Raw genomic sequence first — 56365 nt, 5'->3', positions numbered from 1 at the left:
GTGCGGTGCCGGCCAGCGCCGCGCCCAACAACACGGGGTGCAACGCCGGCTCGAAGCCCGGGGCCGCGCGGGCCACGTTGGCGGCCGGTTTGGCGGGCACGCCGGTCATCATCGCCACCCAGATGACCCAGACGATGACCGCAGCGCCGCTGTACAGCAACACGGCAAACCAGTCGATCGCGGCGCTAAGGCTGCCGCGCAGGGTTGGCAAGGCCCACGCCGCCAGCGTGGCGATGCTGGGCAGCGCCAACACCAGCACACGGTCGTTGGCGCCATCGGCCACGCTGGCCAGCAGCACCACAAGCGCTTGCGTCAGCGGCCAGCCGATGTGGGGTGAGCGCAGGTGCGCACGCCAGCGCCACAGCGCCCACAGGGCCAGCACGGCGCTGGGCCAGACAAACCAAGCCAGCAGACGGCCCAAGCTTCCCCAAGCCGCCAGGCTGGTCAGATCGAAGCCATCCGGCCAGCCGTACGCCGTCCAACCCAAGCCAGCCGGGTGCAGCGCCCAGGTCAACCCCAAGGCAGCGGCACATCCCGCCAGGGCCAGCACGACGCGGCTGGGCGGCATTCCCGTGCGCCACCACCACGCGGCTTGCGCCAGGGCCAGCGGCCCCACCAGCCACGGCGCTCCGCTCAACGCCAGCACGAACGCCGCGGCCCACGTTCCGCCGACGGCGGCCCCCAAGCGGACCGAAGTGGGTTGGGGCGCGCCGCCGGACGACCATCCGTGGGCGCCCGCCCAACCCCACAGGGCCACGCCAGCCAGCTGCAGGGCCGTGGGGGTGGTTTCGTGCGCCAGCATGGCCAACCCCAGGGTGGCCACCAACGCCAACAACGCACCGTCGGCCACCGCGCGCGCATAGTCCACGGGCGCCACCGCTTCGCCCAACGCGGGCGCCAAGGGTTGCGCCGCCGGCAGGCGCGCCAGACGGTACACGCTGTACCAGGTGCATGCCAGCGTCAGCCCCAGCGCCAGCACAAAAGGCAGGCGCGCCGCCACCAACGTGGGCAAGGGCAGCCACGCGATGGCCGCCGCGCCCAGCCAATAGGGCAGCCAAGCCAGGGGCAACACGGTTTCGCCCAACACCTGCGGCACGTGCCATGGGCCGCCAGCGTGCATCTCGAGCATCACGGCCAGCGACGTCAGGTCGGCCCCCCGCCAGGGGTCACGCCCCCAAAACCCCGGCAGCACGTACGCCGCCATCAACAGCCAGGGCACCCAGCGTGGCAAGCGGCGCACCGCTTGGGGCACGACCAGGGCGGGGGTAGGGCGGTTCATGCAGGCATCTCCAAGCCGACCGGGGCGTGTGCGGTGCCCAAAAACAAACAGCCCGCAAGCGGGCTGTCATCCACGCAGCGGGCGGTGCGCCCCACGGCGCAAGCGTCACTTGGCCGCAGCGCGAGCGTAGCGGCTTCGGAACTTTTCCACGCGCCCGCCCATGGTGTCCACCGTCTTTTGGGTGCCGGTGTAAAACGGGTGCGATTCGCTGGAGGTTTCCAGCTTGAACAGCGGCAGCTCGCGGCCGTCGTCGAGCTTGATCGTTTCCTTGGTGGGCGCGCACGAGCGGATGATGAACTGCGCGCCGTTGGACAGGTCGACGAAGCAGACTTCGCGGTAGTTCGGGTGGATGCCTTCTTTCATGGTCGCTTTCCTGCTGGCAGCAGCCACGGCCGGCCCATCCGGCGCACTTGCTGCAAAGTCTTTTATTATAAATGAACCGACGTCGCCTCAGCCGCCCCGGCGCATGAGCTCGAAGAACTCCTGGTTGTTCTTGGTTTGCTTCATGCTCTTGAGCACCATCTCCATGGCCTCGATCTCGTCCATGTTGTAGAAGAACTGCCGCAGGATGCGCGTCTTTTGCAGCACTTCCGGCGGCAGCAGCAGCTCCTCGCGCCGGGTGCCGGAGCGGCTGAGCTGGATCGAGGGGAAGACGCGCTTTTCGTACAGGCGGCGGTCGAGGTGGATTTCGCAGTTGCCGGTGCCCTTGAACTCCTCAAAGATCACCTCGTCCATGCGGCTGCCGGTGTCCACCAACGCGGTGGCGATGATGGTCAGGCTGCCACCTTCTTCGACGTTGCGCGCCGCCCCGAAGAAGCGCTTGGGCCGCTGCAGCGCGTTGGCGTCCACCCCGCCGGTCAGCACCTTGCCCGACGAGGGCAGCACGTTGTTGTAAGCGCGCGCCAGCCGGGTGATCGAATCCAGCAGGATCACCACGTCTTTTTTCAGTTCGACCAGCCGCTTGGCGCGCTCGATAACCATCTCAGCCACGTGCACGTGGCGCGCCGCCGGCTCGTCGAAGGTCGAGGCGATGACCTCGCCGCGCACGGTGCGCTGCATTTCGGTCACTTCCTCGGGGCGCTCGTCCACCAGCAGCACCATCAGCGTCACTTCGGGGTAGTTGGTGGTGATGGCGTGCGCGATGTGTTGCATCATGACCGTCTTGCCGCTCTTGGGCGGCGCCACGATCAGGGCACGCTGGCCCTTGCCGATCGGGGCGATGATGTCGATGATGCGGCCGGTGATGTTTTCTTCGCTCTTGAGACCCTCGCGCTCCAGCTTCATCTGCTCCTTGGGGAACAGCGGCGTGAGGTTCTCGAACATGATCTTGTGCTTGTTCTGCTCGGGCGGCAGGCCGTTGATCTTGTCGAGTTTGTTGAGGGCAAAGTAGCGCTCGCCGTCTTTGGGGATGCGCACGTCGCCCTCGACCATGTCGCCGGTGTGCAGGTTGAAGCGGCGGATCTGGCTGGGCGAGATGTAGATGTCGTCGGTGCTGGCGGTGTAGCTGGCGCTCGGGTCGCGCAGGAAGCCAAAGCCATCCGGCAGCACTTCCAGCACCCCATCGGCAAACACCTGTTCGCCCGCTTTGGCGCGTTTTTTGATGATGGCGAACATCAGCTCCTGCTTGCGCATGCGGCCGGTGTTGTCGATTTCGAGCGACTCGGCCATCTTGAGCAGTTCGGAAACGTGCAGGGCTTTGAGTTCGTTGAGGTGCATGGGGAACTCCGTGCGAAAGGAGTGCGCCGCGCGCGAGGCGCGCAAGTCGAACCCGGCGGTACGCCGCGTGGTCAGAGGACGTGGGAAAAACGTTGTGGCCAGCGCAATGGCCTATCAACGGGGATGGCCGCTGCGACGTCAACGGCCCCCGTGGACGACGCCCGCCCACAGATGCGGCGCGTCAACCAACCTCGGTATTATGGCATGGTGCGCGTGTCGCCCACCATGCCACGTGGCGACTCAGGCCAAAAACGGTTCGATGAAGCTGACCAACTGCGCCTTGGACAGCGCACCCACCTTGGTGGCCGCAAGCTTGCCGTCTTTGAACAGCATCAACGTCGGGATGCCGCGGATGCCAAACTTGGCCGGCACTTCGCGGTTTTCGTCCACGTTGACTTTGGCCACCTGCAGTTTGCCTTGGTACGCCTGCGCAACCTCGTCCAGAATCGGGGCGATCATGCGGCAAGGCCCGCACCATTCGGCCCAAAAGTCCACCAGCACCGGTGTGCTGGCGCCCAGCACATCGCGGTCGAAGGTGGCGTCGGTCACGTGTTGGATGAGGTCACTGGCCATGGTGGTGAACTTGGACGTTGGACGAAAGGATGGTGTGGGCTTGGAAGGTGACGAGCCTTGACCCCGGCACTGGCTACACAGTTAGGGCTGCTTGGTTCCCCACCTGACCCGGTTGGCCGCTTCACCATGCGGGAAGGCCCGTCAGGACGCATTGTATGCCACGGCTATGCACCTTGCAGCACGTGGTGGCGGTCGATGCCGAAGCGGCGCATTTTTTCCCACAGCGTTTTGCGGCTGATGTCGAGCTGCTGCGCGGCCAGCGTGACGTTGCCTTGCGTCGCTTGCAGCGTGCGCACGATGTGCATGCCTGGCAACATCAGGGGGTGGCGGGCGACGTCGTGACGGAATGGGTTGACCGCAACGTGGTGCCCTATTACAAAGGCACCTGGGCCAGCGTCAAGAAGGTCGGCACCGTCGAGACGTGGCGGCGTACGATCTCCTTCAAGGAGCGACGTTACGCCTGATAGGCGCCTGGCGCCGGGTACCCCAGCGGTGTGGCGGGGTGCCTGTGGCTGAGGTAAAAAAGCGGGCGCGGGCACGCCACCCAGCGCAGGCGTGCCCGCGCCGGCCCATAACGAGGAGCAACGACATGCAGCCAAATGTGAGGGGTACGGACGACCTGGGCCAGGTCCGCGGGGTGGCCTGCCGGCCGGCGTGGAGGGACGATGCCGCGGCGGCGTGGACGGAAACCGCGGCCTGGGCCGCCGAGTTGCTGAGCACCCGCTGCAACGTGTCGCCCAAGCGCTTGGGTGAGCCGGGACCCACCGCGTTGCAGGTGCAGGCCCTTTTCGAGGCGGCTGCCACCGCCCCGGACCACGGCCTGTTGCAGCCGTGGCGCTTCATTGTCGTGCCGCCGCAGCGGCGGGCCGACCTGGGCGAGGTGTTCATGCAAGCGCTCATCGATCGCGACCCGGGCGCCACGCCCGAGCAGCTTCAAGCGGCGCGGGAAAAGGCCCATCGCGCACCGCTGCTGATGCTGGTGGTGGCTCGGCTGGGCCAGAGCACGCCCGGCGGTGTGCCCGACATCGAAAAGATGGTGTCCGTCGGCGCGGCGGTCCAAAACATGTTGCTGATGGCCCACGCCATGGGGTTGGGCGCCGGACTGACCAGCGGGCAGGCGTTGCACACCGAGCGCATGGCCCGCTTTTTCGGGCTGCAGCCGGGCGAGCAGGCGGTGTGTTTTGTCAACGTCGGCACGGTGGTCAAGGCCAAGCCGGCGCGGCTGCGCCCCGAGGTCGCAAGTTTTGTCTGCAGCCTCTGAGGCTTTGCCCCCGACACGCACGCCTACAATGCGGCCATGACCTACGTCGTCCTGGCCCGCAAGTACCGCCCCAAGACCTTCGCCGAGATGGTGGGGCAAGAGCACGTGGTGCAGGCGCTGGGCAACGCGCTGCGCAGCGCGCGGCTGCACCATGCCTACCTGTTCACGGGTACGCGTGGGATCGGCAAAACAACCGTATCGCGCATCCTGGCCAAGTCACTCAACTGCACCGGGCCTGACGGGCAGGGCGGCATCACCGACACCCCCTGTGGGGTCTGTGACGCCTGCCGCGCCATCGACGCGGGGCGCTTTGTCGACTACACCGAGCTGGATGCGGCCTCCAACCGTGGCGTGGACGAGGTGCAGACGCTGCTGGAGCAAGCGGTGTACAAGCCCGTCCAAGGCCGCTTCAAGGTCTTCATGATCGACGAAGTGCACATGCTCACCAACACCGCGTTCAACGCGATGTTGAAAACCTTGGAGGAGCCGCCGCCGTACCTGAAGTTCGTGCTGGCCACCACCGACCCGCAAAAGGTGCCGGTGACGGTGCTGAGCCGCTGCCTGCAGTTCAACCTGCGGCCCATGGCCCCTGACACCGTGGCCGAGCACCTGGCCCGCGTGCTGCACGCCGAAGGCATCGAGGCCGAGCCTGCGGCGTTGAAGCTGCTGGGGCGCGCGGCGCGCGGCTCGATGCGCGATGCGCTCAGCCTCACCGACCAGGCCATAGCCTATGGTGGCGGCGCGGTGCGCGCCGCGCAGGTGCGCGCCATGCTGGGCGCCGTGCAGCGCGAGCATGTGACGGCCTTGCTGCAAGCGGTGGCCGCAGGCCGCGCGGACGAGGTGGTGCGCTTGGTCGACGCCATGCGTGCCGAGGGCGTGGGCGCCGCGGCCACGTTGGAGGAAATGACCGCCGTGCTGCACCAGGTGGCCGTGTGGCAATGGACGGGCCTGGATGCCGCCGATGACGACGAGGCCGCGGCCGCCGTGCGGGCGCTGGCGGCGCAGCTCGTGCCGGACCAGGTGCAACTGCTGTACAGCCTGGCGTTGCACGGACGGGCTGAATTGGGGCTGGCGCCGGACGAGTACGCCGCCCTGACCATGGTGTTGCTGCGGGCGTTGAGTTTTGCCCCCGCGGCGCCCGCACCAGGGGGGGGCGGCGTGGCCTCGGCCCCGCCGCAGGAAGCGGCCAACGGCCCGCGGCCGGAGGCCGTGGCGCCGCAGCCCGCCCCAACGCCAGCGCAGCCGCGCGAGGCCGTGGCCGCCGCCGTGACGCCGCAGGCGCCGGCCGCCCCGGCCACCCCAGTCACCCCGGTCACGGCGGCAGCCGACGCGGCGGAGCTGGCCGATGCGTGGGCGGCGTTGGTCGATCGCTTGGATCGCGCCGGGCGGCTGCAAGCGCTGGTGCGCGAGTTGGCGTTGCAGTCCACCCTGGTGGCGCGTGAGGCGGGCGGTTGGCGGTTGCGCTGCGCCAGCGCGACCCTGGCCCAAGATGGCCCCCGCCAGCGGCTGCAAAGCGTGCTGGCGCAACACCTGGGGGTGGTGGACGGCTGGACGCTGTCCGTCGAGGTGGGCGCGGTGTCGGACACCCCTGCGCAGCGCCACGCGGCCGCGCGGGCGGCGCGCCAGCTCGCGGCGCAGCAAGCCATCGAGGCCGATCCCGTGGTGCAGGCGCTGCAACGCGACTGGGGCGCCACCGTGGTTGCTGGTAGCATCACGCCCCTTGACGACGCGGCGGCTTGAGACCCCGTGAGGCCATGAAGACGGTTTGACCAACGGAAGGCACCATGTTCAACAAAGGACAACTCGCAGGGCTGATGAAACAAGCCCAGGCCATGCAAGACAACCTCAAGCGCGCGCAAGAGGAAATCGCCCAGCTGGAGGTGACCGGTGAGGCGGGCGCGGGCTTGGTCAAGGTGACGATGACCGGCAAGCACGACGTCAAGCGCGTCAGCATCGACGCCAGCTTGCTGGCCGACGACAAAGAGATGCTGGAGGACCTGGTGGCCGCGGCGTTCAACGCGGCGGTGCGCAAGGTCGAGGAGGCCACGCAGGAGCGCATGGCCAAGGTCACGGCGGGCATGCCGGGCTTGCCGGGCGGACTCAAGCTGCCGTTCTGACCGGCCCCGGCCATGGCGGGGATGCCGCACCTGGAGCGCCTGACGGCCGCCCTGCAGCGGCTGCCGGGGGTAGGGGCACGCTCCGCAGCCCGCATGGCCTACCATCTGCTGCAACACGACCGGGCCGGCATCGCGGAACTGGCCCAGGCCCTGCTGGCGGCGGGCGACCACGTGCGTCATTGCACGCTGTGCCACACCCTGTGCGAGGACGAGGTGTGCGGCACCTGCGCCGACCCGGCGCGCGACCCCGCGCTGTTGTGCGTCGTCGAAACACCGGCGGATCAAGCGGCGCTGGAGCGCACCGGCACCTACCGTGGGCGCTACTTTGTGCTAATGGGGCGTCTGCGGCCGCTGGATGGCGTGGGGCCCGAGGCCATCGGGCTGCAGGCGTTGCTGCAGCGCCTGCAGGCGGACCCGCCGGTGCGTGAGCTGATCGTGGCCACCAGCTTCACCGCCGAAGGGGAAGCCACGGCGCACGTCGTCACGCAATTGGCGCGCGCGGCAGGGGTGACCGTGACGCGGCTGGCCCGCGGTGTGCCGGTGGGCAGCGAGCTGGAGTTCGTCGACCTCAGCACCATCGCCCACGCGCTGGCCGACCGGCGTCCGGGTTGACCCGCATCGGGTTGACCCGCATCGTACAAATCCCGATGGCCGACGGACACCGGCGGGTGTACCGTGCTGCATGCCATCGCCCTCAGCCCTCGCATGCGTCGGGGTGGGCGGTGACGGGAGGGTGATGCCATGGACAGACGGCGCTGGATGCGCTGGGCTGCCGCGGCCGCGTGGATGGGCGTTGCTGGGGCTGGCCACGCCGCCGATGACACCGTACAGCTGCGCGTACAGGTTGGCTTGGGTTTGCGGGCGCTGCCGCTGTGGTTGGCGCAGCGCCTGGGCTACCTGGCGCAGCACGGCGTGCACGTGCGCTGGGGGACGGAGCTGGACGACTTCGAGCCGGCCGGTCCGACGGTGCACGTGCTGGCGCTGCAAACCCTGGCCCAGCGCGCCTTGCAGGGGCAGCCCGTGCGGGCCTGGATGGCGCTGGTGCGCTCGCCTCAGTTGGGGCTGGGCACCGCCGCCCCGTCGGCGCAGGTGGATGCTTCCTACTGGAGGAGCGCCCGCATCGGCGTGCCCACCGGCACCGAGCTGGCTGCGCCGCTGGCGGCCCAGGTGCTGATGCAGCGCTGGGGGGTGCTGCCGAGCACGCGCCAATGGGTGGTGCTGCGCGGCCCCGCGCAGGCCCAGGCGGCGTTGCTCGAAGGGCAGGTGCAAGCGCTGTGCTGGGGCGAGCCGCTGCTGACCCAGCTCGAGTTGGCCGGCGCGCTGCATGTCCAGGCGGACCTGCGCCACCCTCAGCAGAGCCAACGCTGGCTGGGCGGGCCCTTGGTGTGCACGTGCCTGTGCTGCATGGCCGACGACGTGGGCCACCCGGCGCTGGGGCGCTTTGCTCTGGCGGTGCAGCGTGCGTTGCGCTGGCTGTCGTCGGCCTCGGCGATCGACCTGGCGGAGCACGCGGAGGTGGCTGGCATGGCCCATGAGCGCGCGCTCTTTTTGCAAATGATGGATCGGCTGCGCGCCACCTACAGCGTGGAGGGCGCGCTGGACGTGACCACGATGCGGCAGTCGATGCGGCTGTTGGCCGCGCTGCCGGGTGGGGTGACGTACCAAGGGCTGGACGCGGCACGGCTGGTGGCGCGCGTGCCCCTGGCGGCGGGCTGACAGCGTGCCGCGGGTGCGATCGGCGGCGATAATCGTGCCCCGATGAGCCTTACCCCCTCCGACGCACCGTCCGACCTCTGGGCGGCGGCCGAGCAGGCCGATCGCCAGCGCATGGAGCAACTGCGCGCGCTGCTGCGCCACCATGCGTGGCGCTACTACGTGCTGGATGACCCGGAAATCCCCGACGCCGAGTACGACCGCCTGATGCAGGAGCTGCAGGCGCTGGAAGCGCGCCATCCGCAGTGGGTCACGCCGGACTCCCCGACGCAGCGTGTCGGGGCGCAGCCCTCGGCGGCGTTTGCGCCGGTGGCGCATCGGGTGCCGATGCTGTCGATCCGCACCGAGACCGACACCTCGCCGCAGGCGGCCCTGGCCTTCGACGCCCGCATCCGCAAGGAGCTGGGGCTGCAGCCCAGCGACCCGCCGGTGGACTACGTGGCCGAGCCCAAGTTCGACGGCCTGGCCATCGCGCTGCACTACGAGCGCGGGGTGCTGGTGCGTGCCGCCACCCGCGGCGACGGCGTCACCGGCGAGGACGTCACCCACACCGTGCGCACCATCGCGCAGGTGCCGCTGCGCTTGCTGGGGGACGGCGCCGCCATCCCGTGGCTGGAGGTGCGCGGCGAGGTGTACATGCGGCGCGATGATTTCGAAGCGCTCAACGAACGCCAGCGCCAGCGTATCGCCGCCGGGGACAAGGGCGAGAAAACCTTCGTCAACCCGCGCAACGCGGCGGCCGGGGCGGTGCGGCAGCTCGACCCGGCGGTGGCGGCGGCGCGGCCGCTGAGTTTTTACGCTTACGGACTGGGCGACGTCACCCCAGCGGCGCAGGGCGGCCCCGCGTTCACCCGACACTGGGACGTGCTGCAGGCGCTGCGCACCTGGGGGTTTGCGGTGTCGGAGCTGGCGCAACGTTGCGCCGGCGGGCAGGCGCTGGCCGAGTACCACCGCCGCATCGGGCAGATGCGCGACACGCTGCCGTTCGACATCGACGGCGTGGTGTACAAGGTGGACCGGCTCGATTGGCAGCAGCAGCTCGGGTTTGTGACGCGCGAGCCGCGCTGGGCGCTGGCGCACAAGTACCCGGCGCAGGAGCAGTTGACCCGTGTGCTGGCCATCGAGGTGCAGGTCGGGCGCACCGGCAAACTCACGCCGGTGGCCAAGCTGGAGCCCGTGTTCGTGGGCGGCGTGACGGTGACCAACGCCACCCTGCACAACGAAGACGAGGTGTTGCGCAAGGACGTGCGCGTGGGCGACACCGTCATCGTGCGCCGCGCCGGCGATGTGATCCCCGAGGTGGTGGCGGTGGCGCCGCCGTTGCCCGAACCGCGCGGCGAGCCGTTTCGCATGCCCAGCCACTGCCCGGTGTGCGGCAGCGCCGTGGTGCGCGAGCCCGGCGAAGTCGATCATCGCTGCAGCGGCGGGCTGTTTTGCCCCGCGCAGCGCAAGCAGGCCATCCTGCACTTTGCCCAACGGCGCGCGATGGACATCGAGGGGCTGGGCGACAAGCTGGTGGACCAGTTGGTCGAGGGTGGCCTGGTGCGCACCGTGGCGGACCTGTACCGGTTGGGCCTGCGTCAGTTGGCCGAGCTGCCCCGCATGGCCGACAAGTCGGCGAACAACCTGCTGGCGGCCATCGAGCGCTCCAAAACCACGACGCTGGCGCGCTTTGTGTTCGCGCTGGGCATCCGCCATGTGGGGGAAAGCACCGCGCGCGATTTGGCGCGCCACTTCGGACGGCTCGACGCCATCATGGACGCCAGTGTCGAGCAGCTGCAGCAGGTGCCCGATGTGGGCCCGGTGGTGGCCGCCAGCGTCCGCACGTTTTTTGATCAGCCGCACAACCGCGAGGTGGTCGAGCAGTTGCGCGCCTGCGGCGTGCACTGGCCCGAAGGCGAAGGCGCGGCCACGTCCGACGCGGCGCAGCCGCTGGCGGGCAAGACGTTGGTGCTGACCGGCACGCTGCCAACGCTGACGCGCGACGAGGCCAAAACGTTGATCGAAGCTGCGGGTGGCAAGGTGGCGGGCTCGGTCAGCCGCAAGACCGACTACGTGGTGGCCGGTGAGGCCGCCGGCAGCAAGCTGGACAAAGCGCGCGAGCTGGGCGTGCCGGTGGTGGACGAGGCGGGCCTGCGCGCGCTGCTGGTGGGCCAGGCCGTCAGTCCTTGAAGCGGTAGTGGTCGCGGTTGAGCACCGCGGCCACAGCCGTCACTTCCTCGGGCCACATTTGCAGGTTGAGCGCGCTGTTGCACTGCTCGACCATGCCACGCAACAGCCCGGCGGTGTTGATGCGCCCCTGCGGGCGGTAGATGGCGCTGCCGTCGCCGCCTACTTTGTCGGCGTGGCACTGCGCACAACGGTGTTGACGGATCAATTGCTCACCCAGCGCCAGGTCGGCGTCGCGGAAGATGGCGGGCACCTCGGCGCTCGCCCACGGCGCGGCCAGCAGCGCGCTGGCGCCGGCGCACCAGGCCGCCAGGCGTTGGCGCCAACGAACCGCGGTGCGCGCAGCCGCTGCGCGGGCGGGTTGGCTGGTCGTGGTGTGCATCGTGTCGTCTCCCCTGCGCGGGTTGGGGTGGCCCCACGGCCACAGGACTTCATGCTACCGCGCTGGCCGACTCGTCGTCCAGCACGTGCATCAGATCGTGCGTGAGCTGGGCTTGTTCCCGCACCACGTGCAAAGCGGCCCCACTGATGACGAAGGTGTCCTCCACCCGCTCGCCCAGCGTGGTGATTTTGGCCAGTTGCAGCTGCACGCGGTGCTGCGCAAACACGCGCGCGATGCGGTACAGCAGCCCTTTGCGGTCACCCGCCGACACCGACAGCAGCCAGCGCTGGCCGCGCTCGTCGGGCTGCAGCGTCACCCGTGGCACCACCGGAAAGCTGCGCATGCGCCGCGAGGCGCGCGCCCGTGTGGGCTCCGGCAGCGGCGTGTCGGGTCGCAACGCACGGGGCAAGCCGCTTTCCACCAACGTGACCAGCTCCCGGTAGTGCTCGGGCATGGTGTCGGTGGCCACTTGAAACGTGTCCAAGGCGCAACCGTCGGCGGTGGTGTGGATTTTGGCGTCCAGAATCGAAAACCCCGCCCGGTCAAAGTAGCCGCAAATGCGCGCAAACAGGTCGGGCTGGTCGGCCGTGTACACCATCACCTGCAGCCCTTCGCCAGCGCTGGACAGGCGGGCGCGCACCACAGTGGGGGGCGCCGCGCTGTCGCCATGCTGGGCCAGCGCGCGCGACAGGTGGCGCGTGTGCCAGGCGATTTCGTCGGCGCTGTGGCGCATGAAGTAGCCCACGTCCAGCCGGGCCCACAGGGCCGCGTGCGCCTGATGGGGCAGGGCGTGCAGCGCCAGTTGCGCCAGCGCCTCGCGCTTGCGCGCTTCCACCTCGGCGTGGGGGTCGGGCGCGCCGCCGCCCAGCACACGCAGCGTGGTGCGGTACAGGTCCTCCAGCAGCTTGGCCTTCCAGCCGTTCCACACTTTGGGGCTGGTGCCGCGGATGTCGGCCACCGTCAGCAGGTACAGCCCGGTCAGGCGCCGCTCGTCGCCCACCCGCACGGCAAACGCCCGGATCACCTCCGGGTCGGTGGTGTCTTGCCGCTGCGCCACGTGGCTCATCGTCAGGTGCTCGGCCACCAGAAAACGCACCAGCTCGGCGTCGTCGCGCGCCATGCCGTGCTGGCGGGCAAAGGTCATGACGTCGCGTGCGCCCAGCACCGAGTGGTCGCCGCCACGGCCTTTGCCGATGTCGTGGAACAGCGCCGCCAGGTACAGCAGCCAGGGCTTGTCCCACCCGGCCGCCAGTTGGGAGCAAAACGGGTACTCGTGCGCGTGCTCCGGCATGAAAAAGCGCCGCATGTTGCGCAGCACCATCAGGATGTGCTGGTCCACCGTGTACACGTGGAACAGGTCGTGCTGCATCTGGCCGACCGCATTGCGAAACGGCCACAGGTAGCGTCCCAGTACCGAGGTCTGGTTCATCAGCCGAAACGCGTGCGTGATGCCCTGCGGCTGCTGCAGGATCTGCATGAACGTGCGCCGGTTGACGGGGTCGCGCCGAAAGGCCGCGTTCATCACTGGCCGCGCGTTGTACAGCGCGCGCAACGTGCGCGCCGACAAGCCCTTGATGCCCGGTGTTTGCTGGTACAGCAAAAACGTTTCCAAAATGGCGTGCGGTTCGCGCCAGTACAGGTCATCGTGCACGACGTCCAGCATGCCGTCGCGCTCGGCAAAGCGCGCGTTGATGGGGCGCGACTGTGCGGGGTGGCGGTTGCTGTGTTCGAGCCGCTCGCGGATGTTGAGCAGCAAAATCTGGTTGAGCTGCGTGACCGCCTTGGCCGCCCAGTAGTAGCGCCGCATCAGCCGCTCGCTGGCCCGGCGCGCGCGCCGGGCACGGTGTTCGCGGCCTGGCTCGGGGGGCAGCTCGGGCTCAATGCCAAAGGCGTTGGCCAGCGCCGACTGCAGGTCGAACACCAGCCGGTCTTCGCGCCGGCCGGCCAGGATGTGCAGCCGCGCGCGCACCAGGGCCAGCAGCGCTTCGTTGGCGCGCAACTGGCGCGCCTCGCGCGCGGTGGCCAGACCGCTGCGCGCCAGCGCTTGCCAGCTGTGTCCCAACCCGGCGGCCCGCGCCACCCACAGGATCACGTGCAGGTCACGCAAGCCCCCCGGGGACTCCTTGCAGTTGGGCTCCAGCGCGTAAGGGGTGTTCTCGTAGCGCTGGTGGCGCTGCTGCATCTCGAAGTGCTTGGCGCGGCAAAACGCCAGCGGGTCGATGGCGGCGCGCACGGCTCGCAACAACGCCTGCGCCGACGCGCGCGGCCCGGCCAGCCAGCGCCCTTCCAGCAGCGCGGTTTGCACGGTGATGTCCGCCGCGGCCTCGTCCAGGCACTGCTGCTGCGTGCGCGCGCTGGAGCCGATTTCCAGCCCCATGTCCCAGCACGTGCCCACGAAGCGCTCCACCGCCGCGTGCTCATCGGCCCCGGCGTCGTCCGGCAGCAGCACCAGCACGTCGATGTCGGAGTGTGGAAACAGCTCGCCGCGCCCGTAGCCACCCACCGCCAGCAGCGCCAGCCTGGGCGGCATGGCCAGACACCGCCACAGCGTGCGCAGCGTGCCGTCGGTGACACGGGCCAGGCGCCGCAGCAGCGGCCGAATGCCCCCGGCGCGGCCGCCCAGCGCCTCGATCTCGCGCAACACCGCCGCCTTGGCTTGGCGGTGCTGCTCGCGCAGCGCGGGCACATCCAGCGGGGTGGTGGCGGGAGGGGTGGACGACATGCCCGCTTGGGTAAGCAAACAGCGTGCCTGCTGTGATTTACGTTGCGCTCGAGGCGGCGACCTGCGCGAAGGCGGGGGGCGGCGGACTGCCCGCCGATAGTGTCAGCACCTCGTAGCCATCGTCGGTGCACAGCACGGTGTGTTCCCACTGGGCCGACAGCATGCGGTCGCGCGTCACGATCGTCCAACCATCGCCCAGCTCGCGGATTTCGCGCCGCCCCTGGTTGATCATCGGCTCAATCGTGAAGGTCATGCCGGCGCGCAGCTCCATGCCAGTGCCGGGCTGGCCGTAGTGCAGCACCTGCGGATCCTCGTGGAACTTGCGTCCGATGCCGTGGCCGCAAAACTCGCGCACCACGCTGTAGCCCGCGGCCTCGGCAAAGCGCTGGATGGCGTGGCCAATGTCCCCGAGGCGCACGCCAGGACGCACCATCACGATGCCCTTCCACATCGCCTCGTAGGTGATTTCGCACAACCGGCGTGCGTGCGGGGCCACCTCGCCCACGTAAAACATGCGGCTGGTGTCACCATGCCAGCCGTCCTTGATGACGGTGACGTCGATGTTGACGATGTCGCCTTTTTTGAGCGGCTTGTCGTTGGGGATGCCGTGGCACACCACGTGGTTGACCGAGGTGCAAATGCTCTTGGGGTAGGGGTTGTAGCCGTTGGGGGCGTAGTTCAGCGGCGCGGGGATGGCGTGCTGCACGTTGACGATGTAGTCGTGCGCCAGCCGGTCGAGCTCGTTGGTGGTCACGCCCGGGCGCACGAACGGCGTCAGGTAGTCCAGCACCTCGGCGGCCAACCGACCCGCCACGCGCATGCCTTCGATGCCCGCGGCATCCTTGATGGTCACAGTCATGGGGGGCGATGGTAACAAACGCGCCCCATCCATGTCGCAGTGGCGAGTATCATCGTGCACCACGAGGGGAGGCCCGCGTACCCTGGGGTTGGAGGCACGATCTTGGATGCGGGTGTGGGCTCGTCGCGCTGTTTCGATCCAACGTCCGAGGCTGTCGTGCTCAAACTCGAACAAATCCAGAAAAACGCAGCCATCGCTGGGCTGGAGCCCGGGCAGGTGGTGCGCATCGTCACCACCGAGCCGGTCGGCGACAACGCGCTGACCGTTTACTACAAGACCGCCGACGGCAAGCTGCTGGAGCGGATGCTGTTCCGCACCGACGAGGCCAAGCTGTCTCTGGCGCAGGAGGGCCGCCCCTGGGCGTTCGATGCACCCGGCGACGCGTTCAAGCTTGCCGTCGAGGCCTACCGCATCCACCTGGCCCATCTGTTCGATCCGATGATGGCGGTGCACACGTCGAACGTGGAGCCGCTGCCGCACCAGATCACCGCGGTCTACGAGTCGATGCTGCCGCGCCAGCCGCTGCGCTACGTGCTGGCCGACGACCCCGGCGCGGGCAAGACCATCATGGCCGGGCTTTACATCCGCGAGCTCATGATGCGCGCCGACGCCAAGCGCGTGCTGATCGTTGCCCCGGGCAGCCTGGTGGAACAGTGGCAAGACGAAATGTTCGAGAAGTTTGGCCTCTCGTTCACGCTGTTCTCGCGCGAGCAGGTCGAACAGTCCCGCAGCGGCAACCCTTTCGACGATATCGACCTGATGGTCGCCCGCGTGGACCAACTGGCCCGCGCCGAAGACTTGCTTGAAAAACTGCGCCTGACGCACTGGGATCTGGTCGTCGTAGACGAAGCGCACAAGCTCTCGGCCAGCTACTTTGGCAACAAAGTCAACAAGACCAAGCGCTTTCAGCTCGGGGAGCTGCTGGGTTCCATCACGCGGCACTTTTTGCTCATGACGGCCACGCCGCACAACGGCAAAGAGGAGGACTTCCAGCTTTTCATGTCGTTGCTGGACGCCGACCGCTTCTACGGCAAGTTCCGCGACGGCGCGCACAAGGTGGATGTCTCGGACCTGATGCGCCGCATGGTCAAGGAAGAGCTGCTCAAGTTCGACGGCACCCCGCTGTTCCCCGAACGCCGGGCCTACACCGTCAACTACAAACTTTCAGACCTCGAAGCGGCGCTGTACGTTGCGGTGACCGCGTACGTCAAGGAACAATTCAACAAGGCCGACCGCCTCACGGACAACGCCCGCCGTGGCAACGTGGGCTTTGCGCTAGCCAGCTTGCAGCGACGGCTGGCTTCCAGCCCCGAGGCCATTTACCAGTCGCTCAAGCGCCGCCGCCAAAAGCTCCAACGGCGCGTGGAAGAAGAAAAGCTCCGACAGCGCGGTCAGCGGCTGGCCGAGACGCTCGACGACCCCAGCTGGGCCGGGGCAGACGATGTCTGGGAAGCAGCGGAGGCGCTGTCGGCCGAAGAGTACGAAAACTTCGAAGAAGCGGTTGTCGACCAAGCCACCGCCGCGCAAACCCTCCAGGAGCTGGAGGCGGAAATCCTCGTCCTCGAAGCCCTCGAAGAACAGGCCCGCCAGGTGGTGCATTCGGGCCAAGACCGCAAGTGGGACGAACTCTCCCGCCTGCTGCAAGATACGCCCGAGATGCGCGACGCGGCGGGCCGCCAGCGCAAGCTCATCATCTTCACCGAACATCGCGACACGCTGAACTACCTGACCGAGCGTATCCGGGGGCTGCTCGGGCAGCCCGATGCCGTCGTCACCATCCACGGCGGCATCAAACGTGAAGAGCGCCGCAAGGTGCAGGAGCTCTTCCGCAACGACCCTGCCGTGCGCGTGCTTGTGGCGACCGATGCGGCCGGCGAAGGCGTCAACCTGCAAAACGCCAACCTGATGGTCAACTACGACCTGCCGTGGAACCCCAACCGCATCGAGCAGCGCTTTGGCCGCATCCACCGCATCGGCCAGACCGAGGTGTGCCACCTGTGGAACATGGTCGCCAGCGAAACCCGCGAGGGTGACGTTTTCCAGCGCCTGTTCGAAAAAATCGAAGTGGAACGCCAGGCGCTGGGTGGCCGGGTGTTCGACATCCTGGGCGAGGTGTTCGAGGATAAGCCCCTCAAAGACCTGTTGATCGAAGCCATCCGCTACGGCGACGACCCCGAGGTTCGCGCCCGCCTGCTACGCAGAGTGGAAGGCGCGCTGGACAAGCAGCACCTCCAGAACATCATCGAGCGCAACGCCTTGTGCAAAGAGGTGATGGACGACAAGCGCCTGTTTGCGGTGAAGGCGGAGATGGAAAAGGCCGAAGCCCGCAAGCTGCAGCCCTACTTCATTCGCTCATTCTTCAGCCAGGCCTTCCAGCAGTTGGGCGGCGAGCTCAAGCCCCGCGAGGCGGGGCGCTACGAGATCACCCACGTACCCGCCATCATCCGCGAGCGCGATCGGCAAATCGCTGGTCGCGACCGCCGTTACCAACAACCGGTGCTGCGCCGCTACGAGCGCGTCTGCTTCGAAAAACAGCACGTGCGCCTGACCGACCGTGTGGGCGCGCCGATGGCCAGCCTGCTGCACCCTGGCCACCCGCTGATGCAGTCGGTGACCGACCTGGTGCTCGAAGCCCACCGCAACACGCTCAAACAGGGCGCCGTGCTGGTGGACCCCGCCGACATGGGCCTGACGCCGCGGGTGTGCTTCATCATCGACCACTCGGTCAAGGAAGGCGCCGATCCGGTGCACGTGGTGTCGCGCCGCATGCAGTTCGTCGAGATCGACGCATCCGGCAACGCCATCAACGCCGGCTGGGCGCCGCACCTGGACCTGGAGCCGCTCGCGCCTGCCGACAGGGCGCTGATCGAGGACGTGCTCGCTGCACCCTGGATCACACAGGACCTGGAGCAGGTGGCGCTGGCCCACGCCTCCACGCACCTGGTGCCCGAGCACTTCGACGAGGTACGCGCCCGCCGCGAGGCCATGGTGGACAAGACACTGGCCGCCGTGCACGAGCGCCTGGTCAAGGAGATCAATTTTTGGTCTGACCGTTACATCAAGCTGCAGGACGACATCGCCGCCGGCAAGGACGTGCGCCTGAGCCTGGAGAACGTGCGCCGCACCATCGATGAGCTGACCGCCCGCCGCGAAACGCGCGAGAAGGAGCTCACCGCCATGCGCCATGTCGTCTCCGCCACGCCGGTGATCCTGGGCGGCGCCTTGGTCATCCCCGCCGGTTTGCTGGCGCAACGCAAGGGACAACCCGGCTGGTCGGCGGATGCCGATGCGCGAGCGCGCATCGAGCGCATCGCCATGCAGACCGTCATGGACGCCGAGCGCGCTCTGGGCCATCAGGTCATCGACGTCTCGGCTGAGAAGTGCGGCTGGGACATCACCAGCCTGCCGCCAGCACGCGACGGCAAACTGCCCGAGAGCCGCCACATCGAGGTCAAGGGCCGCGCCAAAGGGCAGAGCACCATCACCGTCACGCGCAACGAGATCCTCTACGCCCTCAACCAGGCCGACAAATTCATCCTGGCCATCGTGTTGGTCGACGGTGAAGAGCACGAAGGGCCGTTCTACGTGCGCCGCCCCTTCACGAGCGAGCCCGACTGGGCCGTGACCAGCATCAACCTGGATCTGGATGCCTTGCTGGCGCGCGCTACGACAGCGGAGGGTTCGCAGTGAGCCAGCGCCGCGGCCAGAAAAGAGAAACGCCCCTTGCGGGGCGTCGGGCCGGAGATGCGATCTCCGGCGGGGCTAGAAGAAAACGCCTCCACAAGGGAAGCGTTGGGCCGGAGATGCGATCTCCGGCGGGGTTGATAGTAAATAGTATAGCCACAACGCCGCCTGCTGTCAAAGCCAACGCAGCGCTTCGGAGGGGCGGCCGATGAACAGAGTCATCGCCTACATCGATGGGTTCAATCGCCGCTCGCACCAGCTCACGCAGGCGGCCCATGGCCACTTCATCATCAACGAAACCACGTTCCGGCGCTGCCAGCTGCCCCAACAGGTACAACGGGCCGACGGCCACGTACTTACCCGCCCCGGCACTTGGCGCTGATCGGAGAAAAACAATGACCCCCATCAAAACCCCCAAAAAACTCATCGAAGTGGCGCTGCCGCTGGACGCCATCAACCAGGCCGCCGCGCGGGAAAAATCCATCCGCCACGGCCACCCCAGCACGCTGCACCTGTGGTGGGCGCGCCGCCCGCTGGCCGCCGCGCGCGCCGTGATCTTTGCCCAGATGGTCAACGACCCTGGCTACGAGCGGCACCTGGGCCGCGGCGTCAACAAGCAGCAGGCCGCAGCCGAGCGCGAGCGCCTGTTCAAGCTCATCGAAGACCTGGTGCAGTGGGAAAACACCAACAACGAACAAGTGCTCGCTGCCGCCCGTGAGGAAATCTGGAAAAGCTGGCGCGAGACCTGCGCCCTCAACAAAAACCACCCTCAGGCGGCAGAACTGTTCAACCCGGATAGGCTCCCCGCCTTTCACGACCCCTTTGCGGGCGGCGGCGCGCTGCCGCTGGAAGCGCAGCGCCTGGGGCTGGAAAGCTATGCCAGTGACCTCAACCCCGTGGCGGTGACGATCAACAAGGCCATGATCGAAATCCCGCCGCGCTTTGCGGGCCGCGCCCCCGTGGGGCCGCGGCCTGCGGGTGAGCGGCAAACCCCGCTGCACGAAGACTGGAGCGGCGCCAAGGGCCTGGCCGAAGACGTGCGCCGCTATGGCGCCTGGATGCGCGAACAGGCGCAACGGCGCATCGGCCACCTCTACCCGCCGGTCACGATCACGCCCGAACTCGCGCACGGCCGCCCGGACTTGCAACCCCTCGTGGGGCAAACGCTCACCGTCATTGCCTGGCTGTGGGCGCGCACGGTCCAAAGCCCCAACCCCGCCTTCAGCCATGTGGCGGTGCCGCTGGCCTCCACCTTCGTGCTTTCCAGCAAGCCGGGCAAGGAGGCCTATGTCGAACCGGTGGTGGAAGGCGACACCTATCGCTTCACCGTCCAGGTGGCGGGCAACCCAGGGTTTGACAAGGCGGCGTACGCGCGGGCCAAGAGTGGCACCAAGCTTGCGCGAGGGGCGAATTTTGAGTGTTTGCTGTCCAAGACGCCCATCGACGGCGACTACATCAAGGCCGAAGGCCGGGCCGGGCGCATGGGCGCAAGGCTCATGGCCATCGTCGCCGAAGGGCCGCGTGGGCGTATCTACCTGCCGCCGTTGCCTGAGCATGAGGAAATTGCTCGAAAAGCGCAGCCGGAGTGGAGACCGGAAACGGCTTTGCCGGATGACCCGCGCAATTTCTGGACCATCGGCTATGGCCTGACGAAATATGGCGACCTCTTCACCCCCCGCCAGTTGGTGGCGCTGACCACCTTTTCCGACCTGGTGGCCGAAGCGATCGAACGCTGCCGGCAAGACGCCCTGGCCGCCGGCATCCCCGACGATGGCCGCGGCCTCGATGCCGGCGGCAGCGGCGCCACCGCCTACGCCCAGGCGGTGGGGGTTTATTTGGGAATAGCATTGAGCCGCCTGACCGACATTTGCAATGCACTTTGTAGATGGGAAGCCAGCAAAACTCAAGTTCGCAACCTGTTCGGTCGTCAAGCAATTCCCATGTTGTGGGATTTCGCTGAAAACAATGTATTCGCTGCCGCGGCTGGTGATTACGGTACGAGCCTTGGTAATATGGTAAGGGCATTATTGGAGCTTCCTGCGAAGGGTTTGGCCCACGCTCTGCAAGCTGACGCCCAAAGTCAAAACATCAGTATCAATAAGGTTATTTCCACTGACCCCCCGTACTACGACAATATCGGCTACGCCGACCTGTCGGACTTTTTCTACGTCTGGCTGCGCCGCGTGCTGCGCCCCATCTTCCCCGGCCTGTTTGCCACGCTCGCCGTGCCCAAGGCCGAGGAGCTGGTGGCCACGCCCTACCGCCACGGCAGCAAAGAGGCCGCCGAGCGCTTTTTTCTGGAAGGCATGACGCGGGCGCTCGCGAACCTCGCCTGCCAGGCGCACCCGGCCTTTCCGGTCACCATCTACTACGCCTTCAAGCAGTCCGAAACCGAGGACGAGGCGGGCACCGCCAGCACCGGCTGGGAGACGTTTCTGGAGGCCGTCATCCGCGCGGGCTTTGCCATCACCGGCACCTGGCCAATGCGCACAGAACTTGGCAACCGCATGATCGGCTCCGGTACCAACGCCCTGGCCTCCAGCATTGTGCTGGTCTGCCGCAAGCGCGCGGCGGATGCGCCCACGGTCAGCCGCCGCGAGTTTATCCGCGAGCTCAACGCCACGCTGCCCGAGGCGCTGGAGGCCATGACCCGCGGCGGCGTGCACTCGCCCGTGGCGCCGGTGGACCTCTCGCAGGCCATCATCGGCCCGGGCATGGCCATCTTTTCCCAGTACGCCGCGGTGCTGGAGGCGGACGGCACGCCCATGCGCGTGAAGACCGCCTTGCAGCTCATCAACCGGTATCTCGCCGAAGACGACTTCGACGCCGACACGCAGTTTTGCCTGCACTGGTTCGAGCAGCACGGCTGGAGCGCGGGCAAGTACGGCGAGGCCGACGTGCTGGCCCGCGCCAAGGGCACGGCGGTGGACGCGCTGGCGCAGGCCGGGGTGGCGCAGGCGGCCAAGGGCAGCGTGCGCCTCGTGAAGTGGCGCGAATACCCCGCCGACTGGTCGCCCGAGCACGACGCCCGCACCCCGGTGTGGGAGGCGCTGCACCAGCTTATCCGCGCCCTCAACGACGGCGGCGAGACGGATGCCGGCCGGCTGCTTGCGCGCATGCCCGACCGCGCCGAGCCCATCCGGGCGCTGGCCTACCGCCTCTACACTCTGTGCGAGCGCCAGGGCTGGGCCGAGGAGGCCCGCGCCTACAACGAACTCGTCACCGCCTGGAGCGGCATCGAGCAGGCGGCTGCCGAGGCGGGCGTGGTGGGTTCGCAGACAATTCTGGACCTTTGAGGAGAGGCCGATGCTCCAGTCCGCCGTTTTCCAAAACTTCACCACCGTGCCTAACGGCGAATGGCAGTTCGCCGCCGGGTTGAACGTCATCGTGGGCGAGAATGGTTTGGGCAAGTCGCATGTGCTCAAGGCCCTTTATGCCATGCTCAAGGTGCAGTCAGGATGGACAGAACGACCCAGCAAGGCCGATCTGGAACGCACTTATGCCGAAAAACTGGTTCGGGTCATGCGGCCCGAGACCCTGGGGCGGCTGGTCAAGCGCAAGCAGGGGCGAGAACGGTGCGAGCTTCGATTGGTAATGCAAGTCGAGGCACAAAATAGCGCTATTGCATTTGCCACCAATGCCAAATCGCAGGTCGATGTCATCGGAACCCCAGCAGAAGGGCTGGAGCTTCCTCCCGTATACTTCCCGACGCGTGAGCTGATCACTCTGTGTCCCTGGTTTCTGGGCCTGTATGACAACTATCACCTCGAATTCGAGGAAACCTGGCGCGACACCGTATCCCTGCTGGGCGCGCCTTCCGTGAGAGGGCCGCGCGAGCAACGTGCGGCCCAACTCTTGGCGCCACTGGAGGCGGCGCTTGGTGGCAAGGTGGTGATGGATACCCAAACCGGGCGCTTTTACCTGAAGGTACCCGGCGAGGGGCAGATGGAAATGCCGCTGGTGGCCGAAGGCTTGCGCAAGTTTGCGATGCTGGCGCGCCTGATCAGCACCGGCTCTCTGCTCGACAAGGGCTATCTGTTCTGGGACGAGCCGGAAACCAACCTCAATCCCAAGCTCATCAAGACCATCGCCGCCAGCATCGTGCGGCTTGCTGCCCAGGGTATTCAGGTTTTTGTGGCGACGCATAGCCTGTTCCTGTTGCGCGAATTCGAAATTCAGCTCCATGCCCATGCAAACAAAAGAAAAGCCATTGGCGCGCGCTTTTTTGGTCTGCATGTGGGCGAGTCAGGCAGCGTATACCTTGAGCAGGCGGATGATTTGGCTGCGATCGGCTCCATCACGGCACTGGAGGAAAGCCTGCGCCAGTCGGACCGTTATCTGACCCTGGGGGAGTGACATGTCGGACGTCCAAGTCGAGCGACTGACTTTTTCATTTCCGAGCGATTGGAGAGTGGGCAAATACGATGACTGGTCTTTTTACCGCAACCAGTTTTCAAGGCAGTTCGATGGAATAGGCGCGGTCGATGTGATCGCCTGCAGCGCCCATGGCGAGACTTTTCTGATCGAAGTCAAAGATTACCGCCATCCGGACACCACCAAACCTTCCGATCTGCCAACCATCATCGCCAACAAAGTCATCATGACGCTGGCGGCACTGCTGCCCGCTGCGCTGCATGCCAATGACGCCGCCGAACAGGCTCTGGCCAAAAAAGCCCTGAGGTGCCGAAGTTTGCGTGTGGTCGCCCACATTGAGCAACCGCGCGCCCATAGGCCTGCTGTCGATCCTGCGGACATCAAGCAAAAGCTGTGTCAATTGTTGCGCGCTGTTGACCCGCACCCGAGCGTGGTATCCGCAAACGCCATGCAGAACCTGCCGTGGCAAGTTCAAGTTGTCTGAGGAAAATGCGATGACCCTCAAACCCTGGCGCGAAGTCGCCGTCCCTCATCAAGACGTGCTCAAGGGCACCTTCCAGCAGGCCGAGTTTGCGGCGGATTTGTCGCGCGTGCACGCCGGGAGCGCTACCGAGGAATATCAAAACCCGGTGCTCTTTTTCCAGCGCACCTTCATCACCGAGGGCATGCGGTTGCTGCTGGATTCCGTGGTCAAGCGGCTGGCGGGCAAGGGTGGCGATCCGGTGATCCAACTGCAAACCGCCTTTGGCGGCGGCAAGACGCACACGATGCTGGCGGTGTACCACCTGGCCAAGGGCGAAGCGCCAGCCAGCGATTTGCAAGGAGTGCCTGCCATCCTCGATGCGGCGGGCGTGACCGAACTGCCACGCGCGCGCATCGCGGTGCTCGATGGCATCAAATCCTCGCCCAACCAGCCGGTGGTGCGGGAAGGGCAAGCGATCCGCACGCTGTGGGGCGATCTGGCCTGGCAGTTGGGCAAGGCCGAAGGCTATGCGCTGGTGGCCGATGCCGATGCCTCTGGCACCTCCCCCGGCAAGGCTGCGCTGGAGGCGCTGCTGGCACGCTACGCGCCCTGCGTGATCCTCATCGACGAGCTGGTGGCCTATGTGCGCCAGTTCGAAGAGGGCAAGACGCTCACGGGCGGCACCTTCGACTCCAACCTGTCGTTCGTGCAGGCGCTGACCGAGGCACTCAAGGCCGTGCCCACGGCGGTGCTGCTGGCCTCCCTGCCCGAGTCGGACAAGGAAGCCGGCAGCCAGCGCGGCGTGAAGGCGCTGGAGGCGCTCGCGCACTACTTTGGGCGCGTGCAGGCGCTGTGGAAGCCGGTGGCCACCGAGGAGGCGTTCGAGATCGTGCGGCGGCGGTTGTTCACCTCGATCAACGACAAGCTGGCGATGGAATCGGTGTGCCGGGCGTTTGCGGACTTCTACACCACCCACCGCGACGACTTCCCCGCCGAAACCCAGGAGGGGCGCTATTACCAACGGCTGCTCCAGGCCTACCCGATCCACCCCGAGGTGTTCGACCGCCTGTACGAGGATTGGTCCAGCCTGGACAACTTCCAGCGTACCCGCGGCGTGCTCAAGCTCATGGCCAAAGTGATCCACCGGCTTTGGAAGGACGGCAACAACGACCCGCTGATCCTGCCGGGCAGCCTGCCGCTGTACGACGCTGACGTGCGCAACGAGGCCATCTACTACCTGCCCCAGGGCTGGGACCCGGTGATCGAGCGTGACGTGGACGGCGAGCGCGCCGAGACCACCGAGATCGAGGCCAAAGACCCCCGTCTGGGCAGCGTGCAGGCCTGCCGCCGTGCGGCGCGCGCGATCTTTCTGGGCAGCGCGCCGGGCTCCACCAACCAGCTCGCGCGCGGCCTGGAGCAGGAGCGCGTGCTGCTGGGGAGCGTGCTGCCCGGACAGCAGGTGGGGCTGTTCAAGGATGCGCTGCGCCGCCTGAACGACCGGCTGCACTACCTCAACCACGCCAACAACCGCTTCTGGCTCGACACACGGCCCAACCTGCGGCGCGAGATGGAGGAGCGCAAGCGGCGCTTTCAGGACAAGGAAGACGTGTTCCCCGCCATCCGCGAGCGCGTGCAGCGCGGCCTTGCCAGTGGGGTGTTTGGTGGCATCCACGTCTTCACCGACAGCGGCGACGTGCCCGACGACTGGGCGCTGCGCCTGGTGGTGCTGCCGCCTGATGCCGCCTTCACCAGAAGCGGCCAGAGCGTGGGCCTGGAGCGCGCGACCGAGATCCTGAAGAAACGCGGCGATGCGCCCCGCTTCAAGCAGAACCGGCTGATCTTTCTGGCTGCCGACTACGACAGCGTCAGTCGCCTCAAGGACCATGTGCGCTCGTATCTGGCGTGGCGCAGCATCGTGGCCGACTACAAAGACAACCGCATCGTTCTTGACAACCTGATGGCCAGGCAGGCCAGCGCCAGCCTGGAGCAGGCCGAAGAAACGGTGCGCCGCATGATCCGCGAGACCTACAAGTGGCTCCTGGCGCCCATGCAGGAGGCACGCCCCGGCAAGGGCCTGTCGGAGCTGCGTTGGGAGCACTTCCAGCTCAACCCCGGTGCGCAGAACTGGTCGCAGGAGATCGAGCGCGTGCTCAAGGAAAACGAGCTGCTCATCACCGAGTGGGCCCCGATCCACCTGGCCAGGGTGCTGAAAGATTGGTTCTGGAAGGACGACGCCAGGGAGGTGAGCGCGCTCAGCGTCTGGCAGCAGAGCTGCCAGCAGCTCTACCTGCCGCGCCTGAAGGACGACACCGTCCTCCAGATGACGATGGCCGCCGGCGCCGAGAGCCGCGACTTCTTCGGCTTCGCGCAGGGCAAGGAGGATGGTCGGTACGTGGGCTTCAGCTACGGCAGGCGCCACTTGCCCATTCTGGACGCTTCTCTGCTGCTGATCGAGCCGTCCGCCGCGGCGGCCCACTTGGAGGCGCTGCACGCGGCGGAGGAGGCCTCGCGCGCGAAGGGGGCCGAGGCCAGCGGCGGTGCGGCCACGTCGTCCGTTCTCGCTGGTGGCGGCACGCCCCGCGCTGGGGACTCGGCCAAGGGTGGCTACGCGACGGGCAGCACCACTGCGGGACAGGTGGTCAAGAAGCAGTTCTACGGCAGCATTGAGCTCGACCCGTTCCAGGCAAAGAAGCAGTTCGCCGATCTGGTCGACGAGGTCGTTCAGCAGTTCACCACGCGCCCGGGCGTAAAAGTCAAGGTCACCGTCGAGATTCAGGCCGAGTCAGCCAGCGGTTTCGACGGGAGCCTGCAGCGGGTGGTGAAGGAGAACTGCAACGTGCTGAAGTTCAAGAACGCCGAGTTCGAGTCGGGCGCCGATTGAGTGGCTCCCCGTTGTGACGATATGCCTGCAAGCCTGAACGCCCCAGCGGCGGGGGATTGGCCCGTCCGGAGGGGCTCGAACCCCCGACCCACGGCTTAGAAGGCCGTTGCTCTATCCAGCTGAGCTACGGACGGCAGGGGTGTTGGGATGGTCGGAGCGAAAGGATTCGAACCTTCGACCCTCTGCTCCCAAAGCAGATGCGCTACCAGACTGCGCTACGCTCCGACGTCAACCCCGCATTGTAGCGGGGCGCCGCACGCCGTGGCGCGGCGAGGGCGGGTTCGGTCTAGGCTGAAGGCTTGGGCGCGGTGCCAAACAGGGTCTGGCGGGCTTTGTCGTCCAGGGGCTTGCGGGCGTCGGCCAGCACCTGCAGTGCGCGCTGCACGGCCGGCCGCGCGGCGATGCGCTCGAACCACGCGCGCACGGCAGGGTAGTCGTCCAGCTCCACGCCTTGGTTGTGCCACGGGCGGATCCAGGGGAAGGTGGCCACATCGGCCACGCTGTAGCTGCGCCCGCCAAGCCAGGGGCTGCGCTGCAGCCGGCGTTCCATGACGCCGTACAGGCGACGCGCCTCGTTGGTGTAGCGCTCAATGGCGTAGTCGATTTTTTGGGGCGCGTAGAGCCGGAAGTGGTGCGCCTGCCCCAGCATCGGGCCCACGCCGCCCACCTGAAACATCAACCACTGCAGCACTTCCCAGCGCTGGCGCTCGCCGCGCGGCAGCAGCTTGCCGGTTTTGCTGGCCAGGTACAACAAAATGGCGCCGGACTCGAACAGCGCGATCGGCTTGCCGTGCGGGCCGTCGGCGTCCACGATGGCGGGGATTTTGTTGTTGGGGCTGATGCGCAGGAACTCGGGGGTGAACTGCTCGCCCCGGCCGATGTCGATAGGGTGCACACGCCAGTCGCGCCCCAGGCGCAAGCCGCACTCTTCGAGCGCGATGTGAACCTTGTGCCCGTTGGGGGTGGGCCAGGAGTAGACGTCGATCATGTTGGCCTCCGATCGGTGGTAGGGGCTCGCGGCACTGGACAGCGCTGCTTCCTTCGGTGGTAGAATAGCAGGGTCGCGACCGAATGGGCGGGTGCATACCGGCCCATTTTTTTTGGTCGCATCGAAGGGCAACGGGGTAACGCGCAAGGGGCGACGGCCGCATGGCGAATCAGTGGCAGCAAACGGTGGCACAGACCGTGGCCGGCATGGGCTACGAATTGGTGGACGTGGAGCGATCCGCCGGCGGTTTGCTGCGTCTGACGATCGACTGGCCGTGGGATCCAGCCCAGCCCGAGCCGCGCTTCATCACCGTGGACGACTGCGAACGCGTGACGCGCCAGCTCCAGTACGTGCTGGAGGTGCAAGGCGTGGACTACCGGCGGCTGGAGGTGGGTTCGCCCGGCATCGACCGGCCGTTGCGCACGCCGCGGGATTTTGAGCGCTTTGTCGGCGAGGTGGTCGAGGTGACGTTGCGCGCGCCCATCGGGGCGGCGGGCGCGGGGCTGGCGGCCCCAGCGCGGCGCAAATTTCGCGGTGTGCTGCAGCGTGGCGAAGCGCCAGGCGCCTGGCAGTTGGAGCTGTTGCCCCCCGAGCCCCCGCGTCCTGGCAAGGTCGGGGCGCGCAAGGCCGCCCCTGCGGCCGAGACGGTGCAGGTGCTGGGCTTCACGCTCGACGAGGTGCGCGAAGCGCGGCTGGCGCCGGTGGTGGATTTTTCCGGGCGGCGCGCCCGTGGCAGCGCCCAACCCGAGCAATAACGACGAGTACCAGCAGGCAACTGGAAGGGCCTACAGTCATGAACCGTGAAATGTTGATGTTGATCGATGCCATCTCGCGCGAAAAGAACGTCGAGCCGCGCGTGGTGCTGGGGGCCGTGGAGTCGGCGCTGGCATCGGCCACCAAAAAGCTGCTGGGCGGTGACGCCGACGTGCGCGTCAGTATCGATCCCGACACCGGCGCTTACGAAACGTTTCGGCGCTGGAAGGTGGTGCCCGACGAGGCCGGCCTGCAAAACCCCGAGGCCGAGGAGCTGTACTCGGACGTCAAAGACGACTACCCCGGCATCCAGGTGGGCGATTACATCGAAAAACCCATCGAGAGCGTGCCCATTGGGCGCATCGGTGCGCAGGCGGCCAAGCAAGTCATTCTGCAAAAAATTCGCGACGCCGAGCGCGAAATGCTGCTCAACGACTTTTTGTCGCGGGGCGACAAAATTTTCGTTGGCACGGTCAAGCGCATGGACAAAGGCGACATCATCGCCGAGAGCGGCCGTGTGGAGGGCCGTCTCAAACGCAGCGAGATGATTCCGAAAGAAAACTTCCGCACCGGCGACCGCATCAAGGCGCTGATCGTGGAGGTGGACCCGACGCTGCGCGGTGCGCCGATTTTGCTGTCGCGCGCCTCGCCCGACTTCATGATCGAGCTGTTCCGCCAGGAAGTGCCCGAAATCGAGCAGGGACTGCTGGAAATCAAGGCCTGTGCGCGCGACCCGGGCAGCCGCGCCAAGATCGCGGTGCTGTCGCACGACCGCCGCATCGACCCCATCGGCACCTGCATCGGGGTGCGTGGCTCGCGCGTCAACGCCGTCACCAACGAGCTGGCGGGCGAACGCGTCGACATCGTGCTGTGGAGCGAAGACCCGGCGCAGTTCGTCATCGCGGCGCTGGCGCCTGCGGCGGTGCAGTCGATCGTCGTGGACGAGGAGCGCCACGCGATGGACGTGGTGGTGGACGAGGAAAACCTGGCCATCGCCATTGGCCGTGGCGGTCAGAACGTGCGTCTGGCTTCGGAGCTGACGGGCTGGAAGATCAACATCATGACCGCCGAGGAGTCGGCGGCCAAGCAGGCGCAGGAGCGCCAGGCGCTGCGCGAGCTGTTCATGAGCAAGCTCGACGTGGACGAGGAGATCGCCGACATCCTCATCGAAGAGGGCTTCACCAGCCTGGAGGAAGTGGCGTACGTGCCGCTGCAAGAGATGCTGGACATCGAAGCCTTCGACGAAGACACCGTCAACGAGCTGCGCGCCCGCGCCAAGGACGCGCTGCTGACGATGGAAATCGCCAAGGAAGAAAGCGTCGAGGAGGTGTCGCAGGATTTGCGCGACCTCGAAGGTTTGACCACCGATCTGATTGCCAAATTGGCCGAAGCGGGCGTGCACACGTTGGACGACCTGGCCGACCTGTCGGTGGACGAGTTGGTGGAGATCACCGGGCAAAGCCGTGACGAAGCGACGGCACTGATCATGAAAGCGCGCCAGCATTGGTTCAGCGACGATGCGGCCGCCGCACGCGAATGATCGGAGCCGACTGTAAGCCGAACATTCAAAAAAGGAACCCTATGTCGAGCAACACCGTCGCCGAATTCGCCGCCGAACTGAACAAGCCCGTCTCGCTGCTGTTGGAGCAGTTTGCCGCCGCTGGCGTGCACAAGCAGGCGGGCAGCGACCCCGTCACCGAGGTGGACAAGCAGCGCCTGCTGGCGTACCTGAAAGCGGCGCACGGCACGCTCGGCCAGGAACGACGCAAGATCACGCTGACCAAAAAGTCCACCACCGAAATCAAACAAGCCGACGCCACGGGGCGTGCACGCACGATCCAGGTGGAGGTGCGCAAAAAGCGCACCTTCATCAAGCGCGACGACGAGCCCAGCCCGACCCCTGACGCCGCGGCGCAACAAGCGGTCGAGGCCGAAGAGGCCGCGCGCGCCGCCGAGTTGGCCCGGCGCGAGGAGGAAGCCCGTCTGCAAGCCGAGCGTCTGCGGCAGGAGGAGGAAGAACTGGCACGCCGCCGCCGCGAGCGCGAAGAAGCCGAGGCCCGCGCGGCCGAGGAAGCGCGGCTGGCGCGAGAGGCCGAAGCCCGGGCGCGCGCCGAGCGCGAAGCGGCAGCGGCGCGCGCCGCCGCGGCTGCAACCGCCTCCGGCGGCGAGCCGGTGAGCCCCGAGCCGCCGGCCGAGCCTGCGCCAACGCCTGCGGCGCAGCCCAGCGCGGCGCAGCAGGCCGCTGCTGAGCAGCAGCGCCGCCAGCAGGCCGAGCGCGAAGCCGAAGAAGCGCGCGCCCGCGAGCTGGAGGAGCGCCGCCGCAAAGCCTTGGCCGAAGCCGAGGCGATCCGCGCGATGATGGCGCAGCCGCGCAAGGTGCTGGTGGCCAAAAAGCCCGAAGAGCCCAAGCCTGCGGCCGACGCCGCCAAGGCCGGGCTCAAGGGGACGCTGCACAAGCCCGCCTCCACGCCCGCGCGGGGGGCGACGCCGGCGCCGGCACCGGCCAAAAAAGAAGTCAAGTCCGAGGCGCTGTCGTCGTCGTGGAAGGACGAAGCCGGCAAAAAGAAAGACGCCGCCAAGGCCCGTGCCGACGCGGTGGCGGCGCGCAGCAGCGGCAGCTCGTGGCGCGCCGGGCCCAAAGGCAAGCCTGGCAAGGGCGGCCGCGACGACCGCGGCAGCCACCCCACGGCATCGGGCGCCGAGCAGCGCGTGCTGGAGGTGCACGTGCCCGAGACCATCACGGTGGCGGAGCTGGCGCACAAGATGGCGGTCAAGGCCTCCGAGGTCATCAAGGTGTTGATGAAGTTGGGCCAGATGGTCACCATCAACCAGTCGCTGGACCAGGACACCGCGATGATCGTGGTGGAGGAACTGGGCCACAGGGCGGTTGCCGCCACGCTGGACGATCCGGAGGCGTTTTCCGAAGAAGAGGCGGTGCTGTACCAAGGCGAGCCCAAGCCGCGTCCGCCGGTGGTCACCGTCATGGGCCACGTGGACCACGGCAAGACGTCGCTGCTGGACTACATCCGCCGCTCCAAGGTGGCCGCGGGCGAAGCCGGCGGCATCACCCAGCACATCGGGGCGTACCACGTGGAAACGCCGCGCGGCGTCATCACGTTCCTCGACACCCCGGGCCACGAGGCCTTCACGGCGATGCGGGCGCGCGGGGCGCAGGCCACCGACATCGTCATCCTGGTGGTGGCGGCCGACGACGGCGTGATGCCGCAAACGCGCGAGGCGATCAAACACGCCAAGGCAGCCGGGGTGCCCATCGTGGTGGCGCTGACCAAGATCGACAAGCCCGACGCCAACCCGGACAAGGTCAAGCAAGAGCTCGTGGCCGAGGAGGTGGTGCCCGAGGAATACGGCGGCGACTCGCCCTTCATCGGCGTGTCGTCCAAGACCGGCCAGGGTATCGACGAGTTGCTGGAAAACGTGCTGCTGCAGGCTGAGGTGCTGGAGCTCAAGGCCCCGGTGGACGCCAAGGCCAAGGGCTTGGTGATCGAAGCGCGTCTGGACAAAGGGCGCGGGCCGGTGGCCACGGCGCTGGTGCAGTCGGGCACGCTGCGCGTGGGCGATGTGGTGCTGGCCGGCCAGACCTACGGCCGTGTGCGCGCCATGCTGGACGAAAACGGCCGTCAGGTCAAAGAGGCCGGCCCCTCGATTCCGGTCGAAATCCAGGGCCTGGCCGAGGTGCCGCAGGCCGGCGACGAGTTCATGGTGATGGCCGACGAGCGCCGTGCGCGCGAAATCGCCACCTACCGCGCCGGCAAGTACCGCAGCACCAAGCTGGCCAAGCAGCAAGCGGCCAAGCTGGAGAATATGTTTGCCGAGATGACCGCGGGCGAGGTCAAGACCCTGCCCATCATCATCAAGGCGGACGTGCAAGGCTCGCAAGAAGCGCTGTCGGCGGCGCTGCTCAAGCTTTCGACCGACGAGGTGCGCGTGCAGCTCGTCTACGCGGGCGTGGGTGGCATCAGCGAATCGGACGTCAACCTGGCCATCGCATCCAAGGCCATCATCATCGGCTTCAACGTGCGCGCCGACGCCAACGCGCGCAAGGCCGCGGAGTCGGCCGACGTCGAGATCCGCTACTACAACATCATTTACGACGCGGTGGACGACCTCAAGGCTGCCATGGCCGGGCTGCTGTCGCCGGAAAAGCGCGAGGAGGTCATCGGCATGGCCGAGGTGCGCACGGTGTTCGTGGCGTCCAAGATCGGCACCGTGGCGGGCTGCATGGTCACGCAGGGCTACGTCACGCGCAGCGCGCACTTCCGCCTCATCCGCGACAACGTCGTCGTCTACACGGGCGAGCTCGAGTCGCTCAAGCGCTTCAAGGACGATGTGCGCGAAGTCAAAGAGGGCTTCGAGTGCGGCATCAAGCTCAAGAACTACAACGACATCAAGGAAGGTGACGTGCTGGAGTTCTTCGAGATCAAGGAAGTGGCGCGCACGCTGTAAGGAGCCGTCATGCCCAGCCGCAAGGGACCGCACCGCGGCCACAAGGTGGCCGACCAAATCCAGCGCGACTTGAGCGAGCTGATCGCGCGCGAGCTCAAGGACCCGCGCGTGGGCATGGTCACCATCCAGGCCGTCGAGGTCACGCCCGACTACGCGCACGCCAAGGTGTACTTCAGCGTGCTGGTGGGCGACCCGCAGGCCACCGAAGAAGCGCTCAACCAGGGCGCGGGCTTTTTGCGCAGCGCGCTGTTCAAGCGCTTGCACATCCACACCGTGCCCACGCTGCACTTCATCTACGACCGCTCGATCGAGCGCGCCGCCGACCTCAACGCGCTCATCGCCAAGGCCGTGGCCTCGCGCGGCAAGGACGAGGAGGGCGCATGACCGCCGAGCCCCGTGCACGGGTGCCGCGGCGCCCCGTGCATGGGGTGCTGTTGCTGGACAAACCCGCGGGCATGTCCGCGCAGGCGGCCGTGTCCAAAGTCAAATGGCTGCTGGGGGCCGAAAAAGCCGGCCACACCGGCACGTTGGACCCGCTGGCCAGCGGGCTGCTGCCGGTGTGTCTGGGCGCCGCCACCAAGTTCGCGCAAGTCCAGCTCGACGCCGACAAGGTCTACGAAGCCACGTTGCGGCTGGGTGTGCGCACCCGCACCGGCGACGCCGAAGGGGAGGTGGTGGCCACCGCCGCCGTCGATCCCGCCCTGCTGACCCCTGCGCAGCTGCACGTCGTCGCGCAGCGCTTCACAGGCACGATCGAACAGGTGCCGCCGCTGCACAGCGCGCTCAAAAAAGACGGCAAGCCCTTGTACGCGTACGCGCGCGCGGGCCTGGAGGTCGAGCGTGCGCCGCGGGCGGTGACCATCCACACGCTCACGCTCACGGCGGTGCCCGACGACCCCACGGCGCTGCACCTGCACGTGCGCTGCAGCAAAGGCACCTACGTGCGCACGCTGGCCGAAGACATCGGCCAGGCGCTGGGTTGTGGCGCGCACCTGGCGGCGCTGCGACGCCTGGCCACGGGGCCTTTGCAGCTGGCGCAGGCCGTGGCCATCGAAGCGCTCGAAGCGCTGGCGCCGCCCGAGCGGCTGCGGCTGTTGCGTCCGCCCGAAGTGTTGCTGCACGGCTGGCCCGAAGTGGTGCTGGACGAGGCCGAAGCGGGCCGCTTCCTCACCGGGTTGCGCCGCCGTGGCCGCTGGCCCGACGCCGCGCACGTGGCCGTGTTCGGTGCGCGCCCGCGCGCGTTGCTGGGCACTGCGCGCTGCGTGGGCGGCGAACTGATCCCCATCCGGCTGCTGGCGCCCACCGAGATCGCCCAGTGGCTGACCCAATCGACCGCATCATGACACGACCGATACGCAACATCGCCATCATCGCCCACGTGGACCATGGCAAGACCACGCTGGTGGACCAACTGCTGCGCCAAAGCGGCACCTTCCGCGACAACCAGCAGGTGGGCGAGCGCGTGATGGACAGCAACGACCTGGAGCGCGAGCGCGGCATCACCATCCTGGCCAAAAACTGCGCGGTCCGTTGGAAGAGCACGCACATCAACATCGTGGACACGCCCGGTCACGCCGACTTCGGTGGCGAGGTCGAGCGGGCGCTGTCGATGGTGGACGGCGTGCTGCTGCTCATCGACGCGCAGGAAGGGCCGATGCCGCAGACGCGCTTCGTGACCAAGAAGGCGTTGGCGTTGGGCTTGAAGCCCATCGTCGTCGTCAACAAGGTGGACAAGCCCGGCGCGCGGCCCGACCACGTCATCAACGCGGCCTTCGACCTGTTCGACAAGCTCGGGGCCACCGACGAGCAGTTGGACTTTCCCGTGGTGTACGCCTCGGGCCTCAACGGCTGGGCGTCGCTGACCGAAGGCGAGCCCGGCCAAGCCTGGGGCACCGACATGGGGCCGCTGTTTGAGACGATTCTGCAGCACGTTCCGGTGCACCAAGGGGACGTCGACGCCGCGCTGCAGTTGCAAATATCGTCGCTGGACTACTCCAGCTACGTGGGGCGCATCGGCGTGGGCCGCATCAACGCCGGCACGCTGCGCCCCGGCATGGAGGTGCTGGTGTGCGAGGGGCCCGACGGCCCGCGCCGCAAAGGCCGCATCAACCAGGTGCTGAAGTTCCAAGGGCTGGAGCGGGTGCTGGCCGACAGCGCCGGGCCGGGCGACATCGTGCTCATCAACGGCATCGAGGACATTGGCATTGGCGTGACCGTCACCGATCCGCTCGACCCGCGACCGCTGCCGATGCTCAAGGTGGACGAACCCACCTTGACGATGAACTTTTGCGTCAACACCAGCCCGCTGGCGGGGCGCGAGGGCAAGTTCGTCACCAGCCGGCAGATTTGGGATCGGCTGCAGCGCGAGCTGCAAAGCAACGTGGCGCTGCGCGTGCGCGAAACCAGCGAAGACGGCGTGTTCGAGGTGAGCGGCCGCGGCGAGCTGCACCTGACGATCCTGCTGGAAAATATGCGCCGCGAGGGCTACGAGCTGGCGGTGTCGCGGCCGCGCGTGGTGTTGCGGGACATCGACGGCGTGCGCCACGAGCCCATCGAGCTGCTGACCGTGGACGTGGAAGAGCAGCACCAAGGCGCCGTGATGCAGGCGCTGGGCGAGCGCAAGGGTGAGCTGGTCAACATGGAGCCCGACGGGCGCGGGCGCGTGCGGCTGGAGTACCGCATTCCGGCGCGCGGGCTGATCGGCTTCCAGACGGAGTTTTTGAACCTGACGCGCGGCACGGGCCTGATGTCCAACATCTTCGATGGCTACGAGCCTTACAAGGGCGAGATCGCCGGGCGTAAAAACGGCGTGCTCATCAGCCAGGACGACGGCGAGATCGTCACCTACGCGCTGGGCAAGCTGGACGACCGCGGGCGCATGTTCGTCAAGCCCGGCGACCCGGTGTACGAAGGCATGATCATCGGCATCCACAGCCGCGACAACGATCTGGTCGTCAACCCGGTGCGCACCAAGCAACTGACCAACTTCCGTGCCAGCGGCAAGGACGAGGCGATCAAGCTCACCCCGCCGATCGAGCTGACGCTGGAGTACGCGGTGGAGTTCATCGCCGACGACGAACTGGCCGAAATCACCCCCAAGAGCATCCGGCTGCGCAAGCGGCTGCTCAAAGAACACGAGCGCAAGCGCGCCAGCCGGGAGGGCGTATGAGCGAATTGGTCCATCTCGAGCGCACGCCCAATGGGGTGGGGCGCATCACGCTTGCCCGCCCCAAGGCGCTCAACGCGCTGGACCTGGGCATGGTGCGTGCGCTGACGCAGGCGTTGCTGGCGTGGCGCGACGACCCCAGCGTGGTGGCGGTGGCCATCCGCGGCACATCCAAGGAAGGGCCGTTTGGCGCCTTCTGCGCCGGGGGCGATATCCGCTTTTTCCACCAAGCGGCGCTGGCGGGCGACGCGCGGCTGGAGGATTTTTTCACCGAAGAGTACGCCCTCAACCACCTGATCCACACCTACCCCAAGCCCTACATCGCCTTCATGGACGGGGTGGTGATGGGCGGCGGCATGGGCATCAGCCAGGGCGGGCGCTGGCGCATCGTCACCGAGCGCACCAAGATGGCCATGCCCGAGACCAACATCGGCCTGTTTCCCGACGTGGCGGGTGGCTACTTCCTGAGCCGCTGCCCCGGGCACGTGGGCGAATACCTGGGCTTGACGGGCGCGGTTATCGGCGCGGACGCCGCGCTGGCGTGGGGGTTGGCCGACCGCGCCGCGCCGGCGGCCGACCTGCCGCGCGCGTGGGATGCGCTGGCCCAGCTTGACGCCGACAGCCCGGCGGCGTTCGACGCCGCGTGGGCGGCGTGGATGGACGCTGCGGGCTGGCGGTCCGCACCGGCCGCCGGCGCTGCGCCGCTTGCGCCGGAGGTGCAGGCGGCCTTCGCGGCGCCGGACGTGGCGGGCATCGTGGCGGCGCTTGAGGCCGCTGGCACCGACGCCGCCCGGCACACACTGACCGTGTTGCGGCAGCGCTGCCCGCTGATGGTGCACGTGGTGTTGCAGCAAATCCGGCGGGCGCGCGGCATGGCGCTGGCCGACGAGCTGCGCATGGAGCGCGACCTGGTGCGCCACTGCTTCCACCCGCACCACCTGGGCCGCAGCCCCGCGCAAAGCGAGACGGTGGAGGGCATTCGGGCGCTGGCGGTGGACAAGGACCACCAACCGCGCTGGAACCCGGCACGCCTGGAGGATGTGACGCCGGCGATGGTGGAGCCGTTTTTCGTCAGCCCCTGGCCAGCCCACGCGCACCCGTTGCGCGACTTGGCTTGAACCCGAAGCCGCCGCGTGCCGCGCCTGCGGTGCGGCGGCGGGCCTGCGCTGCCGGGGAGCGTGGACGTTAGCGCGTGCGCTGTTTGAGCGCGCGCTCCACCTCACGCTTGCCTTCGCGCTCCTTGATGGCGTCGCGCTTGTCGTGCTGGGCCTTGCCGCGCGCCAGGGCGATTTCGCACTTCACACGACCGTTTTTCCAGTGCAGGTTCAGCGGCACCAGCGTGTAGCCCTTTTGCTCCACCTTGCCGATCAGGCGGCGGATTTCGTCCTTGTGCATCAGCAGCTTGCGCGTGCGTGCGCTGTCGGCGCGGATGTGGGTGGAGGTGCTGCGCAGCGGGTGGATCAGGCAGCCGATCAAAAACAGCTCGCCGTCGCGTACCACCACATAGCCCTCGGTGAGCTGCACCTTGCCCTCGCGGATGGCCTTGACCTCCCAGCCCTGCAGCACCACGCCGGCCTCGAAGCGCTCTTCGATGTGGTAGTTGAAGAAGGCCTTTTTGTTGTCGGCGATCAGCGCGGGCTGAGGTTTGCGGTTCGGAGCACTCATGGGGCCTACAATCGGGCAAGACCCGCGATTGTATGAAACCCAAGACCGTGCGCAAATCGGTGCTGGTGTGGCACAGCGCCGAACAGATGTTCGACCTCGTCAGCGACGTGGAGCACTACCCGGCCTTTTTGCCGTGGTGTGAATACGGCCGCGTCCTCGAGCGCACCCCGGATGGCATGGTGGCGTCGATCGGCATGGCGTTTGGCGGCGTGCACAAGAGCTTCACCACCCGCAACGTCCACGAGCCTGGCCGGCGCATTCGGCTCACGCTGGTCGATGGGCCGTTTTCGCAACTGGAGGGCGACTGGACCTTCACCCCCTTGGGTGACGGGGCTGGCGGCCAGCCGGCCGCGTGCCGCATCGACTTCGTGCTGACGTACGGCTTTTCCAGCAGCGTGCTGGCGGCGCTGGTGGGGCCGGTGTTCGACCGCATCGCCAACACGTTGGTGGACGCTTTCGTCAAGCGCGCCGACCAATTGCACGGCATGCAGGGGTAGGGCGGCATGCAGGTGGAGCTCGTCTGGGCCGAAGCGCCGCGCCGTGTGCGCGTGGTCACGCTGACGCTGCCGCCAGGGACCACCGTGGCGCAGGCCCTGCAGGCCAGCGGCTGGCCGGTGGGCGAGGCGCTGGCCCAGGGGCGGCTGGGCTTGAGCGTGTGGGGGCGCAAAGCGGCGCTGGACACCCCGCTGCGCGACGGCGACCGGCTGGAGCTGACCCGGCCGTTGCGCGTGGACCCCAAGGTGGCGCGGCGCGAGCGCTTTGCCCGCCAGGGCGCGCGAGCCCCGGGGCTGTTTGCGCGCCGCCGCCCATGACCGGGCTGATGGCCGACGCCACAAGGGCCCCGGTACAATAGCGTTTTTGGAGCCAACCCCATGCGCCTGCTCGGAAAAGCCCTGACGTTCGACGACGTCCTGCTCGTTCCCGCCTACTCGCAAGTTCTGCCCAAAGATACGTCGCTGGCCACGCAGCTCACCCGCGACATCCGCCTGAACCTGCCGCTGGTGTCGGCGGCGATGGACACGGTCACCGAAGCGCGGTTGGCCATCGCCATCGCCCAGGAAGGCGGCATCGGCATCATCCACAAAAACCTGTCGGTGCAGGAGCAGGCCGCGCAGGTGGCCAAGGTCAAGCGCTACGAGTCGGGCGTGTTGCGCGACCCCGTCGTCATCAGCCCCGACACCACCGTGCGTCAGGTGGTCAAGCTGTCCGACGAGCTGGGGGTGTCCGGTTTTCCGGTGGTGCAGGCGGGCAAGGTGGTGGGCATCGTCACCGGTCGCGACCTGCGCTTCGAAACCCGCATGGACGCGCCGGTGCGCGAGATCATGACCCCGCGTGAGCGGCTGGTCACCGTGCCCGAAGGCACCACCCCCGAGGCCGCCAAGGCGCTGCTGAACAAACACAAACTCGAGCGGCTGCTGGTGGTCAACGACGCGTTCGAGCTCAAGGGCCTGATCACGGTCAAGGACATCACCAAGCAGCTCAACTTCCCCAACGCCGCGCGCGACGACAACGGCCGCCTGCGCGTGGGCGCGGCGGTGGGCGTGGGGCCCGGCACCGACGAGCGCGTCGAAGCGCTGGTCAAGGCCGGGGTGGACGTCATCGTCGTCGACACCGCGCACGGCCACAGCAAAGGCGTGCTCGACCGCGTGCGTTGGGTCAAGCACAACTTCCCGCAGGTGCAGGTGGTGGGCGGCAACATCGCCACCGGCGAAGCCGCGCGCGCCTTGGTGGACGCCGGGGCGGACGCGGTCAAGGTGGGCATTGGGCCAGGGTCGATCTGCACCACGCGCATCGTGGCCGGCGTGGGCGTGCCGCAAATCACCGCCATCGACAACGTGGCGCAGGCGCTCAAGGGCACGGGCGTGCCGCTGATTGCCGACGGCGGCATCCGCTACAGCGGCGACATCGCCAAGGCGCTGGCGGCGGGCGCGCACACGGTGATGATGGGCGGCATGTTCGCCGGCACCGAGGAGGCCCCCGGCGAAGTGATCCTGTACCAGGGCCGCAGCTACAAGAGCTACCGCGGCATGGGCTCCATCGGCGCGATGAAAGCGGGCAGCGCCGACCGCTACTTCCAGGAAAACGACGAAGCGGCCAACCCCAACGCCGACAAGCTGGTGCCCGAGGGGATCGAAGGCCGCGTGCCGTACAAGGGGTCGGTGGTGGCCATCATCTTCCAAATGGCCGGTGGCGTGCGTGCCGCGCTGGGTTATTGCGGCTGCGCCAGCATCGCCGAGCTGCACGAAAAGGCCGCGTTCGTGCAAATCACCGCCGCGGGCATCCGCGAAAGCCACGTGCACGACGTGCAAATCACCAAGGAAGCGCCCAACTACCGGCTCGACTGACCGCGCATCTCGCCAAGGGCCGCCGTTGGGCGGCCCTTCGCTTTTGCAGCCTCCCGCAGCACCCCCAACGACGCCATGAACCACGACAAGATCCTCATCCTCGACTTTGGCTCCCAGGTCACGCAGCTGATCGCGCGGCGCGTGCGCGAGGCGCACGTGTACTGCGAGGTGCACCCGTGCGACGTCAGCAGCGAGTGGGTGCGCGCCTACGCCGCCGACGGGCGCCTCAAAGGCATCATCCTGTCGGGCAGCCACGCCAGCGTTTATGAGGTCGACGACCGTGCCCCCGACGCCGTGTTTGAGCTGGGCGTGCCGGTGCTGGGCATCTGCTACGGCATGCAAACGATGGCGCAGCAACTGGGCGGCAAGGTGCAGGGCTCGAACGTGCGCGAGTTCGGCTACGCCGAGGTGCGCGCGCGCGGCCACACGGCACTGCTGAAAGATATCGCCGACTTCCACACGCCCGAGGGCCACGGCATGCTCAAGGTGTGGATGAGCCACGGTGACAAGGTGGTCGAGCTGCCCCCGGGCTTCAAGCTGATGGCCAGCACCGACGCCTGTCCGATCGCCGGCATGGCCGACGAGACCCGGCGCTTTTACGGCGTGCAGTTCCACCCGGAAGTGACGCACACCGTGCAGGGCAGGGCGATTCTGGAGCGCTTCGTGCTGGACATCTGCGGCGCCACGCCCGACTGGATCATGCGCGACCATATCGAAGAGGCCGTGCAGGCCATTCGCGCGCAAGTCGGCGATGAGGAAGTGTTGCTGGGTCTGTCGGGTGGCGTGGATTCATCGGTGGCCGCGGCGCTGATTCACCGCGCCATCGGTGAGCAGCTCACCTGCGTGTTCGTGGACCACGGGCTGCTGCGCCTCAACGAAGCGGACATGGTCATGGACATGTTCGCCGGCAAGCTGCACGCCAAGGTCATCCGCGTGGACGCCAGCGACCTGTTTTTGCGCGAACTGGCCGGCGTCACCGACCCCGAGGCCAAGCGCAAAATCATCGGCCGCCTGTTCGTCGATGTCTTCAAAGCCGAAGCGGAAAAACTCAAAGCCGCCCGTCCCGGCTCCAAAGGCATCCAATGGCTGGCCCAGGGCACCATTTACCCCGACGTGATCGAGTCGGGCGGGGCCAAGAGCAAGAAGGCCGTCACCATCAAAAGCCACCACAACGTGGGGGGGCTGCCCGAACAGCTGGGCCTGAAGCTGCTGGAGCCGCTGCGCGACTTGTTCAAGGACGAAGTGCGCGAGCTGGGCGTGGCGCTGGGGCTGCCGCACGACATGGTGTACCGCCACCCCTTCCCCGGGCCAGGGCTGGGCGTGCGCATTTTGGGCGAGGTCAAAAAGGAATACGCCGACCTGCTGCGCCGCGCCGACGCCATCTTCATCGAGGAGCTGCGCTCGACCATCGAGCCCCATTCCGGCAAGCCCTGGTACGACCTGGTCAGCCAGGCGTTCGCGGTGTTTTTGCCGGTCAAGAGCGTCGGGGTGATGGGCGACGGGCGCACCTACGATTACGTCGTGGCGCTGCGCGCGGTGCAAACCAGCGACTTCATGACCGCCGACTGGGCCGAACTGCCCTACAGCCTGCTCAAGCGCGTCTCCAGCCGCATCATCAACGAAGTGCGCGGCATCAACCGCGTCACCTACGACGTCAGCTCCAAGCCACCGGCGACGATTGAGTGGGAGTGAGTAAAGGCAATTGCCGGGCATGTGCGATTCGGGTATCTGGTCGTCGCCGATAGAAAACCGGAAGCGCAGAGCACGGCAACAAACAAAAGCGGGGGGCGTTACTGAGGCCCTTGTAGCCGTCCGCCTTGCCCTGCGCCGCCGCGGGTTTGCTGGGGTTTATATTGACGAGCGGCCTGAACCAGTTTGTTGTAGGCGTCGAGGAAGGCGGCGGCGACAATCTTTCCCTGCGGCGTGCTCGCATAGGCGTTGACCCCGGCCACCAGGCCGCCGAGGATGCCAATGCCCGCTCCCAGGTTGTAATTCTTGGCGCTGCCTTGGGCCGCCACGATTTGCGCGCCACTGGCGTTGTCGATGAGACGCAATGTGGTGGAGGCGCCCAGGGCTTGAACTTGCGCTGATGTATCGAGGTTGCTGCCGCGCCGGCCGAACAAACCACCCAGGCCCGTACTCAAGCCAAATCCCGAGGGCTCTGCAAAGGTTACCGTTGGCACCATCGTGTAATCGGCCGCCAGCATTTTGCGATTCGCCGCACCGGCTTGTCCGGTGAGCCCTGCCTCTTTGAGCTGCCGCTCCAGGTCGATCTGGTTGTATGCGCGCCCGCGCTCGACCACGATGAAGCAGTTGGACTGCTGCACCAGCATTTGCACGATGGGCACATACGGATCATCCGCCGCTTCAGCAAAACCGACGGTGCCCAAGGGTTCCGTACAACGCTCGAGTTGCTCGGTTGCCGCAACCGCCTGTTGGCCGCTCGCCGCGCCTTTGGCGATCGGGTCATCTCCGCCCAGGATGGGCGCAGTGGAACAGCCTGTCAGAATAGCCGCGCAGGCAAGGTACAGCGAAGCCCCTTTCCGCATCGTTGCGCTCCCTTAAAACTGATACACGACCCAAGGCGACATCGCGCCACCCTGTTGCACCATGAAGCGGAATTTCTCCCCAGGACTGACCGGGATGAAGGGTTTGCTCTTGGTCACGGTAATGACTGCCCCCGTGTTGGCCGGCGGCTTACAGTAGAACCTGTCGATGTAGGTGGTCGGCCCCCAGCCGCTCGCGATCTGCTTCTGATAGTAGGAAGTCAGCATCACGTTGTTGGACGTGCACTGGATTTGCCCTGTGATGGTCGGGGTGCCGGGAACTGGGCCGCTGTGGGTGATAGAGACGATGGTCGGCACCGCCTGTGCTTGCGCTGCAGCAGCACAGAGCAATGTCCCGATGATCATAGGCGGAGCTCGGTGTTTGAATTGGACTCGATTCATGACGCGATCTCCTCTCTTTCTTGGTCAACCCGCCAAAAGCGGGATTCTTGATTTGTTAAACTTTCCGTGCAGCCCATTTGAACCGCACGGAATCCTGATCTACGGTTATGCGAGCACGGATCCTCGGTGAAAGATGGCCGAATTAATCTTTTGGAAACTCGCAGCGCCAGCACACCTTAGGAGATGGGTCGAGGTCAACTATCTTCTGACCAGGCGGGCATCGGTAATTGGCAGGGGGCTTGCCGACGTAGCACTGGCCGACCGGGTCCCAAGAATTACCCGGGTTCCCGCCTATGTTGATATGGCCTACCCCTGTTGGGGGTTTTATTGCCGATTCGCCCGCGTTAGCGTTACTGCCCATAGTCGGGGTCACCTTTTTGTCCTCGATCGGCGGCGCAACAGGCGGTGAACTCTTGGTTTTGATCGTCAGCCGGTCTGTCGGCCTGCCTGGCACAGCGCCGGTCGTTTCGTCTTCGGTTTCTCCTTTGAGTGTCGGCTTGACCGGCACAGTGTGGGTCGGCGTAGATGTCGGTTGGCCGCCGCCGGCGTTCTCGGCCGCATGAACGGCACCCGCCAACAGCGCAACAGTGATGGCGCTGGCGATGAGTTTGGGCTGCATTTTCATGATGATCTCCTTTTCGGTTGGGTTTGAATCGAATCGGCAGCCGGCGTCGCCGGACTCCCGATACTGAGTCGGAGGTTTGCCGCGAATTCTTCAATCGTGTGGCACCGGTTTTGGTGTCCGCGGCAAAGTGCCGCAGGGTGGGCATTCGCCCGGTGCTTGATGGGCGTCCCGAGCATGTGCGGAGGTGGGTTTGGCGATCACCATGCCGCGCCGGATGTCCTTTTTCTCGATGCCGCGCGCCCCGGCGTCGGGTGCGATGGCGCCGGTGGCGTCGCCCGTTCCCGCTCCGCCGGGTGCGGTCCGCGCCGCGTCGGCCTTGGTCAGCTTGGCACCACTGGCGATGGCGGCGTCGCGTTCAGCAGCGTGCGCGGCGGACAGGGTCACGCCGAGGATGAGGGTTGCGGTCAGAAGACGGAAGACAGTCATGTTGGGGCTCCTCAGGTTGATGGGGTACCTCTGAGTCGGCAGTTCCGACGCTTTTCTTCAATGGTGCTCTCACTAGGGCGACCAACGCAGCAGCCCGCACCCTGTGGCATCGTCACACCCAGCGGGCGGCAGGTCCTGGGCCGTGGCGCACAAGGCAGCCGCATCGGCGGGCTGGCCGCGTGCGAGCCGCTGTGCGATCCAGGCTGCGGCGAACGGCGCGGCATAAGAAGTGCCGGTGAAATACCGGCCACCACCGACGGGGAGCCACAGATCCACCCCAGGCGCAGCGACGAGGATGGCCTGGCCGCGACTCCCCTGCGGCCAGGGCTGGGCAGCGGCATCGACGGCGGCCACGGCAATCACACCAGGGTGCGCTGCCGGCAGGGGCACGGCGCCATTGGGTCCGCCATTGCCTGCGGCAGCGACGAAAGCCCGCACCTTCGGCAGCACACGGTCGAGCACGCGGGTGAGGACAGGATTGGGGGGTGTGCCGAGACTTGTGAGGATGACTTCGGCGCGGCGCTTGACCAGCCCATCGAGCGCGCGGGCCAATGTCACCAAGTCGCTGCGTTCATGGCCATTCTGGTGTGGCGAAAGAATGGCCGCCCACACCAACTCGGCACCCCGCGCCAGACCGGGGAAGCCCGTCTCGGGCCGGCAAGCCAGTTCACAGGCGATGGCGCTGGCGTGCGGACTTTGACCGGTGTCCGTAAAGCGCTGCAGATCGAACGACGCCGCGTCCAAGGGGGCGTTGGCGTCGGGTGCGCCATCGATGACACCGATGCGCACGGGTTGAGGCAAGCGCTGCACCGCCGTTGCGCGAACCAGTTCGTGCGCGTACTGCCGGCCTGCCGCGCCCGGGCTGGCTGCTGTGTGCTCGGTCTGGAGCGTATCGACGTAGCTGTTGCGTGCGAAGGAAATTTGGGGAAAAGACTGGCGGGCCTGTGCCAGGAGCTTGTCTGCCTCCTCTTCGTCCACCGCAAACAGGACGAGCCGCAACCCGAGCGAGGACAGCGGATGGTCTGCCAAGACCCGAGCTTGCATGGCCCGCGCAACTTCTTCCGGCGCGAGCGCGACTTCGTCTTCAGCCCAAACGGCGACGACTTGGCCCGCGACGACGTTCGAGACCGTGTCGGACGTAGCACGCCCGAGCAACGCGGCGACGCCGCTGACGAGACTTCTCAGGTCGACTTGGATGCCAATGCCGACACCCGCTGAACCACCGCGCGAGGGCTGGCCTTTCGGCGGCTCGACCTGCCCGATCGCGGTTCCGCAAAGACTCGCCCCCAACAGGAGCGCGGTGACGACCCGTTTCATCGCGAGACACTTTCGACAATCGGCAGGGCGCGCAAAACCTTTTCTGCTTCGTCGGCGGATGCGGGCACAGCAATGGTCCAGACGCCCAGACGCCCTGGGCCCGCGACGATCTCGGCGTCGATGGGCGACAGCGCCGCCCGCACCTGCGCGAGGGTGGCCTGATCGGAGAACACCACTTGGAGCCGCACGCGTGCGGCGGCCTTGGCGGTGCTTTCTTCGGCACCCAAAGGCACGACGGCCGTATCGGCACGCCAGGGCTCGGGAGCGACGACGGTCATGAGGATCGCGGCCGTTGCAGCACCCATGCCATAGGCCATCAGCGCCCACCACCATGGCCTTCCCCCTTGGGAGCGGCGGTTTTGGGCACGATCCCATTCGCGCTCCGCGTCGATCCGGGCGGCCACGCGTTGCCAGTTACGCTCGTGATCGAACGGGGGTGCCGCGCCTTCGAGCTGTTGCCGGATGCGATCGAGCCACTGGATTTCTCCGGGACTGGCGCTGGGCCGCTCACCCGTGGGTTGAGAGGGAGTGTTCGTCATAACACTGAGTCGGCTTTTGGGCTGGCTTTCTTCAATCCGAGGGCTTCGGTCAGGCACAGCTTCAGCTTGCGCTTGGCGTGATGAATTCGTGTGGCGACGGTGTTGTCCGGCACCCCTTGGAGCTGGGCGATTTGCTGCAAAGGAAGGCCTTCGAGCAGGAACAGGTGCAAGCTTTCCCGCTGGGGGACGGGTAAGGTCTGCATGCACCGATCGACCATTTCCCAAGTCTGGTGCTCGGCCAACCATTCAAACGGCGTGGGGCCGGGATCGACCAGGGTATCGGTGAGCACGTCATCGATGGCCTCCTCCGCGCGTGCACCTCGGGCACGCAGGAGGTCCAGGGCCTTGTGGCGGACGATGCCCAAAATCCAGGTTCGCACGCTGGAGCGGTTGGCGAACTTCGAGGCCGATCGCCAAACCTCGTAAAACGCCTCGGCCACGGCATCGTCGGCGTCCGCCGGGTTTCCAAGCAGGCGCAGTGCAAACGTATATGCCGCACGGGCATGTCGCTCATGCAGGCTTCGCAAAGCGTGGCTGTCGCCCTTGGCGCAGGCAGCAACGATGGCGTGGTCGTCCATGGGATGGCGCAGGGTTTCGATGACCGCTCCAAAGTGTAGGCGGACATGCTCTCGCGCTGCAAGAAGAACAGGGGTTTTGCTGGGAGGCGGCCGCGTCAAGATCGTGGCGCAGCAGTCCAGCAAGGCCCGGGTGACGCGGGGCAAGTCGCGCTGGCAGTCATGACTTGGAAGACCTTTTACAATCCCCCAGCGTTGCAGAGAACGCTTGGCTGCCACAGCCCAGCACCAAACCGCCCCCGACACGAAAGCAGTGCATGGAGCAGGGTGCCATCGTCGAAACCGACGACAAGTACATGGCCGAAGCGCTCGCGCTGGCACGGCAGGCGGCCGGGGCGGGCGAGGTGCCGGTAGGCGCCGTCGTGGTGTGCAACGGGCGCATCGTCGGGCGCGGTCACAACCAGCCGGTGGGCAGCCATGACCCGACGGCGCACGCCGAGGTGTTGGCCTTGCGCGAGGCCGCCCGCACGTTGGGCAACTACCGGCTGCCGGGGTGCGTGTTGTACGTGACGGTGGAGCCGTGCGCCATGTGCGCGCAGGCGGCGCTGCACGCGCGGCTGGCGCGGGTGGTGTACGGGGCGGCGGAGCCGCGCACCGGGGCGGCGGGGTCGGCGGTGGACCTGTTTTCGGTGCCGGCGCTCAACCCACACACCCAGGTGACGGCCGGGGTGCGCGCCGACGAAGCAGCAGCGCTGATGCGGCAATTTTTTGCCCAGCGGCGCGCCCAGCAGCGTGCGCGGGCCGAACCGCTGCGCGACGATGCACTGCGCACGCCGCCCGAGCGCTTTGCCGGGGTGTGGGCGCAGGCCGAGGCGCGTTGGGGGTTGCGCCAAGCCCAGCACAGCCGCACGTGGCAGGCCCTGGATGCCTTGCAGGGCTTGCGCTTGCACGCCCTGGATGTGGGGAGCCGTGATGCCCCCGTGCCGTGGTTGTGTGTGCACGGCCCCGACGCATGGTGGCCGCAGTGGTTGCCGTGGATGGGGGCGGCGGTGGCGCGCGGTGAGCGCGTGTTGGTGCCGGACCTGATCGGCTTTGGCCAAAGTGACAAGCCCAAAAAAGCCGCCTGGCACACGCCGCAGCGCCACGCGCAGATCGTCGTGCAGTGGCTCGACGCGCTGCTGCCACCGCAGGGGCCGGTGCGCGTGGCATGGGCGCCGGGGACGCACTGGCTGGCGCGGGCGCTTCGCACCGCCTTGGCCGAACGCGTGGTGCTGGAGCAGGACGTCCCCGCGCACGCGCTGCTGGCGCTGCCCCCGGACTGGGCCGACGTCCCGTACCCGGACCGCGGCCACCGCGCCGGGCCGCAGGCGGTGCGGGCCTGGGGCGGATAATGCGGGTCATGCCATTCCTTTACGTTTATTCCCCCAGTGGGGCGGTGCGGGACCGCGTGGCGTTTCGGCGTGCCATGCGACGCTTGCAGGCCCAAGGCTACGACGTCCAGGTGGACCCTGCTGCGCTGGCGCGCCACCAGCGCTTTGCCGGCCATGACGACGAGCGCCTGGCCGCCATCGCGCGCGCGGCGGTCAGCGGCGCCGATGTTGCCATGACCACCCGCGGCGGCTACGGTTTGACGCGCTTGCTGCCCCGGCTGCCCTACGAAGCTATCGACGCCGCCGCGCGCCGTGGCATGGTGTGGGTGGGCTTGAGCGACTTCACGGCGTTGCAACTGGCGGTGTTGGCGCAGCGCGGCACGCCCACGTGGGCCGGGCCAGCGGTGATGGAAGATTGGGCGGGTGATGCTGTGGACGACATCACGCAGGCGTGTTTCGACGACGTGGCGCACGGTGTGGCCGAAGGCACGGGCTGGCGGCTGCCGGCCGAAACGCTGCACGCCCACCCCGCGCTGGCGCAGGGCTGGCACGTGCACGATGCGGTGCTGTGGGGGGGCAACCTGTCCATGTTGTGCAACCTGGTGGGCACACCGTACCTGCCAGCGGTGCAGGGTGGGGTGCTGTTTTTGGAAGATGTGGGCGAGCACCCCTACCGCATCGAGCGCATGCTGACCCAGCTGCTGCTGGCCGGGGTGCTGGGGGCGCAGCGGGCCATCGTGCTGGGGGCGTTCAACCGCTACACGCTGACCCCGCACGACCGTGGCTTCAAGCTGGCGACGGTGGTGGCGTGGCTGCGCGCGCAGCTGCCTGAGGTGCCCGTGTTGACCGGGCTGCCCTTTGGTCACGTGCCCACCAAGGTGATGCTGCCCGTGGGGCGCCGCGTGGATCTGACCGTGCAGGGCCGCGAAGCCCTGCTGCTGTGGGGTTGAGGCGGGGGGCTGGCGCGGTTTACGTCGCCGCCGCGACGGTATCGCTGGCTTCGGCCACGCGCTGCTGGATGTGTTGCAGCGCCTCGGCCACCTGGTCCACGAGAATCAGGCACAGGTCGCCCGGTTGCAGGCGTTGCAGGGCCGTGTCGATGGCCGCGAACTCCCCGCGCACCGCGGTTTGCCAGCGTGTGCGCGGCGCGCCCTGCAACCCACGCTGCAGCAGCGCGATCGTCTCGCCATCGGCGCGGCCACGTTGACAGGCGTCTTCGAACAGCACCACCTCGTCAAACGTCTGGCCGACCAGCCGTCCTTGTTCGATGATGTCTTGGTCGCGCCGGTCGCCGGCGGCGCTGATGACGACGACGCGCTTGCCCGCGGGCATGGCCTCCACGGTGCGGCACAGCGCCGCGATGGCGTCGGGGTTGTGGCCATAGTCCGCGACCAGGCTGGCGCCGCGGTAGCTGAAGCGGTTGAAGCGCCCGGGCACCGCCTGCGCGGTGGCTTCGAACGTGCGCAGCCCTTCGACGACGGCCGACCACGACACGCCCGCGCCCCAGGCGGCGGCAATCGCCGCCATCGCGTTGTCGACTTGGAATGGGATGCGCCCCGCGTCGGTCAACGGAATGTCGGCCAAGGGCAGCCGCATGTGCCAACCCCCTTCGGCCGCCACGATGGCGTCATGGTCCACAAACACCACCCGCCGACCCAGCGCGCGGTGGGTGGCGACCACCGGGTGGTGCGCGTCCGGCCCGAAGTAAATGACGGGTGCGGGCGACAGGGGGGCCATGGCCACGCAGTGCGGGTCGGCGGCGTTGAGCACGGTCCAGCCGTTGGGCGCGACGTTTTGCACGATGACGCGCTTGAGCACGCCCACGTCTTCGGCGGTGGTGATGTAGTTCAGGCCCAGGTGGTCGCCCGTGCCGATGTTGGTCACCACCCCGACGTGGCAGCGGTCAAACGCCAGGCCTTCGCGCAGGATGCCGCCGCGCGCCGTTTCCAGCACCGCCGCGTCCACGTCGGGGTGGGCCAGCAGCCGCCGTGCGCTTTTGGGGCCCGAGCAGTCACCGGTGTCGATGGCGCGGCCTTGCACATACACGCCGTTGGTGTCGGTGAAGCCCACGCGCCAGCCGTGGCGCTGCATCAGGTGCGCGGTCAGGCGCACCGTGGTGGTCTTGCCGTTGGTGCCGGTGACGGCCACCAGCGGAATGCGTCCGTCTTGCCCCGGGGCGAACATGTGGTCGATGATGGCCTGGCCCACGTCGCGCCCCTTGCCGTACGAGGGGCTGAGGTGCATGCGCAGGCCCGGCGCGGCGTTGACTTCGACGATGCCACCCTGCTGTTCTTCGAGCGGGCGCGCCACCGTCTGGCACACGACATCCACTCCGCACACGTCCAGCCCGACGGTCATGGCCGCCAGGATGGCACGCTGGGCCACGTCGGGGTGAACTTCGTCGGTGACGTCGGTGGCCGTGCCACCGGTGGACAGGTTGGCGTTGTTGCGCAGCACGACGCGCTGCCCCAACGCCGGCACGTCGTCGGGGGTGAGGCCCTGTTGCGCCAGACGCTCCAGGGCGATGGCGTCGAGCCGAATGCGGGTCAGCGGGGTGGCGTGGCCGTCGCCGCGGCGCGGGTCGGCGTTGACGCGCTCGACCAGCTCGCGCACCGTGTGCACACCGTCGCCGATGACCAACGGCGGGTCACGCCGCGCCGCGGCCACCAGCCGGTTGCCCACCACCAGCAGGCGAAAGTCGATGCCCGGCAGGTAGCGCTCGATCATCACCTCGGAGCCGTAGCGGGCCGCTACTTCGTAAGCGGCCAGCACCTGCTCACGGGTGCTCACGTTGACGGTGACGCCCTTGCCTTGGTTGCCGTCGCGCGGCTTGACGACGACGGCCCCGCCCAACTCCTGCGCCGCGCGCCAGGCGTCCTCGGCGTCGGCCACCGGGCGGCCCAGCGGCACCGGAACGCCGACCGCGTGCAGCAGCCGCTTGGTCAATTCCTTGTCTTGCGCGATCGACTCGGCGATGGCGCTGGTGCTGTCACATTCGGCGGCCTGGATGCGCCGCTGTTGGCTGCCCCAGCCCAGCTGCACCAGGCTGCCCGTGGTCAGGCGGCGGTACGGGATGCCGCGGCGCACGGCGGCTTCCACGATGGAGCCGGTGGAGGGCCCCAGGCGCAGGTCTTCGTCCAGCTCACGCAGGTGCGCCAGCACCGCCTGCAGGTCGAACGGGGTGTCATCCTGAGCGGCCTGCAGCAGCTGCAGCGCGGCGTCGAACGCGGCGCGCCCGACGTCCTCGACCCCGTACTCCACCACCACCTGGAACACGCCAGGCTCGGGCGCCGCGATCGTGCGCGAAAAGCTCACCGCGCAGCCGGCTTCGGTTTGCAGCGCCAGCGCGGCCACCTCCAGCGCATGGGCCATCGTCAGCACGCCATCGGTGCTGGGCTGAGGCAACGCGCCCAGTTGCGGAAAGCGCTGACGCAGCCGCTCATCAAAGCCGGGCAGGCGGCGCACGTCGCACTCGTGCGGCTCGCATGTCACGGTGGCTTCCAGCGCCGTGTGGCGGCTCCACAGGTTGGGCCCGCGCAGAGCCCGCAAACGGTTGACCTTCATGGGACGGTTCCGGTGGGTCGAAAACAGAACGGGGCGATCAGAGGTCGGGCACTTCGGCCGCGGCGACCTCCAAGCCCGCGCGAATCAGCTCCGGGCTGAGTTCCAGCGCCAGGGCCGCGCCGGTGGCCGCCAGCAGCGCCGGCAAGCCCACACGCTGCACCAGCGCTTGCACGCCCGCGTGCTGCAGCGGCACCAGCGGCTGCACGTTGCCACCCTGGGCCACGACCACGTGCCCATCTTCCACGGTGACAAAGCGGCCGCCCTGCGCCACGTGCTCGGCGCGCAGCAGGTGGTCGGGGCGCTCGCTGTACAGCAACACGGCTCCGTCGGACAGCTCAGCCAGCCCGGCGCACACCTCGCAGTCGGCGTTGAGCACGGCGCAGCCCTCGGGCAGCACCACATCCACCTGGGTGCGCAGCACCTTGCGCATTTGCTCTTGCGTGGTGATGTAGTGGTCGTGCAGGCCCTGGGGTACGGGCACGTCGGTGACGACGCCAATCAGGCAGCGGTCGTAGGCCAACCCTTCGTCCAGGATGCTGCGTGGGGAGCTTTCGATGACCGCCGCCTGCACGCAGCGGTTCATCAGCACACGCTGGCCCGCTTCCCACGCTGATGGGGCGCCGGCCGTGGGCACGGGTTGCATGTTCAGGTAAAGGCGGCCTTCGCACGCCACGCCGGTGGCCAGGTTGGCGCGGTGCAGCAGCCACCCGATCAGGCGCGCCACCGCCGCCGTGGCGCGGGTGCCGCTGACACCCACAATCGGGATACGCCCCGCCACCCCCGGGGGAAACAGGTGCGCCACGATGGCTTCACCCACCGGCCGCGGTTTGCCGTTGGCGGGTTTGAGGTGGGGCAGCAACCCCGGGCCCGCGTTGACTTCGACGATGGCGCCCCCCTGTTCGGCCATGGGGCGGCTGATGTCCTGTACCACCAGGTCGATGCCGGCGATGTCCAGGCCCACCACGCGGGCGGCCAGCGCGGTGAGTTCCGCAATATCGGGGTGCACCAAGTCGGTGACATCGTCGGTCAGCAGCCCGGTGCGTTGCACCAGCACCCGCTGCCCGGCCGCGGGTACGCTGTCAGGTTCCAGCCCCTGGCGGCGCAGCTCCAACATCACGTCGCGGTTTTCTGGCAGGCGGATGGTGTCGAGGGGGTATTCCTCTTCTTCGCCGCGGCGTGGGTCGCTGTTGATGTCGCGCTCGATGAGTTGGCGCACCGTGTGCACACCGTCGCCCGTGATCCACGCGCACTCGCCGCGCGAGGCGGCCACCATGCGCCCGCCCACCACCAGCACGCGGTGCTCGGTGCCAGGGATGTAGCGCTCCACCATCACCTCGGAGCCCTCACGCTCGGCCAGTTCGTACGCGGCGGCCAGCTCCTCACGCGTGCGCACGTCGAGCGACACGCCGCGCGCGTGGTTGGCGTCGGTGGGCTTGACCACCACGGGCAAGCCGATATCCTGCGCTGCGTCCCAGGCGTCGTCCACGCTGCTGACCACGCGGCCTTCGGGCACCGGCACGCCGCACTCGGCCAACAGCCGCTTGGTCAGATCCTTGTCGCGCGAGATGCCCTCGGCGATGGCGCTGGTGCGGTCGGTCTCGGCGGTCCAGATGCGCTTGAGCTGCGCGCCGTAGCCCAGCTGCACGAGGTTGCCACCCTCGATGAGGCGGATGTGCGGAATGCGTCGCGCGGTGGCCGCGTCGACGATGGCCGCGGTGCTGGGCCCAAGCGCCCAGCGGTCCACCAGCGCTTTGAGCTGCTTGACCGCCGCCGCGACGTCGTACGCGCGGCCGTCGATGGCGGCGCACAGCAGGTCGCGCGCGTCCAGCACCGCCTGGCGTGCGACCTCCCACTGCCGTGCGCGGATGACCAGCTTGTACACGCCACGCTGGTCGGTCGAGCGTGTCTGCCCGAAGCCCGTGGGCAGGCCAGCCAGGTTGAGCAGCTCGATGGCGATGTGCTCCATGATGTGGCCGGCCCAGGTGCCCTCACGCAACCGCTGCAAAAAACCGCCGCGCTCGCCCACCCCGCAGTGGTGCTCGATCAGCCCTGGCAGCCAAGCGGTCAGCCGCTCGTACAAGCCCTCGATGGTGTTGGAGGGACGGTCTTCCAGCGCCCCAATGTCCAACACCGCTTCGAGCGCGGCACGGTAGGTCCAGAGGTTGGGGCCACGCAGGTGGCGCAGGCGCAAAATCTCAATGGTTGTGGACATGGATCGCTTTCCTGAGGCGGACCGTAGAATGCGTGGCCCTGCCGCTCGATTCAGCCCCTATTGTCGCGCGTGCGGACCCGTTTGGCCGTGTTACAAGTTTCCGTCGTTTGCAACATGTCGTATCCTCCTCCCGCCGCTGCTGCGTCTGCCCCCGCGTTGCCGCCCGCCTGGCGCGCGACCGTGGCCAGCGCCGGCCCCGACGCCGTGCCCGAGGCATGGCTGCAAACCGACCTGGATGCCGACTTGGCGTTTGCCGACGGGCTGCTGTGGGTGGCGCGCGGGGTGTTGTATTGGGCGCAACGGGCAGGTGCCCAGGTGCAGCGCTGGGTGATGGACGGCACGCTGACACTGCACGAGCATGACCACCACGGCGTGGTGACGTTGCAGTTGGTGCGCCTGGACGCCGAGGGCCAGCCCAGCGAGCGCCTGGCGGTGTGGCACTGCACACTGGGGCGGCAGTTGGCGGCGCGTCGGTTGATCGAGCGGTTGCAAGCGTGGCGCCAGGCTCGGCATGAAGGGGGCGCTGCCGCTGCGGACGACGCCGCCCCGCAAACGCTGCAGTGTCCCGTGTGCGCCAGCCCGATGGAGCCCGACGAAGAGTCATGCAGCGTGTGCACGCAGGTGGTGCAAACCCCGCCAACGACGCGCACGCTGCTGCGGCTGTGGCGGTTTGCCCATCCGTACCGTTGGCAGTTGGCGCTGGGGTTTGCGCTGATGCTGGCCTCCACCGCCGCCACGCTGGTGCCGCCGTACCTGACGATTCCGCTGATGGACGACGTGTTGATCCCGTTTCAGAACGGGCAGCCGGTGGATTGGTGGCTGGTGGCGGCGCTGCTGGGCGGGCTGCTGGGCGCGGCACTGCTGGCGTGGGGGCTGGGTTGGGCCAAAACCTACATCTTGGCGCTGGTGTCGGAGCGCATTGGGGCCGACTTGCGCACCACCACCTACGAACATTTGCTGGGCTTGTCGCTGGAGTATTTTGGCAACCGCCGCACCGGCGACCTGATGGCGCGCATCGGCTCCGAAACCGACCGCATCAACATCTTTTTGTCGCTGCATTTGCTGGACTTCGCCACCGACGTGCTGATGATCCTGATGACGGCGGTGATTTTGTTTTCGATCAGCCCGCCGCTGGCGCTGGCCACGCTGCTACCACTGCCGCTGATCGCCTGGCTGATCCACGTCGTGCGCGACCGGCTGCGCACCGGTTTCGAAAAGATCGACCGCGTCTGGGCCGAAGTCACCAGCGTGCTGGCCGACACCATCCCGGGCATCCGCGTCGTCAAGGCGTTTGCGCAAGAAGCGCGCGAAGCCGAGCGTTTTCGGGAAGCCAACCGGCACAACCTGGCCGTCAACGACCGCCTCAACCGGCTGTGGTCGTTGTTTTCGCCCACGGTGACGCTGTTGACCGAGGTGGGGCTGCTCGTCGTGTGGGGGTTTGGCATCTGGCTGGTGGCGCGTGGGCAAGTCACCGTGGGGGTGCTGTCGGCGTTTTTGGCCTACATCGGGCGCTTTTACACCCGGCTCGACTCGATGAGCCGCATCGTGTCGGTGACGCAAAAGGCCGCCGCCGGCGCCAAGCGGATTTTCGACATCCTGGACCACAAAAGCAGCGTGCCGGAGCCGGCCCAGCCCGTGCCGCTGCCCACCGTGCGGGGGCACCTGCAGCTGCAAGGGGTGACGTTTCGCTACGGCAACCGCACCGTCATTCAGGGGCTGGACCTGGACATTCGCCCCGGCGAAATGGTGGGCCTGGTGGGCCACAGCGGCTCCGGCAAGAGCACGTTGATCAACCTGATCTGCCGCTTTTATGACGTGGCCGAGGGGCGCATCCTGATCGACGGCGTGGACGTGCGCGATGTGCGCGTGGCCGACTGGCGCCGCCACATCGGCCTGGTGCTGCAAGAGCCCTTTTTGTTTTACGGCACGATCGCCGACAACATCGCGTACGGCCGGCCCGACGCCACACGTGAGCAAATCGTGGCCGCCGCGCGCGCGGCGCACGCGCATGAGTTCATCCTGCGCCTGCCACAGGGATACGACACGCTGGTGGGCGAGCGCGGGCAGGGGCTGTCGGGCGGGGAGCGCCAGCGCATCAGCATCGCGCGCGCGCTGCTGATCGATCCGAAGGTGTTGATCCTGGACGAGGCCACGGCCAGCGTGGACACCGAAACCGAAAAAGAAATCCAAAAGGCGCTGGACAACTTGGTGCAGGGCCGCACGACGATCGCCATTGCGCACCGCCTGTCCACCCTGCGGCGCGCGGACCGCCTGGTGGTGATGGACAAAGGCCGCAAAGTGGAAGAGGGCACCCACGATGAGTTGCTGGCGCGCCGTGGCGCGTACTGGCGGCTGTACGAGGCACAGCAGCGCCAAGCCGAGGCCGAGCGCGAGCGCTGGAAGGAGGCGTGACGATGACCGTGGCAGCCCCCGTGGACAACCCGCCCCCGGCCCGCCTGCGCGAAGATGCGCTGGGGCGGCTGCATTGGCGCGGCGACGATGGCCAATGGTGTGGCCCGGTGACCCCGGTGCGGGCGTTCCCCATCCAGGCGCCGCATGGCGAGGTCGCGTTGGTCGGCCCGCATGGGCACGAGGTGGCCTACCTGGCCACCTTGGACGGTCTGTCCGCCGACGACCGGGCGCTGTTGCTGCAACACCTGCAGCGCCATGCTTTTTTGCCGCGCATCACGCGTCTGGTGGAGGTCAGCTCCTTTGCCACCCCCAGCACCTGGACGGTGGACACCGACCGTGGTCGCACACGCTTCGTGCTCAAAGGCGAGGAAGATATTCGCCGCATCGCCCCCGGCGTGCTGCTGGTGCAGGACGCCTACGGCGTGCAGTATTTGATCCGCGACCCGCACACGCTCGACCGCCACAGCCGGCGGCTGCTGGATCGGTTCATGTAGGCGCACGGCGCGGTTGTGCACCCGCAACCCAGCGCAGCACGGGCTGCAGCGCCCCGATGTGGGCGGGCGTCGGCGGGCTTGGGCCATCAACCCGTGAGCTGCTAGCATTGCCCCATGACCAGCCGCCGCAAGCTGCCCATCGGCATCCAGACCTTCGCCAAGATCCGCGGCGAGGGCTGCTACTACGTCGACAAAACCCCGCTGATCGCACGGTTGGCGGAGCAAGGCAGCTTTTACTTCCTCTCCCGCCCGCGCCGCTTTGGCAAGTCGCTGCTGATCGACACCATCGCCGAGGCCTTTGCCGGCCAGCGCGCGCTCTTTGAAGGCGGTGAGGCCGCCGTGGCGCTGGGGGTGGACCCAGCGGTGGCC

48 protein-coding genes, 2 tRNA genes and 1 other RNA gene (1 of these 51 cut by a window edge) are annotated in these 56365 nt (G+C 67.6%); 29 read left to right on the top strand and 22 right to left on the bottom strand.

Annotation, left to right across the window (positions count from 1 at the left end; translation table 11 throughout):
• The 6 genes from EDC36_RS07485 to EDC36_RS07460 all read right to left on the bottom strand — a co-directional run.
• A protein-coding gene (locus EDC36_RS07485; RefSeq protein ID WP_132962641.1) for a hypothetical protein crosses the window boundary here: on the bottom strand, positions 1-1279 show its 5' portion. The gene continues 437 nt to the left of window position 1, outside the view; only the first 1279 of its 1716 coding nucleotides appear in the window; its start codon is at positions 1277-1279; its stop codon lies beyond the left edge, outside the window.
• Positions 1280-1384: 105 nt separating this feature from the next.
• Positions 1385-1642: a type B 50S ribosomal protein L31 gene (locus EDC36_RS07480; protein ID WP_132962640.1), complete on the bottom strand. Its 258-nt coding sequence runs from the start codon at positions 1640-1642 to the stop codon at positions 1385-1387.
• A gap of 87 nt (positions 1643-1729) precedes the next feature.
• Positions 1730-2995, bottom strand: a complete 1266-nt coding sequence (gene rho / locus EDC36_RS07475) for a transcription termination factor Rho (protein ID WP_132962639.1) — start codon at positions 2993-2995, stop codon at positions 1730-1732.
• 240 nt (positions 2996-3235) lie between these two features.
• A complete protein-coding gene (trxA, locus tag EDC36_RS07470; RefSeq protein ID WP_132962638.1) occupies positions 3236-3568 on the bottom strand; it encodes a thioredoxin TrxA in 333 nt (110 codons plus the stop codon).
• Between the two features lie 46 nt (positions 3569-3614).
• An RNA gene (gene ffs / locus EDC36_RS07465) (signal recognition particle sRNA small type) lies at positions 3615-3711 on the bottom strand.
• A 21-nt stretch (positions 3712-3732) separates the two neighbouring features.
• On the bottom strand, positions 3733-3873 hold the full coding sequence (locus tag EDC36_RS07460) for a helix-turn-helix domain-containing protein (protein ID WP_243646518.1): 141 nt from the start codon (positions 3871-3873) through the stop codon (positions 3733-3735).
• A gap of 33 nt (positions 3874-3906) precedes the next feature.
• Between EDC36_RS07460 and EDC36_RS13475 the strand changes: the two genes are divergently transcribed.
• From EDC36_RS13475 to ligA, 7 genes are all read left to right on the top strand, one after another.
• Positions 3907-4032 (top strand): hypothetical protein, encoded by a 126-nt coding sequence (locus EDC36_RS13475; protein ID WP_260680216.1) that lies wholly within the window; start codon positions 3907-3909, stop codon positions 4030-4032.
• A gap of 125 nt (positions 4033-4157) precedes the next feature.
• Entirely contained in the window at positions 4158-4829 is a 672-nt protein-coding gene (locus EDC36_RS07455) for a nitroreductase family protein (protein WP_132962636.1), read from the top strand.
• Positions 4830-4865: 36 nt separating this feature from the next.
• Positions 4866-6569 (top strand): DNA polymerase III subunit gamma/tau, encoded by a 1704-nt coding sequence (dnaX, locus tag EDC36_RS07450; protein WP_132962635.1) that lies wholly within the window; start codon positions 4866-4868, stop codon positions 6567-6569.
• 44 nt (positions 6570-6613) lie between these two features.
• Positions 6614-6946: a YbaB/EbfC family nucleoid-associated protein gene (locus tag EDC36_RS07445; protein WP_132962634.1), complete on the top strand. Its 333-nt coding sequence runs from the start codon at positions 6614-6616 to the stop codon at positions 6944-6946.
• Between the two features lie 12 nt (positions 6947-6958).
• Positions 6959-7558, top strand: a complete 600-nt coding sequence (recR, locus tag EDC36_RS07440) for a recombination mediator RecR (protein ID WP_132962633.1) — start codon at positions 6959-6961, stop codon at positions 7556-7558.
• Positions 7559-7687: 129 nt separating this feature from the next.
• On the top strand, positions 7688-8662 hold the full coding sequence (locus EDC36_RS07435; RefSeq protein WP_143946012.1) for an ABC transporter substrate-binding protein: 975 nt from the start codon (positions 7688-7690) through the stop codon (positions 8660-8662).
• Between the two features lie 42 nt (positions 8663-8704).
• Entirely contained in the window at positions 8705-10831 is a 2127-nt protein-coding gene (gene ligA / locus EDC36_RS07430) for an NAD-dependent DNA ligase LigA (RefSeq protein ID WP_132962631.1), read from the top strand.
• On the opposite strand, the gene EDC36_RS07425 is transcribed toward ligA, so the two are convergent.
• From EDC36_RS07425 to map, 3 genes are read right to left on the bottom strand one after another with little or no spacing between them, the layout of a single operon-like run.
• Positions 10821-11210, bottom strand: coding sequence for a hypothetical protein (locus tag EDC36_RS07425; RefSeq protein WP_132962630.1), 390 nt, complete (start codon positions 11208-11210; stop codon positions 10821-10823). The genes ligA and EDC36_RS07425 overlap by 11 nt on opposite strands.
• Positions 11211-11259: 49 nt before the next feature.
• On the bottom strand, positions 11260-13932 hold the full coding sequence (locus tag EDC36_RS07420; protein WP_132962629.1) for a [protein-PII] uridylyltransferase: 2673 nt from the start codon (positions 13930-13932) through the stop codon (positions 11260-11262).
• A gap of 37 nt (positions 13933-13969) precedes the next feature.
• A complete protein-coding gene (gene map / locus EDC36_RS07415; protein ID WP_132962628.1) occupies positions 13970-14791 on the bottom strand; it encodes a type I methionyl aminopeptidase in 822 nt (273 codons plus the stop codon).
• A 156-nt stretch (positions 14792-14947) separates the two neighbouring features.
• On the opposite strand from map, the gene EDC36_RS07410 reads away from it, so the two are divergent.
• The 6 genes from EDC36_RS07410 to EDC36_RS07390 all read left to right on the top strand — a co-directional run bounded on the left by EDC36_RS07410 (position 14948) and on the right by EDC36_RS07390 (position 26193).
• Positions 14948-18481, top strand: coding sequence for a helicase-related protein (locus EDC36_RS07410; protein WP_132962627.1), 3534 nt, complete (start codon positions 14948-14950; stop codon positions 18479-18481).
• 202 nt (positions 18482-18683) lie between these two features.
• Entirely contained in the window at positions 18684-18857 is a 174-nt protein-coding gene (locus EDC36_RS13185) for a hypothetical protein (RefSeq protein WP_165902832.1), read from the top strand.
• Positions 18858-18870: 13 nt separating this feature from the next.
• Positions 18871-21771: a DUF1156 domain-containing protein gene (locus EDC36_RS07405; RefSeq protein WP_132962626.1), complete on the top strand. Its 2901-nt coding sequence runs from the start codon at positions 18871-18873 to the stop codon at positions 21769-21771.
• A 10-nt stretch (positions 21772-21781) separates the two neighbouring features.
• Positions 21782-22831, top strand: a complete 1050-nt coding sequence (locus EDC36_RS07400) for an AAA family ATPase (RefSeq protein WP_132962625.1) — start codon at positions 21782-21784, stop codon at positions 22829-22831.
• 1 nt (position 22832) lies between these two features.
• Positions 22833-23333, top strand: coding sequence for a cysteine--tRNA ligase (locus EDC36_RS07395; RefSeq protein WP_132962624.1), 501 nt, complete (start codon positions 22833-22835; stop codon positions 23331-23333).
• Between the two features lie 10 nt (positions 23334-23343).
• Complete coding sequence (locus tag EDC36_RS07390; protein ID WP_132962623.1) at positions 23344-26193, top strand: ATP-binding protein; 2850 nt, start codon at positions 23344-23346, stop codon at positions 26191-26193.
• A gap of 57 nt (positions 26194-26250) precedes the next feature.
• On the opposite strand, the gene EDC36_RS07385 is transcribed toward EDC36_RS07390, so the two are convergent.
• The 3 genes from EDC36_RS07385 to EDC36_RS07375 all read right to left on the bottom strand — a co-directional run bounded on the left by EDC36_RS07385 (position 26251) and on the right by EDC36_RS07375 (position 27181).
• A tRNA-Arg gene (locus tag EDC36_RS07385) sits at positions 26251-26327 on the bottom strand.
• 14 nt (positions 26328-26341) lie between these two features.
• Positions 26342-26418: transfer RNA gene (locus EDC36_RS07380), tRNA-Pro, on the bottom strand.
• Positions 26419-26479: 61 nt separating this feature from the next.
• On the bottom strand, positions 26480-27181 hold the full coding sequence (locus EDC36_RS07375; RefSeq protein WP_132962622.1) for a glutathione S-transferase C-terminal domain-containing protein: 702 nt from the start codon (positions 27179-27181) through the stop codon (positions 26480-26482).
• 161 nt (positions 27182-27342) lie between these two features.
• On the opposite strand from EDC36_RS07375, the gene rimP reads away from it, so the two are divergent.
• From rimP to EDC36_RS07340, 7 genes are read left to right on the top strand one after another with little or no spacing between them, the layout of a single operon-like run.
• Entirely contained in the window at positions 27343-27936 is a 594-nt protein-coding gene (gene rimP, locus EDC36_RS07370; RefSeq protein ID WP_132962621.1) for a ribosome maturation factor RimP, read from the top strand.
• A gap of 38 nt (positions 27937-27974) precedes the next feature.
• Complete coding sequence (gene nusA, locus EDC36_RS07365; protein WP_132962620.1) at positions 27975-29474, top strand: transcription termination factor NusA; 1500 nt, start codon at positions 27975-27977, stop codon at positions 29472-29474.
• A gap of 41 nt (positions 29475-29515) precedes the next feature.
• Entirely contained in the window at positions 29516-32398 is a 2883-nt protein-coding gene (gene infB / locus EDC36_RS07360) for a translation initiation factor IF-2 (protein ID WP_132962619.1), read from the top strand.
• 9 nt (positions 32399-32407) lie between these two features.
• A complete protein-coding gene (gene rbfA, locus EDC36_RS07355) occupies positions 32408-32782 on the top strand; it encodes a 30S ribosome-binding factor RbfA (protein WP_132962618.1) in 375 nt (124 codons plus the stop codon).
• Complete coding sequence (truB, locus tag EDC36_RS07350; RefSeq protein WP_132962617.1) at positions 32779-33741, top strand: tRNA pseudouridine(55) synthase TruB; 963 nt, start codon at positions 32779-32781, stop codon at positions 33739-33741. Before rbfA ends, truB begins: the two co-directional genes overlap by 4 nt.
• A complete protein-coding gene (gene typA / locus EDC36_RS07345) occupies positions 33738-35567 on the top strand; it encodes a translational GTPase TypA (RefSeq protein ID WP_132962616.1) in 1830 nt (609 codons plus the stop codon). Before truB ends, typA begins: the two co-directional genes overlap by 4 nt.
• Positions 35564-36682 (top strand): enoyl-CoA hydratase/isomerase family protein, encoded by a 1119-nt coding sequence (locus tag EDC36_RS07340; RefSeq protein WP_132962615.1) that lies wholly within the window; start codon positions 35564-35566, stop codon positions 36680-36682. The genes typA and EDC36_RS07340 overlap by 4 nt, the downstream gene beginning before the upstream one ends.
• A gap of 67 nt (positions 36683-36749) precedes the next feature.
• On the opposite strand, the gene smpB is transcribed toward EDC36_RS07340, so the two are convergent.
• Positions 36750-37229 carry an SsrA-binding protein SmpB gene (gene smpB, locus EDC36_RS07335; RefSeq protein WP_132962614.1) on the bottom strand — a complete coding sequence of 160 codons (480 nt, stop codon included), beginning with the start codon at positions 37227-37229 and terminating at the stop codon, positions 36750-36752.
• Between the two features lie 32 nt (positions 37230-37261).
• Between smpB and EDC36_RS07330 the strand changes: the two genes are divergently transcribed.
• The 4 genes from EDC36_RS07330 (at position 37262) to guaA (ending at position 41266) form a co-directional block, all read left to right on the top strand.
• Entirely contained in the window at positions 37262-37726 is a 465-nt protein-coding gene (locus EDC36_RS07330) for a type II toxin-antitoxin system RatA family toxin (protein WP_132962613.1), read from the top strand.
• 6 nt (positions 37727-37732) lie between these two features.
• The gene (locus tag EDC36_RS07325; protein WP_132962612.1) at positions 37733-38041 is read left to right on the top strand and encodes an RnfH family protein; all 309 of its coding nucleotides are present in this window, start codon (positions 37733-37735) and stop codon (positions 38039-38041) included.
• Positions 38042-38101: 60 nt separating this feature from the next.
• Entirely contained in the window at positions 38102-39574 is a 1473-nt protein-coding gene (guaB, locus tag EDC36_RS07320) for an IMP dehydrogenase (RefSeq protein ID WP_132962611.1), read from the top strand.
• 75 nt (positions 39575-39649) lie between these two features.
• Positions 39650-41266, top strand: a complete 1617-nt coding sequence (gene guaA, locus EDC36_RS07315; protein ID WP_132962610.1) for a glutamine-hydrolyzing GMP synthase — start codon at positions 39650-39652, stop codon at positions 41264-41266.
• 98 nt (positions 41267-41364) lie between these two features.
• Here guaA and EDC36_RS07310 read toward each other — a convergent pair whose 3' ends face one another.
• The 7 genes from EDC36_RS07310 to EDC36_RS07285 all read right to left on the bottom strand — a co-directional run bounded on the left by EDC36_RS07310 (position 41365) and on the right by EDC36_RS07285 (position 46007).
• Positions 41365-42123, bottom strand: a complete 759-nt coding sequence (locus EDC36_RS07310) for a CsgG/HfaB family protein (protein WP_132962609.1) — start codon at positions 42121-42123, stop codon at positions 41365-41367.
• Between the two features lie 12 nt (positions 42124-42135).
• Positions 42136-42522: a hypothetical protein gene (locus EDC36_RS07305; protein ID WP_132962608.1), complete on the bottom strand. Its 387-nt coding sequence runs from the start codon at positions 42520-42522 to the stop codon at positions 42136-42138.
• 142 nt (positions 42523-42664) lie between these two features.
• On the bottom strand, positions 42665-43147 hold the full coding sequence (locus EDC36_RS07300) for a hypothetical protein (protein ID WP_132962607.1): 483 nt from the start codon (positions 43145-43147) through the stop codon (positions 42665-42667).
• A 90-nt stretch (positions 43148-43237) separates the two neighbouring features.
• Positions 43238-43573 carry a hypothetical protein gene (locus EDC36_RS07295; RefSeq protein ID WP_132962606.1) on the bottom strand — a complete coding sequence of 112 codons (336 nt, stop codon included), beginning with the start codon at positions 43571-43573 and terminating at the stop codon, positions 43238-43240.
• Positions 43574-43645: 72 nt separating this feature from the next.
• A complete protein-coding gene (locus tag EDC36_RS07290; RefSeq protein ID WP_165902831.1) occupies positions 43646-44890 on the bottom strand; it encodes a S8 family serine peptidase in 1245 nt (414 codons plus the stop codon).
• Positions 44887-45429, bottom strand: a complete 543-nt coding sequence (locus tag EDC36_RS13180) for a hypothetical protein (RefSeq protein ID WP_165902830.1) — start codon at positions 45427-45429, stop codon at positions 44887-44889. Before EDC36_RS13180 ends, EDC36_RS07290 begins: the two co-directional genes overlap by 4 nt.
• Positions 45426-46007, bottom strand: a complete 582-nt coding sequence (locus tag EDC36_RS07285; RefSeq protein ID WP_132962604.1) for an RNA polymerase sigma factor — start codon at positions 46005-46007, stop codon at positions 45426-45428. The genes EDC36_RS13180 and EDC36_RS07285 overlap by 4 nt, the downstream gene beginning before the upstream one ends.
• Positions 46008-46261: 254 nt before the next feature.
• On the opposite strand from EDC36_RS07285, the gene tadA reads away from it, so the two are divergent.
• Both tadA and EDC36_RS07275 read left to right on the top strand, forming a co-directional pair.
• Positions 46262-47335: a tRNA adenosine(34) deaminase TadA gene (gene tadA, locus EDC36_RS07280; RefSeq protein ID WP_132962603.1), complete on the top strand. Its 1074-nt coding sequence runs from the start codon at positions 46262-46264 to the stop codon at positions 47333-47335.
• An 8-nt stretch (positions 47336-47343) separates the two neighbouring features.
• Positions 47344-48264 (top strand): LD-carboxypeptidase, encoded by a 921-nt coding sequence (locus EDC36_RS07275; protein ID WP_132962602.1) that lies wholly within the window; start codon positions 47344-47346, stop codon positions 48262-48264.
• 19 nt (positions 48265-48283) lie between these two features.
• On the opposite strand, the gene cphA is transcribed toward EDC36_RS07275, so the two are convergent.
• Both cphA and EDC36_RS07265 read right to left on the bottom strand, forming a co-directional pair.
• Positions 48284-50878: a cyanophycin synthetase gene (gene cphA, locus EDC36_RS07270; RefSeq protein ID WP_132962601.1), complete on the bottom strand. Its 2595-nt coding sequence runs from the start codon at positions 50876-50878 to the stop codon at positions 48284-48286.
• 37 nt (positions 50879-50915) lie between these two features.
• Positions 50916-53090, bottom strand: a complete 2175-nt coding sequence (locus tag EDC36_RS07265; protein WP_132962600.1) for a cyanophycin synthetase — start codon at positions 53088-53090, stop codon at positions 50916-50918.
• Between the two features lie 114 nt (positions 53091-53204).
• On the opposite strand from EDC36_RS07265, the gene EDC36_RS07260 reads away from it, so the two are divergent.
• From EDC36_RS07260 to EDC36_RS07250, 3 genes are all read left to right on the top strand, one after another.
• Positions 53205-55502, top strand: a complete 2298-nt coding sequence (locus tag EDC36_RS07260) for a cyanophycin metabolism-associated ABC transporter (RefSeq protein ID WP_132962599.1) — start codon at positions 53205-53207, stop codon at positions 55500-55502.
• Between the two features lie 2 nt (positions 55503-55504).
• On the top strand, positions 55505-55996 hold the full coding sequence (locus EDC36_RS07255) for a cyanophycin metabolism-associated DUF1854 family protein (protein ID WP_132962598.1): 492 nt from the start codon (positions 55505-55507) through the stop codon (positions 55994-55996).
• Positions 55997-56110: 114 nt separating this feature from the next.
• A partial coding sequence (locus tag EDC36_RS07250; RefSeq protein ID WP_165902829.1) for an AAA family ATPase occupies positions 56111-56365 on the top strand: 255 nt, incomplete at its 3' end.

It is taken from the genome of Tepidimonas ignava, assembly GCF_004342625.1.
Taxonomy (GTDB): Bacteria; Pseudomonadota; Gammaproteobacteria; order Burkholderiales; family Burkholderiaceae_C; genus Tepidimonas; species Tepidimonas ignava.
Note: the sequence above shows the minus strand (reverse complement) of the source record. Positions and strands in the feature narration are given on the sequence as shown.

Excerpts from the sequence above, each read along its gene's own strand:
- EDC36_RS07480 (WP_132962640.1), bottom strand. The coding sequence starts at position 1,642 with ATGAAAGAAGGCATCCACCCGAACTACCGCGAAGTCTGCTTCGTCGAC.
- rho (WP_132962639.1), bottom strand. The coding sequence starts at position 2,995 with ATGCACCTCAACGAACTCAAAGCCCTGCACGTTTCCGAACTGCTCAAG.
- trxA (WP_132962638.1), bottom strand. The coding sequence starts at position 3,568 with ATGGCCAGTGACCTCATCCAACACGTGACCGACGCCACCTTCGACCGC.
- EDC36_RS07460 (WP_243646518.1), bottom strand. The coding sequence starts at position 3,873 with ATGCACATCGTGCGCACGCTGCAAGCGACGCAAGGCAACGTCACGCTG.
- EDC36_RS07455 (WP_132962636.1), top strand. The coding sequence starts at position 4,158 with ATGCAGCCAAATGTGAGGGGTACGGACGACCTGGGCCAGGTCCGCGGG.
- dnaX (WP_132962635.1), top strand. The coding sequence starts at position 4,866 with ATGACCTACGTCGTCCTGGCCCGCAAGTACCGCCCCAAGACCTTCGCC.
- EDC36_RS07445 (WP_132962634.1), top strand. The coding sequence starts at position 6,614 with ATGTTCAACAAAGGACAACTCGCAGGGCTGATGAAACAAGCCCAGGCC.
- recR (WP_132962633.1), top strand. The coding sequence starts at position 6,959 with ATGGCGGGGATGCCGCACCTGGAGCGCCTGACGGCCGCCCTGCAGCGG.
- EDC36_RS07435 (WP_143946012.1), top strand. The coding sequence starts at position 7,688 with ATGGACAGACGGCGCTGGATGCGCTGGGCTGCCGCGGCCGCGTGGATG.
- ligA (WP_132962631.1), top strand. The coding sequence starts at position 8,705 with ATGAGCCTTACCCCCTCCGACGCACCGTCCGACCTCTGGGCGGCGGCC.
- EDC36_RS07425 (WP_132962630.1), bottom strand. The coding sequence starts at position 11,210 with ATGCACACCACGACCAGCCAACCCGCCCGCGCAGCGGCTGCGCGCACC.
- EDC36_RS07420 (WP_132962629.1), bottom strand. The coding sequence starts at position 13,932 with ATGTCGTCCACCCCTCCCGCCACCACCCCGCTGGATGTGCCCGCGCTG.
- map (WP_132962628.1), bottom strand. The coding sequence starts at position 14,791 with ATGACTGTGACCATCAAGGATGCCGCGGGCATCGAAGGCATGCGCGTG.
- EDC36_RS13185 (WP_165902832.1), top strand. The coding sequence starts at position 18,684 with ATGAACAGAGTCATCGCCTACATCGATGGGTTCAATCGCCGCTCGCAC.
- EDC36_RS07405 (WP_132962626.1), top strand. The coding sequence starts at position 18,871 with ATGACCCCCATCAAAACCCCCAAAAAACTCATCGAAGTGGCGCTGCCG.
- EDC36_RS07400 (WP_132962625.1), top strand. The coding sequence starts at position 21,782 with ATGCTCCAGTCCGCCGTTTTCCAAAACTTCACCACCGTGCCTAACGGC.
- EDC36_RS07395 (WP_132962624.1), top strand. The coding sequence starts at position 22,833 with ATGTCGGACGTCCAAGTCGAGCGACTGACTTTTTCATTTCCGAGCGAT.
- EDC36_RS07390 (WP_132962623.1), top strand. The coding sequence starts at position 23,344 with ATGACCCTCAAACCCTGGCGCGAAGTCGCCGTCCCTCATCAAGACGTG.
- EDC36_RS07375 (WP_132962622.1), bottom strand. The coding sequence starts at position 27,181 with ATGATCGACGTCTACTCCTGGCCCACCCCCAACGGGCACAAGGTTCAC.
- rimP (WP_132962621.1), top strand. The coding sequence starts at position 27,343 with ATGGCGAATCAGTGGCAGCAAACGGTGGCACAGACCGTGGCCGGCATG.
- nusA (WP_132962620.1), top strand. The coding sequence starts at position 27,975 with ATGAACCGTGAAATGTTGATGTTGATCGATGCCATCTCGCGCGAAAAG.
- infB (WP_132962619.1), top strand. The coding sequence starts at position 29,516 with ATGTCGAGCAACACCGTCGCCGAATTCGCCGCCGAACTGAACAAGCCC.
- rbfA (WP_132962618.1), top strand. The coding sequence starts at position 32,408 with ATGCCCAGCCGCAAGGGACCGCACCGCGGCCACAAGGTGGCCGACCAA.
- truB (WP_132962617.1), top strand. The coding sequence starts at position 32,779 with ATGACCGCCGAGCCCCGTGCACGGGTGCCGCGGCGCCCCGTGCATGGG.
- typA (WP_132962616.1), top strand. The coding sequence starts at position 33,738 with ATGACACGACCGATACGCAACATCGCCATCATCGCCCACGTGGACCAT.
- EDC36_RS07340 (WP_132962615.1), top strand. The coding sequence starts at position 35,564 with ATGAGCGAATTGGTCCATCTCGAGCGCACGCCCAATGGGGTGGGGCGC.
- smpB (WP_132962614.1), bottom strand. The coding sequence starts at position 37,229 with ATGAGTGCTCCGAACCGCAAACCTCAGCCCGCGCTGATCGCCGACAAC.
- EDC36_RS07330 (WP_132962613.1), top strand. The coding sequence starts at position 37,262 with ATGAAACCCAAGACCGTGCGCAAATCGGTGCTGGTGTGGCACAGCGCC.
- EDC36_RS07325 (WP_132962612.1), top strand. The coding sequence starts at position 37,733 with ATGCAGGTGGAGCTCGTCTGGGCCGAAGCGCCGCGCCGTGTGCGCGTG.
- guaB (WP_132962611.1), top strand. The coding sequence starts at position 38,102 with ATGCGCCTGCTCGGAAAAGCCCTGACGTTCGACGACGTCCTGCTCGTT.
- guaA (WP_132962610.1), top strand. The coding sequence starts at position 39,650 with ATGAACCACGACAAGATCCTCATCCTCGACTTTGGCTCCCAGGTCACG.
- EDC36_RS07310 (WP_132962609.1), bottom strand. The coding sequence starts at position 42,123 with ATGCGGAAAGGGGCTTCGCTGTACCTTGCCTGCGCGGCTATTCTGACA.
- EDC36_RS07305 (WP_132962608.1), bottom strand. The coding sequence starts at position 42,522 with ATGAATCGAGTCCAATTCAAACACCGAGCTCCGCCTATGATCATCGGG.
- EDC36_RS07300 (WP_132962607.1), bottom strand. The coding sequence starts at position 43,147 with ATGAAAATGCAGCCCAAACTCATCGCCAGCGCCATCACTGTTGCGCTG.
- EDC36_RS07295 (WP_132962606.1), bottom strand. The coding sequence starts at position 43,573 with ATGACTGTCTTCCGTCTTCTGACCGCAACCCTCATCCTCGGCGTGACC.
- EDC36_RS07290 (WP_165902831.1), bottom strand. The coding sequence starts at position 44,890 with ATGAAACGGGTCGTCACCGCGCTCCTGTTGGGGGCGAGTCTTTGCGGA.
- EDC36_RS13180 (WP_165902830.1), bottom strand. The coding sequence starts at position 45,429 with ATGACGAACACTCCCTCTCAACCCACGGGTGAGCGGCCCAGCGCCAGT.
- EDC36_RS07285 (WP_132962604.1), bottom strand. The coding sequence starts at position 46,007 with ATGGACGACCACGCCATCGTTGCTGCCTGCGCCAAGGGCGACAGCCAC.
- tadA (WP_132962603.1), top strand. The coding sequence starts at position 46,262 with ATGGAGCAGGGTGCCATCGTCGAAACCGACGACAAGTACATGGCCGAA.
- EDC36_RS07275 (WP_132962602.1), top strand. The coding sequence starts at position 47,344 with ATGCCATTCCTTTACGTTTATTCCCCCAGTGGGGCGGTGCGGGACCGC.
- cphA (WP_132962601.1), bottom strand. The coding sequence starts at position 50,878 with ATGAAGGTCAACCGTTTGCGGGCTCTGCGCGGGCCCAACCTGTGGAGC.
- EDC36_RS07265 (WP_132962600.1), bottom strand. The coding sequence starts at position 53,090 with ATGTCCACAACCATTGAGATTTTGCGCCTGCGCCACCTGCGTGGCCCC.
- EDC36_RS07260 (WP_132962599.1), top strand. The coding sequence starts at position 53,205 with ATGTCGTATCCTCCTCCCGCCGCTGCTGCGTCTGCCCCCGCGTTGCCG.
- EDC36_RS07255 (WP_132962598.1), top strand. The coding sequence starts at position 55,505 with ATGACCGTGGCAGCCCCCGTGGACAACCCGCCCCCGGCCCGCCTGCGC.